Here is a 41,048-nt window from a genome sequence, read left to right as displayed (position 1 = left end):
GGGGTCGCCGGGGTCGGCATCGGGGGCAGCCGCATCAGCAGCAGCATCCGCATCGCTGGCAGCGGCAGCAGGCGTCGCGGGGGCGTCTGCGGGGCTTTCGGCATCGAACAGGACGGGACGGTCGACGCGCTTGGTGACATCTGCCGGGTCGACGGCGAGCATGAGCATCGCGAGTCCGAGCAGGGTGATGATGAAACTCGCCCCGCCGACGACGAGCCCGAGAGCAACGGGGGTGAGCCCCTCGTAGGTGCCCTGTGCGATCGCGCGGTTGACGCGCGTGGTGAAGGCGCCGGTGGAGACGAGAGTCACCACCATGCCGAAGATGCCGCACACCAGCGCGATTCCCACGAGGTGCAGCGGACGCAGAATCTCGCGTCGCGTCGGCTTCTGGTCGGTCATGCGTATCCTCCATGGTCGGCCAGGCGGTCGGCCCCAGCATCCGTCTGAGCGTTCTTCTTGGCAGCGGGGGTGAGCCCCGCAATGCCGAGGAATACCGCCACGATTGCGGCATAGCCGCCGAAGAGTCCGACACCCAGGATGATGCCGGTGAGTGAGAACGTGCCGCCCTGCTCGACCGTGTACTCCTGCGCGAATCCGGCCGGAACGGCCAGCAGCAGAACGGCGAGCAGCAGACCCGCGGCGCCGAGGGTGATCGCATCGCGTGCGCCATCGGTTCCCTTGAACCGGATGCCGGCGATCAGCTCGACCACTCCGGTCACGGCCGCCCAGCTGATGACCGTGATGAAGAACAGATCGTCGGAACGCAGTGCCGGGATGCTGGCGGTCATGCCGAGCACGAACGAGAAACCGCTCATGATCAGGGCCGGCCAGCGCCTGCCGCTCGGGTAGATGATCACCGCAGCGAGCACGAGCACCAGTGCGGTCGCGATCGCGAAGCCCCCGAAGACCGAAAGACCGACGACAGCGGAGTGATCCGGCGAGAACGTGATCATGACGGCAGCGACCGCCGCCAGCGCAGCACGGCACAACTGCACGTGACGCGCAGTGAACGGGCGGGAAGGTGCGGGCATGACAGTCCTCGGATCGGCGACCTCACCAGTCTACGCCGGGGGTGAGTGGAGGTGGTTCGGCGGCTCCCCAGCCATCGCCGAACCTCCTCCACGCGGAGTCGGAGGAGGACGCCGCGGGCGGCAAAGTGTGTGCGGACGGGCCCGTCCACTGCCACCTGCCAGGCAAGCCATTCGCATCCGTCCCCAGTACGGATGCAGAACGCTCATGTGCCAATCTAGGGAAGCAGTCTTCACATACCGGAGGGGTTGCTGTGACGGAAGGCACGATTTCGAGCGGGGCGGAGCCGGCGTCGTTCGCAGAGGCGCTGCGCGCGGCGATTCAAGCCCGCGGAATCACCCTCGCCCGCCTGCACGATCGCCTCGCCGACCGCGGCAACGCCGTCTCGATGGCGACGCTGAGCTACTGGCGCTCAGGCGCCCGCCGGCCCGAAGGTGTGCAGTCTCTGGCGGCCATCGCCGATATCGAGCAACTCCTCGACGTGCCGCAGGGTGCGCTTCTCGGGCGGCTCGGTCCCACCATGCGCACCGGCCCACTCGGGCCCACCGCTTTCCCGTTCGAGGTCGAAACGCTCGAGGATCGGGTGCGCGAGACATTCGTTGCAATGGGTGGGCCATACCCGGATCCGACCCGCGAACTGATGATCCACGCCGTCACCGATATCGGCCCCGACCGGCAGGTGCTGCGCCGCACGACTCGACTGCTCGTGCAGGCGACCTCGGGCGTGGTCGCGGCGACGCCGTTCGTCGAGATGTCGCCGGGCGAGCCGATGCCCGCCCCCGAGTTCGAGGCCATCGGAGGTGGCCGCGTCTCGAAGACCTACTCGCACTCGAGCGACGAGGTGCACGGGTTCCTCTTCGAGTTCGATCGGCCGATCGAAGCACCCGAGTCGACGCTGATCGAATGGTCGGTGCGCTATCCGGATGGCTTCGCGATCACGGATGAGGCCGGCTACGGGGTGGCTCTGCAGGCCCGGGAGCTGCTGGTGTGGACGCGTTTTGACGCCGAAGCAGTCCCGGACTGGTGCGAAGAGGTCGAAGAGACGCCCGAGGGTGTCGTGGTCACGCGGCGCGAGCTCGACGGCGCCCGCTCGGTGCACGCGGTCAGACGCAACTTCGGCCCCGGGGCGCTGTCGATGCGCTGGGGCTACGGCGAGCGCCGCAGCGACTGACCCGGTAGTCGCGACCAGTCCGCGGCGCAGTTCGCCGCGAACCTTGCATTGCAATACTTGCATCACAAGGTTACGCTGGGGGCATGACAGAGAGCGCTGAGCGCATCGCCACGAACCTGCGTAAAGGGGTGCTCGAGTACTGCGTGCTGGCCATCCTCGCGGCGAACGAGCGATACGGGCTGGAGCTGGCCGGAGAGCTGCAGTCACGCGGCCTCATCGCCAGCGAAGGCAGCCTCTACCCGCTGCTGGCGCGCATGCGCGAGAACGGTCTCGTCGACACCCGCACCGTGGCATCCGGCAGCGGTCGCCCGCGGAAGTACTACACGATCACCCCGCTGGGGCGAGAGCAGCTGACGACCTTCGCAACCGTCTGGCGCACGCTCAGCACCGAGGTCGACACCATCCTCGAGGAGCATCATGACCGCTGAAGACGTCTACCTGCGCGCCGTAGAGCGGATGCTGCGCAGCATCCGCTCCGAGCACCGCGCCACCGTTCTCGATGACCTGCGTGCCCACTTCGCGGATGCTGACGACGCCGGGCGCTCTGTCGAGGAGACCGTTCAGGCACTCGGCACTCCCGAGGAGATCGCGGCGCGGGCGCGCGAAGAATTCGGGCGAGACGATGCGCGCGCGGAATGGGCGTGGCGGGTCCTGCAGGGCACGGCCGTCGCGCTGGCGCTGATCACCGGCGTGGTGGTCGCGTTCATCATGCCGAGTTACTCCTCCGTATCACCAGAGGGGCCAGCGACAACGACGATCGTCGAGCGGCTGGGATTGGCAATGGCGCTGGTCGCTCTCGTGCCCGCCTTGGTGGCTGCCGTTCCGCTGGTCGTTCCCCGGCGGACGCGGGCGGCAACCATCACGATCAGTGCTGTCGTGCTCACCGCGATGGCGCTGATCGGCGGCTTCTCGCTCGGCGGGTTCTTCCTTCCGACCGTGCTGCTGTCGTGGACTGCACTGATCGTGTGGGTGCGGTTGCGCGGTTCCGGCTTCGGCACCGGGTGGCGCATCACCGGGGCCGCGATGACGATCGCGCCGACACTCCTGCTGCTCGGCAGCGTCGGAATGGGCGGCGCCTTCGATATCAGCGCGTGGGCATGGCCGGTCCTGGCGGTGATCGTTGTTCTCGCGGTGCTGATCGGTCTCGGCATCCGAGCCGCCGGGTGGCTGCTCGCGGCAATCGGGCTCATCGGCACAGTCGCGGGACTCATCTCGGGCGGACTGCTCACCCTCTTGGTGATCTGGCTCGGAGGCTGGTGGCTGACCATCGGACTCGCCCATGCGGTGACGGCCCCGCGGCGGTCCTGAACCTGGTTCGCGACGGATGCGGGGAGCGGACGGATGCAGGGAGTTTGTACGGATGCAGGGCGACACGCCGGGGAATCTCTGGCCAGGCGTTCAAACTCCCTGCATCCGTTCCCGGAACAGTGAGTTCAGTTGGGGATCAGGCGGCCAGGGCCAGCTGGCGGCGGTGGCTCACCCGGTGACCGACCCAGAAGCCGATCGCGATGAGGCCGGCCAGCGCGATCCCAGTGACCCACGGCATTGTCGAAGGTGCAGCCCCTGCTGTCGCCGCAGCCAGCTCGGTCGATCCGGCTGCGATCTGCCCGTTGCCGTCTTGCAGTGAGGTCGCGCCGCTGGAGAGCTCCCCGCCGCCGGCGGCGAGCTGCGCTGTTCCCTCATCGACTGCGGTCGCACCCTGCGCGAGCGTGTCGACGCCCGTGCTGAGATCGGATGCGCCGGTGCTGAGCGTCTCGGCACCGACGGCGAGTTCTGCAGATCCTGCATTCAACTCGCTCGCACCGGCGCTCAGCGCGCTGGCACCCGCGTTGAGGCTGCTCGCTCCCGCAGAAAGCGACTGCAAACCGGCGGTGAGGTCATTGGCACCTGCAGCCAGTCGCGCGTTGCCGTCGCGCAGGTCGCCGGCGCCGGTGGCCACCTGGTTGGCGCCGCCCGCCAACTGGCTGGCCCCTCCGGCGAGGGCTGCTGTTCCTGCGGCAAGCTCATTCGCGCCAGCAGACAGGTCCTTCGCGCCGACCGTGAGCCCCACGGTGCCAGGCCAGCCCTTCGCCTGATCGCCGTTCACGAGCGCGTTCGCGCCACCCGCGACCTGCTGCGCACCGGCAGAGGCGCGCACCAATCCCTGAGCCAGCGATGAGGCCGCGGCGGTCGAGGCCGCCATGCCGTCTACCTGCTGATCGACACCCGCGGCCAGAGCCGCGAGGCCTTGCAGGGTCTCGTTCGTCGGGTCGGCGGCGGCGAGGCCGGCGAGTGCATCGGCGAGCCGCTGCGAGTTCGCGGGTGCAGCCTGCGCCAATCCCGCGAGCGCTTCGGCCGTCTCGGCCGTTGCCAAGACGCGCACCTCATTGGTCACACCTGCGGCAAGAGCGTCATTGAGCTGCACTGCCCCTGCCAATACCTGGCCCGAGATGTCGTGTGCGGCGCCGATGCCGGCCGACACTGTGGCAGCCCCATCGGCCACCTGTGCCGCACCGTCGCGGGCACTGCTTGCACCCGACTCAAGCTGGCTGGCGCCCGCGTTCACCTGCGCGGCACCGTCGGCGAGCTTTGACGCACCCGTACGTGCTGACGCGGCTCCATCCGCGAGCTTTGACGCACCGCCGTAGGCGCTGTGTGCGCCGGCATCCAACTCCCCCGCGCCGGAGGCCGCGCTGGCAGCACCCGCACTGAGACTGCTGGCACCCTCGGCGACGGACCGCGCTCCGGCCGCGGCTGACGTCGCACCATCGCGGACCTGCGCCGCACCTGCAGAGGCGTCTTGCGCACCGGCTGCGAGATCGCGCGTGCCGTCGGAGAGTTCCGAAGCGCCTCCGGCGAGGGTGCTGGCACCAGCTGCGAGCTCACTCGAGCCGTCGTGTGCCTTCGTCGAGCCGTCGGCGAGCTGAGCGGCACCGGCGGCGATCTGGCTCGTGGTCGCGAAATACAGGAAAACCATCGCTGCCAGCAGGACGCTGAGCACGATGACGGCGATGCGCATGCCAAGGCCATGCGTGTGGGTTGTTGCACTCGTCATTGAGAACTCCAGGGGTTGAGGCATCGTTGCCTCCGGAGAGCGTAGGGGCGAACACATACGCGAACGCCGACTCTTGCGTTCGAAACCAAGTCCCGGATGCCGTGACACTGAGTTTCTTGTACGGGATCGACAAGTCTGCTCGTTCCGTGCGTGCTCGCGCAGTGTCCGCGGAGCGCGATTCTGGAGAAATCGGTTCCCGCAGAGAAGCGTTCGATGACCTGGGCAGCCGCCACGGGGCCGCGTCAGGCTATGCAACGATGCGGATGCCGTCGGTCACGGTCGAGCGAACGACAGCGGTGGTCGCACGCGACGACTGCGCGAGCGGGGTAAGCACTCGAGGAGTCTGGATGCGGGGGGAGAGAACCTGCGGCTCGGGCGTCTTTTCCAGCGTGCGCTCCTGCCGCTTTTCCTCACGCGGAGCGCGCTCCGCGCTCTTGAAAACGCTGACCGAGAGCAGTCGCAGCAGCGCACCGACGACCAGGGCAGCCCCGAGCGCACCCAGCGAGACGAACAGCGGAGTCCACAGGCTGGCGAAGGATGCTGCCATGCTGAGCAGCGCGCCGACGATCCAGAGTCCGGTCGCGCCGCCCGCGAGTCCGGCTGCTCCGCGTGCGAGTGCGAAGACGATGACCAGCGTGCAGATCATCGCGATCACTGCCCCGGCGATCCCCAACGGCACAAAGACCGACATCAGCGCTTTTGTCATTGAAATAGTGGACATCGCACGACCCCCCGTCGTCGCGCACGCGTCTCGCGTGCGTCTGACACCCAGGCTACGCGCGGCCGCCGACATCGCACCTCAGCCGAGGGAACGATTCGGCATCATCCTGAAGGATGATTCGCGACACTCGCAGTCGACACTCGCAGTCGCCCCTCGCCCCTCGCCCCTCGCCCCTCGCCGAGTGCGCGGCATACACGCGCGAACAAGCCGTGCGCTCGGCGGCATCCCGTGCACTCGGGGCCAGTGCAGCGCACTCGAGGCCAGTGGAGCGCGCTCGGGGCGCGCGCAGCAGCGACAGTCGCTCAGCGGGAGCGCCGGGGCATCCGCATCCGGGTCAGCCGCGGCGGAACGATCGGCACGGGGGCGGTGAACACAGCATCCACCACCATCGAGCCGTCTGTCGGGCCGATGATCGCCATCGGTGTCGTGAGGGTGGTCTCGACGGGGTCGACGGTCATCTTCGCGAAGTCACGGTGCGCACGCACGTATGCCGGGATCAGGAGCGCCACGGCTCCCAGCCAGGCGAGCGGATTACTCAGGGCGACGCCGCCGAATCCCATCAGCGAGCCCAGCACAACGGCCGCCCCGACGCGCATGAACAGTTCGATCACTCCGGTGACGGTGGGCACGAGCACCCGGCCGATGCCTTGCAGCACACCGCGCAGCACGAACAGCACCCCGAGCAGCGAGTAGCTGACGCCGTTGATGATGAGCATGAGGTGCGCGAGCTCGACGACCTCGTCCGCGCCGTCTCCGACGAACAGCCGCACCACCGATGCGCCGAACGCGATCATGATCGCCCCGAGAATCGCCGAGGTGATCACAGCCATCCAGATCGCCTGCTTCGTGCCGCGGCGAATGCGATCCGGGCGACGGGCACCCAGATTCTGCGCGGCGTACATCGAGGCTGCGAGGCCGAGTGACGCGAGGAACGCGTTCGCGAGACTGTCGACGCGGGATGCTGCGGTGTATGCGGCGACGGCTTCGGCGCCGAGGGTGTTCAGGGCGACCTGCACGGTGAGCGCACCGATCGCGATGATCGAAGCCTGAAAGCCCATCGGCAACCCCAGACGCAGGTGCTCGACGATGGCGTCGCGGCCGACCTTCCAGTCTTCGCGGCGTACATGCAGCACGGGCAGCCGGCGCCAGACGTAGAGCAGGCACAGCAGCACCGACACCGCCTGAGCAATGACCGTCGCCAGCGCCGCACCGGCGACCCCGAACGCGAGGGGGCCGACCATCAGAATGACCAGGCCGACATTCAACGCGCACGAGATCGACAGGAACACCAGCGGAGTGGTCGAGTCGCCGATCGCGCGGATGATCGCCGCGAGGTAGTTGAAGAACATGATGGTGCTGCCGCCGATGAACGTCACCTGCGTGAAGACCGTCGCCTCCCCCAGCAGCTCGGGCGGCGTCTGCAGCAGCATCAGGAACGGATGCGCCATCAGCGGCCCGGCGACGGTGAGGATCAGACTGGTGCAGGCGGTGAGCAGCGTTCCGGTCGCCACCGAGCGGCGCACGCCCCTGGCATCCCCGGCTCCGAAGGCCTGCGCCGTGGGGATCGCGAAACCGCTGGAGAGCCCCCACGCGAAGCCGATCACGAGGAAGATCAGACTGCCCGTCGAACCGACTGCTGCGAGCGAGTTCACCCCGAGCTGCCGGCCGACGACGATCGTGTCGACGAACTGGTACAGCTGCTGCACGACGTTGCCGATAGGCAGCGGCACGGCGAACGCGAGGATGACGCGCCAGGGGCGCCCTGTGATGAGAGTTGTTGCCATGAGAAGTTCTCGAAGAAAGAGGGCGAGCTGGAGGGAGGCGCCAGGACTGTCACGGCACCACGGACGAGTGTATCGAATCGATTCGCTAGATTCCTGAGCACAGCGCGCTTTATTCCCGGCCTGCCAGAAGCGGCGCGGGTGGATGATGGAAGGGTGGCTATCCCATTGGCAGACCTGACGAACATGCCTCATCCGCAATATGTCGAGGTGGGTGAAGGCGTCGCCCTGGCCGCGTACTCGTGGGGCGATCTCGATGCTCCCGCGGTGGCGGTGGTGCACGGTTTCGCATCGAGTACGCGCGACACGTGGGTGCTCACCGGGTGGGCGCGGATGCTGGAGCAGGAGGGCTACCGGGTGCTCGGCATCGATCTGCGCGGGCATGGCGCGAGCGAGAAGCCGCATGACGCCTCGGGCTATACCGTGCGGAATCTGGCATCCGATATTGAGACCGTCCTCGACACCTTTCTCATCGACGAACTGTTCTACGTCGGATACTCGCTCGGCGCACGTGTCGGCTGGGAGGTCGCCCGCGACCTCGGCGACCGCATCCCGCGGGCCGTGCTCGGAGGCGTACCCGATGGCATCCCGCTCGAGCATCTGGAGATCGATCAGGTGCGCCGCTACATCGCCGATGGCACCCCCGTGACCGACGAGCGCACGCGCAGCTACATCGCCCTGACCGAGCGCGTGCCCGGGAACGACTTCGAGGCACTGCTCGGCCTGGCCTGCGGGCTGCGCGATTCAGGGCTCATCGACCCCGACCCGGCGAGCGCTCCGCCGCAACCGGTGCTGTTCGCGACCGGCGCCGAGGATGCCGTGCTCGAAGGTTCGCGGCACCTGGCATCCGCCGCCCCGCAGAGCACCTTCTTCGAGATTCCCGGCCGGCACCATTTCAATGCGCCCGGGTCGAAGGACTTCCGGATGGCAGCGCTGGAGTTCCTGCGCGGGTGAGCCGAGTCAGTCGTCGGAGCCGCGGAAGAACGTGCGCATGAAGGCGAACACCGCGATGGCGACGACGACGACGATCGCGAGCTTCGCGATGAACCACAGCACTGAGAAAAGAATGCTCACCAGCCACCAGGCGATGACAACCGCCACGATGACGCCGAGAATGGTCCAGATAGTGCCTTTGGTCATCCCCTCAGCCTACCGATTCGGCGCAGACACGGCCGCGCCGTCTAACGTGTGATCGTGACCTTCGACGGCCCGCTGGCAGCATCCGCTTACGAACTCCTCGGCGTCGCGACCACGGTCAGCGACGACGAGCTGCGCCGCGCATACAGGCTGCGATTGCGGCAAACGCATCCCGACACCGGGGGCGACGCGGCGCTGTTCATTCGCGTGCAGCGCGCGTGGGAGCAGATCGGCTCGTCGGAGGCCCGAGCCGCGTACGACCGAGGTCGCGACACGGGCGGGCAGTGGGCATCCGCGCCGACCACCCGCGCATGGACCGGAACCCGGCCGCGCACGACCTCGTACGGACAGGCTGGAGCGTGGCGGCGGCGGCGCTACCGCGAGATGCTGCGCGCACACCTCGGTCGTGAACTGACGGATGCCGAGGCCCACGACCCCGCAATCGTCCGCGCGGCGCCGTGGGAGGTGCGGCGACTGCTCGCGGATGCCCTCGCCGAAGAGGCGACCGCGTCGGCGATCGACGGATTGGGAATCGGATTCACGGCCTGGCATGACGTCGACTGCGGTGTGGCGTGGGGGGATCCGGATGCTGCGGACGCATCGGTCACCGGCGGCGGCGCGATTCTGAAGCTCGACCATGTCGTGCTCGCACCGTCGGGGCTGTACGGATTGATGTCCGAGGATTTCGGCGGGGACGTGCGCTTTCGACAGGGCGAGGTGATCGGCGCGACCGTGGGTGCGAGCACGCCGATCGCCGATCTGCTCACGCGGATGCGGGTGATCTCGCGCGCCGCACGGGTGCGGTTCGGCGGGGCCATTCTCATCCTCCCCGATGAGGATCTGCATGATGCGGTCGCTTCGCTGGGGCGTGTGCGCAGCATCCCGGTGACTGTCGTTCGGCGCAGCGCTCTGCGCACAGTGCTGCGGAATGGGGCGCCCGGGGCGCGAATGCTGGGCGGCAACGAGGTGTTCGATGTGCGCACGCGGCTGACGCAGGCCGTGCGCGTGCTGACGGAGTGAAGCCCGATCGACCATGCTGCGCGGTACGGTGGCCGAATGAGCACCACCGATCCGCTCCCCGATCACCCGGCACCCGACAACCCGCAGGGCAAGCTCGTGCTGCTGCGGCACGGCGAGACCGAGTGGTCGCGGACGGGCAGGCATACCGGACTCACCGACATTCCGCTCACGTCGCACGGCGAAGAGCTGGCGCGCGCGGCCGGAGAGCTGGTGCGCGATTACGATTTTCGGCTGGTACTGAGCTCGCCCCTGCAGCGCGCGGCGCGCACGGCCGAGTTGGCGGGGCTGGATGCTGACATCGATCCGCTCCTGGTCGAGTGGGACTACGGCGGCTACGAGGGTCGCACCACGAAGGACATCCGCGCCGAGCTCGGCTACAACTGGACGACCTTCGAGCACGGGGTGATCCGCGGCGAGACGACGCCGGGCGAGACCGTCGAAGAGGTGGCGGCGCGGGCGTCGCGTGTGCTCACCCGGGTGCTGCCCGCGATGGTGAAGGGCGATGTGGCGCTCATCGGGCACGGCCACTGCCTGCGCATCCTCACCGCCGTGTTCCTGCGGCAGGCTCCACGATTCGCGGCCTCGATCTCGCTCGATGCGGGGTCGGTCTCCGTGCTCGGCTATGCCCGCGAGCAGCCGACGATCCTGGCCTGGAACCACGGTCCGCAGCTGCCGATGGCGGCCGCGGAGTCCTGACCGTTTACTCGCCCGCGCCCAGCTCACCGCGCAGGCGGCCGTGGAACTGCGTGGTGGCGTCGTTCATCCCCTCGAAGGTGACGGATTTGCCCTGACGCTGGTACTTGGTCTCGATCGCGTCGAGCGCGGCGACGGTCGAGGCATCCCACACGTGCGAGCGTGACATGTCTATGACGACGCGCTCGGGGTCGCGGGTGTATTCGAACTGCGTGGTGAGGTCGTTGCTCGAGGCGAAGAACAGCTCGCCGTTCACTTCGTAGCGCGCGACGGACTCGGCCTCGCCCGAGGCATCGTCGGAGACGTGCCGGGTGACGGTGACGAAATGCGCGACCCGGCGGGCGAAGAGGATCATCGCGGTGATCACGCCGACGCCGACGCCGATCGCGAGGTTGTGCGTCCAGACGGTGATGGCGACGGTGACCACCATCACGAGGGTCTCGCTCTTCGGCATCCGCTTCAGCGTCGACAGACGGATGCTGTGCCAGTCGAACGTGCTCACCGAAACCACGATCATCACCGCGACGAGCGCCGCCATCGGGATGATGGCGACGATGTCACCGAGCACGACGACGAGGATCAATAGGAAGACGCCGGCCAGGAAGGTCGAGATGCGGGTACGCGCACCCGAGGCCTTCACGTTGATCATCGTCTGGCCGATCATCGCGCATCCGCCCATGCCGCCGAACGCGCCGGAGAGGATGTTCGCGATGCCCTGCCCGAATGCTTCACGCGTCTTGCGGGAGTGGGTGTCGGTGATGTCGTCGACCAGCTTGGCCGTGAGCAGCGATTCCAGCAGTCCGACGACCGCGACGGCCGCCGCGTACGGGAAGATGATGCCGAACGTCTCCCACGTCAGTGGCACGTTCGGGATGAACAGCTCGGGCAGGCTGCGCGGCAGCTCGCCCTGATCGCCCACCGTCGGGATGCTGATCCCGATCACGATTGCGGCGCCGGTGACCAGGATGATCGCGATGAGTGGCGCGGGCACGACCCGCGTGAACCGCGGCATCAGGTACATGATGAGGATGCCGGCGGCGACCAGCGGGTAGACGAGCCAGGGCACGCCGATCAGCTGCGGCACCTGAGCGGCGAAGATGAGGATCGCCAGGGCGTTCACGAAACCGACCATGACGCTGCGGGGGATGAAGCGCATAAGCTTCGCGACGCCGAGCGCGGCGAGCACGATCTGGATCGCGCCCGCCAGCAGCACGGTGGCGATGAAGTAGTCCATCCCATACTCGCGCGCGACCGGCGCGATGACGAGGGCGACCGCGCCGGTCGCTGCAGTGATCATCGCCGGTCGTCCGCCGAGGAACGAGATCGCGACGGCCATCACGAACGAAGAGAACAGGCCGACGCGAGGGTCGACGCCCGCGATGATCGAGAACGCGATCGCCTCGGGGATGAGCGCGATCGCGACGACGAGTCCGCCGAAAACCTCCCTGGTGAGGATGCGGGGGCTTCGCAGCGCCTGCATCACCGTCGGTTCGATCCGGTAGCGGTACGCCGGATCCTGGGCGGGATCGTGGGCGGGGGCGACGGCGGTCATGGGGGCTCCTGTCGGAACGTGGTGAGTCAGGTTGCGGCGAGCGCGCACAGTGCGGCGGCGTGTGGATGCCACGAAACGCGGATGCGGAATGCGAATGCCACATGCGGCGGCGACGCGGCGCACTCCGTAAAGTCTCGCAGAGTGCAATAGTGCGGACGAACAACGGCGACCGGTCGGGATCTTCACGCAGCGCGCGACACGCCAGAGAATCTTAGCCACCGCACTGACCGTTCTCAACGGCATCGCCCCGGGCCCTGCGTACACGTAGAGTGCCCGCACGATGACCGATCTGGAGGCCAGCATGAGCAAGCTCAAGAGCGCGGCGGAGTGCGCGATCACTGCAGTCGAGAAGGAAGAGCGCCTCGACGAGATTTCAGAACCCGTGGCGGCGGCGGTCAAGAAGGCCACGGGTCGTCGCGGGGTCAAGAACCTGCTTTCGGGAACGTGGCTCGGGCACGCGCTGCACCCGGTGCTCACCGACGTGCCGATCGGTTCCTGGCTCGCCGCATCGGTACTCGATCTGACAGCTGGTGACGCCGGGGCGGATGCCGCGCGCCGCCTCACCGGTTTCGGCGTGCTTGCCGCGGTGCCTGCCGCCGCCTCGGGAGCATCCGACTGGTCGGACAGCTACGGCGCCGAGCAGCGCGCGGGCCTCGTGCACGGGCTCGCCAACTCCGTCGGCACCACGCTGCAGATGGCATCGTGGTTCGCGCGTCGCCGCGGGGCACGCGGCGCGGGCACGGTGCTCAGTCTCGCTGGGCTCGGCATCACTCTCGCAGCCGCCTATCTGGGTGGACACCTCTCGTTCGTGCGCGGCACCGGCGTGAACCGCACGGCGTTCGACGAGCCAGCCGATTCGTGGGTCGACGTCGCGGCCGAGACCGAGCTCTCGTCGGACAAGCCGGTTCGCGTGGATGCCGATGGCGTCGCCGTCGTACTCGTGAAGCACGAGGACACCATTCGCGCGCTGTCTGCCACCTGCACCCACGCGGGCGGACCTCTCGATGAAGGGCACATCGACGATGCCGGGTGCATCGTGTGCCCGTGGCACGGCAGTCGGTTCCGTCTTCGCGACGGTGCGGCCATGCGTGGTCCGGCGTCGGTCGATGAGCCGCGCTGGGACGTGCGCGTGGCGGACGGGCGGGTGTCGGTGCGCGCTGCGGACTGACGGCGCGCAGAGCCAGCGCTCCGACGATGCGGGAGGATGGATGCATCATCTTTCCTGTGCGAAGAGGAGCACCCGTGTCACACCTTCGACGTCCTGCGATGACGTTCGCCGCGCTGGTCGGCGCGACGCTGCTGCTTCTCACCGGATGCGCCTCCGGACCCGAAGTCGACCCGACGGGCGACACCACCGAGGTCACCGTCACCGTGAACGGGATGCGCTTCGTTCCCGACGTGATCGAGGTGCCGAAGGGCAATGACCTGGTGGTCACTTTCGAGAACACCGGAACCGAGGTGCACGACCTCGTCTTCGAGAACGGTGCGGGCGGCGAGCATATGGCGCCCGGCGAGAGTGAAGTGATCGACGTCGGCGTGATCGGAAGCGACCTCGACGGGTGGTGCTCGGTGAGCAACCACCGCGAGATGGGCATGGAGCTGACCGTTCAGGTCACCGAGTAAGGCCGGGTTGCGCAGAGCGGATGCTGCGTAGCAACCCCTATCCGCCGCGCGCGGTCAACCGGCCCGAGCAAATCCGCCGTGAGGCTTAGGCTTCACGCATGGCCCTGTTCCGCAGTGATCGCGCCCGCCGCATCCAACTCGACCAGACGACCGTCGAACCGCGGGCGACGCGTGCGCCGTGGAGCCTCTGGGCGGATGCTTTCGGGCGGTTGAGCATTCGTGCTCTGCAGATTCTGCTGGTTGTCACGGTCGCCGCGGGCATCGTCTTCGTGATCCAGTCGCTCACTCTGGTGACGATTCCGCTGGCGATCGCGCTGATCATCGCGTGCGCCTTCGCACCGGTGATGAACTGGATGCGCAAACACCACGTGCCTGATCTGCTGGCAACTGTGGTCACGCTGCTGACCATCGTCGTGGTGCTCGGCGGGGTGAGCTGGATGATCGTCTGGGCCGTGCGCAACCAGTGGGATGACCTGTACAAGCAGGCTCAGGAGGGCATCGAGCATCTGATCGCCTGGGTGAACACGCTTCCGTTCCAGCTGTTCACGCCCGAGCAGGTGCAGGAGTGGACCGACGCCCTCACCGATTTCGTGACCAGTTCGCAGTTCGGGTCCGGTGCGCTGGCAGGTGTCGGTGCGGTGGCGACGTTCTTGACCGGATGCGTGCTGCTGGTCACGATCCTCTTCTTCTTCCTCAAGGACGGGCCGCGGATGTGGGAGTTCCTGCTGCGCCCGTTCCGCGGAGAAAGCGAAAACCGCGCGCGCCGCATCGGCCACAAGACCGTGCACGTTCTCGGCTCCTACGTGCGCGGCACGGCCACGGTCGCGCTGGTGGATGCTGTCGGCATCCTCATCGGTCTTCTCATTCTTCAAGTACCCCTGGCCATTCCGCTTTCCGTGCTGGTGTTCCTGCTGGCCTTCATACCGATCGTCGGTGCGACGCTTGCCGGAATCTTGGCGGCCAGCGTGGCGCTGGTGGCCAACGGCTGGGTGAGCGCACTGCTCGTCGTCGGCGTCGTCGTGCTCGTGAACCAGCTCGAGGGCAACCTGCTGCAGCCGGTGCTGATGGGTCGCACGATGAAGCTGCACGCCTTCGTCATCCTGGTCGCGTTGGCTGTCGGCACGGCGCTCAGCGGCCTCATCGGCGCAGTGCTCGCCGTGCCGACGACGGCCGCGGTGTGGGGCATCATTCAGGTGTGGGATGGGCCGAACCTGCCGGCGAAGTGGGCGCGGAAGAAGACTGTGAAGCATCGGGCGGTCGAAGCATCTGTTGCCTCGTAGGCTGACCGTATGAAGACGATCGGGGTTCTCGGCGGAATGAGCTGGGAGTCGTCGCTGGAGTAGTACCGCCTGGCGAACGAACGCGTTCGCGAAAGGCTCGGTGGGCATCACTCCGCAAGGGTCCTGCTCGATTCGCTGGACTTCGCCGACATCGAGCAACTGCAGGCGGACGGGGACTGGAACGCGGCCGGTGCGCTCCTCGCCGAGCGAGCGAGGAAACTGCAGGATGCCGGCGCTGGCGTCATCGTACTGTGCACGAACACGATGCATATCGTTTCGGATCAGATCGAGGCCGCCATTTCGGTGCCCTTTGTGCACATCGTCGACAGCGCAGCCGAAGCCATCAGCCGCGCGGGTCTGCGCACCGTAGGTCTACTCGGCACAGCTTTCACGATGGAGCGTCGGTTCTATCGCGACCGTCTCACCAAACACGGCATCGCCACCGTGATCCCGAATGCTGATGACCGCAGAGCCGTGCACAGCGTCATCTACGACGAGTTGGTGCACGGCATCATCCGCGGGGAATCGCGCGACCGCTACCGAGAGGTCATCGAACGAGTCGTCGCCGCCGGAGCCGAGGGCATCATCTTGGGATGCACCGAGATCGAGCTGCTGATCTCAAGCGAGGGCTCACCGGTGCCGGTTTTCCCGACGACGGCGATTCATGTGGATGCTGCGCTTTCGGCCGCTGAAGACGGGTCCTCCTCCGCACGTGCATGACCCCCACGAGCGCTGACAGGCGTTGGTCTGGTCAACTGACGACTCGCATCGATGCGCGTTCGGCCGCGCGCTGCACTCGCATGTTCGGGTCGTCGCGCAGTTTCGCGAGCAGAGGCAGAACACCTTCGATTCGGCGGCGCGCGCAGACTTTCGCCGCCATCTCCCGCACTCGCCAGTGTTCGTCGGAGAGAGCATCGATCACCTCTGGCGCAGCGCAATCGGCAAAGACGTAGAGCAACCCGCGCAGTGCCCACACTCTGAGCCAGTAATCCGGGCCGCCCACGTCCCCCGTGATCGCCCACCGAGCGGGAGGCCCACCCAACGCATAGATGAACTCCGGATCGACGTCGCGTCCGGCAAGAAGGGCAAGGCAGTCGGCGACCACCGCGTCGTCACCGCGCAACGCGCTTTCGCGCCTGACCCGCTCACCTGGAGTACTCACTGGAGGTCGACGGTCCGAACGATCAGTTGAAGTCCCCGCCAGGTGCCATATCCGCAAACCGTGAGTAGTGCCCCTGGAAGGCGACGTTGATCGTCGCGGTAGGGCCGTTGCGGTGCTTCGCGACGATGAGGTCGGCCTCGCCGGGGCGCACGTCCTTGTCGTAGACCGAGTCGCGGTGCAGCAGAATCACCATGTCAGCATCCTGCTCGATCGATCCCGACTCGCGCAGGTCGCTGATCGCGGGCTTCTTGTCGGTGCGCTGCTCGGGGCCACGGTTCAGCTGGCTCAGTGCGATCACCGGCACCTGCAGCTCTTTGGCGAGCAGCTTCAGCGCACGCGAGAACTCCGAGACCTCTTGCTGACGCGACTCGACGCGCTTGCCGCTGGTCATCAGCTGCAGGTAGTCGATGATGACCATGCGCAGGCCGACGCGCTGCTTGAGCCGGCGGCACTTCGCTCGAATCTCGACGAGCGTCATGTTCGGGCTGTCGTCGATGTACAGCGGCGCATCGTTGATGCGGCCGCGGGTGGACGCGACGGTCGTCCAGTCGCGCGGGTCGAGCGTGCCCTTGCGCATGTTCTGCAGCGGAATGCCGCCCTCGGCGCTGAGCAGACGCATCGCGATCTCGCTCTTGCCCATCTCGAGCGAGAAGAAGATCGAGGGAAAATCGTGGCCGATGGATGCTGCCCGAGCGAAGTCGAGCGCGAGCGTCGACTTACCCATGGCGGGTCGAGCGGCGACGACGATCATCTGGCCACCATGCAGACCGTTGGTCAGTTCGTCGAGTTCGCGGAAGCCGGTCGGGATGCCGGTCATCGATCCGTCACGGCCGTTGGCCGCCTCGATCTCTTCGACCGCGGCATCCACCGCGACGGTCAACGGCACATAGTCTTCGGCGGTCTCGGTGCCGGTTACCGAGTAGATCTCGGCCTGCGCGTTGTTGACGATGTCGGTCGCGTCGCCTTCGCCGGCGTAGCCGAGCTGCACGATGCGAGTGCCGGCGTCGACGAGGCGGCGCAAAATGGACCGCTCAGAGACGATGCCCGCGTAGTAGCCGGCGTTCGCCGCGGTGGGAACGATCGAGGTGAGCGTGTGCAGGTAGTCGGCGCCGCCCGCGCGGCCCAGCTCGCCGGTCTTGATCAGCTCGTCGGTGACGGCCACCACATCGGTCGGCTCGCCGTGCGAGTACAGCGAGAGGATCGCCTCGAAGATGAGCTCGTGCTTGGGCACGTAGAAGTCGGCGCCCTTGAGCGACTCGATCACGTCTGCAACAGCATCCTTCGAGAGCAGCATGCCGCCCAGGGCACTCTGCTCGGCGAGGATGTCATGCGGCGGGGTGCGCTCGGGGCGGCGCGACCCACCAAGTCGTTCTTCAGAGATATCTGCGATCGACACCGTGCTCCTCCCCTGGCTGAAGAGTCGCGATCACGGCGCATTCAGCGGACACGACCGGAACGGGTTTCCGGCGGTGAACAGCAGTGAAACACCGACCTCGGACATCCGGTCTCCACCAAGCTAAGAGCCCTGCGTTCGAGACGCAACACGGCCTGTGGATAACTCTGTGGAGAGTCTGCGGAGAACGCCGGAGTGTCTGTGCAGAACGCCTGTGGATAACCCGGTGGAGAAGGTACCGCGGACACTTTTATATCCGGTTTGAACTGGGCTTTTATTGGTCCCCACCCTGTGGATGAGATTCGACCTAAAGACGAGATTGAAGGTTATTGGCGTGTTGATCCACATGTGTAGAACTTGGGGATTGTCAAGTGGGAATGCAGCCCGGGCGTTGCGCCGCTGAAGGCGCCCTCGGGTGCGCTCTCGCGCATGGTTGCTATAGACGTTGCGTGTCGGATGGGGTAGCGTCGCGGCCACGTAGACACGTGATCAGGCACACCTGAGGGGCAGGGGCCATGAATGCTGAGGCGATGGGACGCCGCACACCCGCGGTGATTCTCTGGGGAGCCATGGCCGTGCTCGCATGGGCCCTCTTCGCAGCGCTCTTCAGCGGCGGTCAGGCTCACGCTGATGAGGGTGACGATCCCAAGCCCCTGACCGGCCTCACCAACCTGGTGAGCGGCGTCGTGTCGAAGGTCGTCGATCCGGTTGCGGAGTCCACCGCAGATACCGTGACGCAGGTGACGGCGCCGGTCGTCGACACGGCCAAGAAGGTCGTTGAGAAGACGGCTGACACGGTCGCCACCGTCCCGGTTGTCGGAAAACCCGCCACGGATGCCGTGGATGTAGCACGCAAGACCGTCACCGCTGTCACCGACACCGTGACCACAGTTGCCACGAACGCACCGGTGTCGTCGATCGTCCGCCCGGTGACCGAGGTCGTTCGCAAGGTCCCCGTGGTCGGCGACGCGCTTGAAGACCTTGGCGCGGTAGAGCTTCTCGACACATCAGCGGCTGCTGTCGATGAGGTCGTCGGCGCCGTGACGCCGGTTGTCGAACACACCGTCACTCCGGTGATCGATGCGCTCGAGCCGCAGCCGGCAGACGTCGACGCGAACGCGAGTGCCGATGCGGATTCGGACGCAGATGCCAGCATGCCCGCTGCTGCGCCCGCGCTGCAGCATCCCGAAGCCCTGGTGCCAGCATCCGCTGCATCCGACATCTCGGCAATCGCAGTCCTGCTGCGTGGTGCATCGTTCGCAACCGCTCGGCAGCCGTCCGCCGTCGAGCCCGAGGCCAGCGTCTCGTCGGCAGCTGTGCCCGCAAGCGGCCCGATGGGACCAGCTGCGGGACCTCCGCTCACGCTCACATCGGCCACGTCGTCCGCGGGGCCGGGCGGGTCTTCCAGCGGCATGAATGCCGCTCTGCATCATCTTTCGGCGCAGCTACGAGAGGCCGGTGCGCTCACGCGCGTGCCGGAGGACTCTGTCCTGCCGCCGTCGGCCGTCGGTCGCACCGACGTTTCTCCTGGTTGACGAGTGGTGAGCCGATTCCGTATCGGCAGACACCGGCTGCGCTTCCGTGCAGCTTTCCACTCGTACAAGATCAGGAGATTTCATCATGCGTACTATCGCAAAGCACGCCCTCTGGGGTGTGGTGATCGCCGGCGGCATCTCGCTGCTCGGCGCATCCGCTGCCAACGCGGCGGAATCCAACGGCGACGACAGTCTGCTCGGCGGATCACAGATCCTGGCGCCGGTGACGGCGCCGATCAAGGTGCTCGGCAACGCTGTATCGGTGCTGGGCACCAGCGTCGTTGAGTCCACTCCGGCCACGGCGCCGGCGGACCCAGCCGCGCCTGCAGATACGGCTCCTGCCGTACCTGCACCCGCACCTGCACCCGCACCGGCACCTGCACCCGCACCCGCGCCGAGCGCGCAGACCAGCGGTGACAACAGCGTGGCATCCGGCACACAGGCGATCGTGAAGGTCGACGTGCCGGTCACCGTGAAAGACAATGCGGTGAACGTGCTGGGTTCATCTTCGGCGAAGGCTTCTGCGGCGCCAGCACCGGCACCGGCGTCAGCACCGAAGGCGAACGCGGCTCCGGCCGCGCCGACTCCGGCTGCGACGACGTCGGGGAGCGAAAGCGTGCTCTCGGGCACGCAGGCGCCCATCTCCGTCACCATCCCGGTGACGATCTCGGGCAACGCGATCTCGCTGCTGGGCAACAGCGGCGCGGCGCAGACCGAGTCGGCTGACGCGGGCACGTCAATGGCAGGAGATTCTGCCGTCGACGCGGAGACGGACGGAACGGATGCCGTTCTCGGCGGCACCCAGGTGCTCGCACCGATCACCGCGCCGATCTCTATGGTGGGTAACGCCATCTCGGTACTCGGCACCGGCACGGTGAACGGAACCACCGCACCGGCCATGCCGGCCATGCCGAACAACGAGGAACCGACCAACACCGCCACCACCGGCGGAACGGACAGCATCCTCGGCGGCACACAGGTGCTCACACCCATCACCGCACCGATCACCGCGATGGGCAACGCCATCTCAGTGCTCGGCACCGGCACGGTCACCGGAAACACCACACCGGCCATGCCGGCCATGCCGAACAACGAGGAACCGACCAACACCGCCACCACCGGCGGAACGGACAGCATCCTCGGCGGCACACAGGTGCTCGCACCCATCACCGCACCGATCTCTGTGGTGGGCAATGCCATCTCAGTACTCGGCACCGGAACAGTCACCGGAAACACCGCAGTCCCCACCACGGGTGCTGCGGGGGGACCCGCGATGACGAACGGCATCGATTCGCTGCTCGGCGGCACGCAGCTGTTGCTTCCGATCACCGCGCCGATCACCATCGGTGGCAATGCGATTGCAATTCTCGGCGAGAGCACGAGCGTCGACCCGGGTACGGGTACTACCCCGGGAACCGATCCTGGGACTGACCCAGGCACGGACCCCGGCACCAACCCCGGCACCGACCCCGGCACCAACCCCGGCACCAACCCTGGGACTGAGCCCGGCACGGATCCTGGCGCTGAGCCCGGCACCGACCCGGGCGCTGAGCTCGGAGCAATGCCGGCCGCGGTCGACATGAGCGCATCGCACCAGACCGCGCGCAGCGCTGACGCCAGCATCCTCGCCATGACTGGCGCGGATGCTATGTCACCGGCTGTGGGCGTGCTTGCCGCGATGCTGCTGCTGATCGGAGGAGCACTCATCCGCCGCACGCGAACCGTGTGACGCGAGCAGCCGTGCTCGTCTGCCGGGGGAACTCCGGTGGACGAGCGCGGCGCGCCGTTCCGCACCTGCCAGCCAGGCCCCGAGGCGCCAACAGTCTGGGGGCCCAAAGTACACATGTCGGACCGTTTGCAGCATCCGGTCCGACATCTGGCGTGTCGGCCCCCAGACTGTACCGGCGTACCCGTCAGCGCACGACCACAACCCGTCCACACCCGCTCGGCCCCCACCCGAAACGCAGAAAACCCCCGGCATCCGAAGATAACCGGGGGCGTTCTGTAACCGAGAATTACTTCGCGGCGACGACCTGCAGGGTGATCACTGCGAGGACGTCTTCGTGCAGACGAACTGTTGCCTCGTGTGCGCCGACGACCTTGATCGGGGCGGCGATGTGCACCTTGCGCTTGTCGATCGAGCCCAGGCCCGCTGCCTCGACAGCAGCGGCCACGTCGGCGGTCTTCACCGAACCGAACAGGCGGCCTTCGCCACCGGCCTTGACCGACATGCGAACCTTGGTGCCCTCGAGCTTGTCCTTGAGAGCCTTGGCCTCGTCGAGGTCATGGATCGCGCGAGCCTTGCGGGCGGCCTGAATCGACTCGACCTGCTTGGCACCACCGCGGGTCCAGGAGACCGCGAGGCCCTGGGGAACGAGGTAGTTGCGGGCGTACCCGTTCTTGACCTCGATGACGTCACCGGCGCTTCCGAGCCCGGAGACCTCGTTCGTGAGAATCAGCTTTGCCATGTCAGCACCCCTTAGCGGCCAGCGCCGGCGTAGGGAAGAAGAGCCATCTCGCGCGCGTTCTTGATGGCGCGTGCGATGAGGCGCTGCTCCTGAACGGAGACACCGGTGATACGACGGGCGCGGATCTTGCCGCGCTCCGAAACGAACTTGCGAAGCGTTGCGACGTCCTTGTAGTCAATGACGCCCACGCGGATCGACTTCGCGGGAGCGGTGGGCTTGCCACCCTTCCGCGGCTTGCGGCGATCGCCGCTCGACTTTCCAGCCATGAGTTTTCCTTAAGAGATGAGATCGGATGCCGCAGCATCCGGAATGTTAGAACGGGGTGTCGTCGCCGAAGCTGCCCGGAGTGCTCCAGGCATCAGCACTCGTCGAACCGGGTGTGGACCACGGCTCTTCCGAGACCTGCTGCTGCTGTTGCTGCTGCGGACGGGACTGCCCACCGCCGGTGGAAGCGGCCCGCGTGACCTGTGCCGTCGCGTATCGCAGCGACGGACCGATCTCGTCAACCTCCAGCTCGATGCTGGTGCGCTGGTTGCCTTCGCGGTCCTGGTAGGAGCGCTGACGCAGACGGCCCTGCGCGACAACACGCATGCCCTTCGTCAGCGAGCCCGCCACGTGCTCAGCGAACTCGCGCCACACCGACGCGCGGAGGAACAGCGCTTCGCCGTCCTTCCACTCGTTGGCCTGGCGGTCGAACGTACGCGGCGTCGAGGCGATGGTGAAGTTCGCCACCGGCAGACCGTTCTGCGTGTAACGCAGCTCGGGATCTGCGGTGAGGTTGCCCACCACGGTGATGACGGTTTCGCCGGCCATTGTCCTTAGACCTTCGCGACCTTGGGCTTGCGGGCAGCCTTCTCCTCGGCGCGCTTGGCCTCAGCGGCAACCATGGCCTGTGCTTCTTCAGCACGCAGAACCTTGGTGCGGAACACGAGCTCGCTCAGCTTGAGCTGGCGGTCGAGTTCGTGAGTGGCCTCACTCGTCGCGGTGAAGTTGACGACGGCGTAGATGCCTTCGTTCTTCTTGTTGATCTCGTAGGCGAAACGGCGCTTGCCCCATACGTCGACCTTGTCAATCGAGCCACCATCGTTGGTGATGACCTTCAGGAACTTGTCGAGGTTGGGGGCAACCTGGCGCTCGTCCAGCTCGGGGGTCAGAATGACCATGAGCTCGTACTGGTGCGTCACTTACCCACCTCCTTCGGACTAGAACGGCTACCGGGACTTTCCCGGAAGCAGGAGGGTGTTGTGCACGTCGTCCGCCCAGGAATCCCGAATGGATGCCAGAAGGCAGACAACCTCAACAGCTTAGCGGACATCCGGGCGCGTCGCGAAACTCCCGCGCGCTCGAGGTCAGCGCGCCACCGCGGGCACGTCGGCCCAGATCGCGCGCTCGGCGGCCGACGGCGCAGCGGGAATGCGCCCCATTCCGTCGGGTTCCGGGATCGCGGCGAGCAGCGCCTGCGTGTACGGATGCTGCGGATCTGCCCAGATGTCGACTGTCGGCCCTGACTCGAGCACCCGCCCTCCGAACATCACGAACGTGCGATCGGCGATGCGCTGCACGACGGCGAGATCGTGCGAGATGAACAGCATCCCCGCTCCGGCCTCGGAGACGAGGTCGCGCATGAGGGCCGCGACGCTGGTCTGCGTCGACGCGTCGAGTGCCGAGATCGGCTCGTCGGCGACGAGCAGCTGCGGACGAGCGGCGAGTGCCCGCGCGATGGCGATGCGCTGCTTCTGCCCACCCGAGAACTGGTGCGGATACTTGGAGACGGATGCTGTCGGCAGCCCGACCTTCTCCAGCCATTCCTCCACGCGCGAGCCCTCGGCTCCGCGGGCACGGGCGGTGGCGATGCCGTCGGCGATCTGGTCGCCGATCCGGCGCCGCGGATTCAGCGAGGTCGACGGATCCTGGAACACCATCTGAATGCCGGTCAGCGCCTTCGGCCGACGGCGCACCCGCATCGGCGTCACCTCGCCATCACGGAATCTCACGGTGCCGCTGGCGAGCTTCTCGATCCCGACGGCCGCACGAGCAAGGCTCGATTTGCCACTGCCGGATTCGCCCACCAGCGCCACGGTCTCACCCGCGGCGACCTGCAGTGACACTTCTTGCACGGCGACGACCGGCGGATTTCCCGGGTAGCGCACGCTGACGCTCTGCACGTCGAGGACCATCGCATCAGACATCGTGCTTCTCCTCGTCGGTCGTCGGGTCGGCAGCATCCGCACGCTCGGCAGCATCCGCTGCGGGAACCGGTGCCTCCAGCCCCGACCCCGGCAGCGCCGCGAGCAGCTGCCGCGTGTATTCGTGCTGCGGGTCGCGGAACAGCGTGGCACGGTCGGCGTGCTCGACGACCCGGCCATCCTTCATCACGGCGACTTCATCGGCGATCGCGCTCATCACGCCGAGGTCGTGCGTGACCAGCAGCACGGCGAGCTGACGCTCTTCGGCGAGCTCGCGAAGCAGGGTGAGGATGCCGGCCTGCACGGTGACATCGAGCGCGGTCGTCGGCTCGTCGGCGAGCAGCACATCCGGGTCGCAGGCGAGAGCGCACGCGATGGCGATGCGCTGGCGCTGACCGCCGGAGAACTGGTGCGGGTAGCGCCGAAGCGCCTCGGCCGGGTTCGGCACCTGCACCCGCTCGAGCAGCTCTATGGCCCGTTCGCGCGCTGCCGCACCGCGCAGGCGAAGGTGCACCTTCATGTGGTCGGTCAGCTGCCGCCCCACCGGGATCTGCGGATGCAGAGAGGCAGACGGATCCTGGAAGATCATCGCGATCCGGCGACCGCGGATGCGGTTGAGCGCGCGGCGGCGCATGCCGAGCAACTCGGTGCCGGCGAGGGTGATCGATCCGCCGGTGCGGGCGTGCCGCGGCAGCAGGCCGAGCACCGCCATCGCACTGAGCGTCTTCCCAGAGCCGGACTCGCCGGCCAGGCCCTGAATGCGCCCGGCTTCGAGCCGCAGCGACAGGCCCTTCACGAGCGGGCGGCCGATGTCGACGGTGAGGTCGCGGATGTCGAGGACGCTCATGCCGCGCCTCCTGACGTGGCGAGCTCGGCACGCTTCTCGTGTGCAACCTCTGCCGTCGGGTCGAGCACGTCGCGCATCGCGTCGCCGAGGAAGTTGAACGCGAGCACCACGGTGAGAATGGCGAGTCCGGGGAAGACCCCGAGCCACCAGGCGTCGAAGTTCTGCATCGCCGACGAGATCATCGATCCCCACTCGGCCATCGGCGGCTGCGCGCCCAGCCCGAGGAACGACAGGCCCGAGAGCAGCAGGATCGCCGCGCCGATGTCGAGCGTCGCCAGCACGAGCAGGGGTCCGGCGATGTTCGGCAGGATGTCGACGATGAGCGTGCGCGCCGGCGAGTGGCCCAGCAGGCGCCCGGCGATGACGTAGTTCTGACCGCGCAGCGACAGCACGATGCTGCGCGTGACCCGAGAGTACTGCGGCCACGAGACCACGATCGCCGCGATCACCGCGTTGAACAGCGAGGGGCCGAGCGATGCGGCGACGACCATCGCGAGGATCACCGTCGGAAACGCCATGAACAGGTCGGTGATGCGCATCAGCGTCTCATCGAGCCAGCCGCCGAAGTATCCGGCAAGCGCGCCGACGACGGTGCCGATGATCATGGCCGCGATCACGAGGGTGAGCGCGAGCGGGATCGTGACGGTGGCACCGGTCATCAGCCGGGAGAAGATGTCCCGGCCGTTGCCATCGGTGCCGAACAGGGTGTCGATGCCCGGTTCCTGCAGGCGAGGCAGCACCTGCGCGTTGGGCTCGAAGGGCACCCACCACTGGGCGGTGAAGGCGATGATCACCCAGCCGACGGCGATGACCGTGCCGATGATGCCGAGCGGGGTGCGCCAGGCGCGCGGCCAGCGCAGTTTGAGGCGCATCGGCATGCGCGGCTCACGGAGGCTCATGCGATCCTCACTCTCGGATCCAGCACGCCGTAGAGCAGATCGACGACGAAGTTGATGAGCAGGTAGATGATGCCGACGATCAGGCCGACGCCCATGATGCCGGGCAGGTCGAGGTTCGCCGCCGAGTTGTAGGCGTAGGTGCCGAGACCCGGCCAGGCGAACACCGACTCGACCAGAACAGTGCCCGACAGCAGCGCTCCGAAGGCGACGCCCACCACGGTGAGCACCGGCAGCGCGGCGCCGCGCAGCACGTAGTCGATGACGACGCGCATCGCGGGGAGCCCCTTGGCGCGCGCCGCGCGCACATAGTCGCTGGCGAGCACCTCGAGCACCGAGGTGCGGATGAAGCGGGTGAGCAGACCGATCGTCACGAGCGACAGCACCATGACCGGCAGGGCGAGGTGCGCCATGGCATCGGCCCAGCCGACGCCGTCGCCGTTGAGCAGGAAGTCGATCGTGTACATGCCGGTGACCTTCGGCGGCGGGATTATCGACGGCGAGATGCGGCCGGATCCTGGCGCGATGCGCAGCTGCAGGAAGAAGAAGTAGAAGCTGACCAGCGCGAGCCAGAACGTAGGCACGCTCAGTCCGATCAGCGTCACGACGCGCACGATCTGGTCGGTGACCAGGCCGCGGCGGTACGCGGCGAGGGTGCCGAGCACGAGACTGACCGCAAGGCTGAGGATGATCGCGCAGATGGCGATCTCGATGGTCGCCGGCACGGCGGATGCCAGATCGGCGGTGACCGGCTGCCCGGTGACCAGGGACGTGCCCAGGTCACCGCGCAGCAGGTTGCCCATATAGATGAAGTACTGGACGAACAGCGGCTGATCGAGTCCGTGCGCCTTGATGAAGGCTTCACGCGTCGCCGGGTTCTGCGATGCTCCCTCACCCAGTGCAGCAGAGACCGGGTCTCCGGGTACGAGGTTGGTGAGCAGGAACGTCACGATTGTGACGCCGATCAGCAGGAGAACGGAGGTGCCGACCCGGCGCAGCAGGTACCCCGCGAGGGGGGACCGCTTGCGCTGCGCCTGGGTCTGCACCGCCACTGTCGTCATATCGTTCGCTCCGCTCAGCCGGCGGGCGTGATCTCGGCGATGTCCATCTCCCACACGGAGTTGTACACCGCGCCGTCCACCTTGTCGGAGGTGGCGATATTGCGACCGGGCACGATCAGCGGCACGAACGGGCCGTCGGCCTGCATCGCCTCGGCGAAGCTGGTGAACGCGGTGGTGCGCTCGTCAGGATCGGTGGCGCTGGCAGCATCCGCGGCGATGCCGGCGATGTCGCTGTTGGCGTCGGCAGCCCAGCCCGAGCGCAGACCGACCTTCAGTCCGGGACCGAACGGCAGGAAGTTGGCCGAGTCGGCGTAGTCGGGGCCCCAGAACCAGAGACCGAAGCCCTCGCTGCCGTTGACGTAGGCGTCGAGTTCGGTCGCGAACGGTGCGGGTGCGAGTTCGACGGTGACACCGGCATCCTTCAGCTGCGCCTGGATGCGCTCGGCGAGCGGCGTGAACTCCACGCCGCCGACCGGGTAGTCGTTCGGGAACTGCAGCTTCAGCGTCTGGCCGGTGTAACCGGCCTCGGCGAACGCCGCCTTGGCCTTGTCGAGGTCCTGCGTGATGCCCTTGGGCAGTGCGCCCTCGAACCCAGGAGGGATGACGCCGGTGGCCTGCACGGATCCGGCACCGGCGAGTTCGAGCAGAGCCGGGTAGTCGAGCGCGTAGCGGATGCCCTCGGCGAGCTTCACGTTCGAGAGATCACCGGCGACGTCCTCCGACTGGTTCAGCAGCAGGAAGATGGTCTGTCCAGAGGGCACGGAGTCGACCTTGAGGCCGTCGCCGAGACCGGCGACCTGGTCGCCGTTGAGGTCCATCGCGACCATCGAGTCGCCGCCCTTGAGGTTGGCAAGCTGCGTGGCGCTCTCGGTGACGTTGCGGATGACGACGCGGTCGAAGGCGGGCTTCTCGTCGCCGTTGTACTCGTCGTTCTTCTTCAGCACGATCTGCGAGCTGAGGTCGAGCGTGTCGAGCACGAAGGGGCCGGAGCCTGCGGATTCGCCGTCGAGGAACTTCTGCGCGGTGTCGGTGCCGCTGGTGGTGCCGCCGTTCTCGGCGACGACGTCGGAGTTGACGATGCCGAGCGCCGGGTTGGCGAGGATGGCGGGCAGCTGCAGCAGCGGGGTGTCGGTGGTGAAGCTGATCGTCTGCGCGTCGACCTCTTCGATCGTCACACCGCCGAGCAGGAAGTTCGGCTTGGCCTCGGGCATGCCCTGAATGCGCTGCAGCGAGAAGACGACGTCCTTCGCCTCGATCGGCGAGCCGTCAGAGAAGACGCGGCCGTCTTCGAGCGTGAAGGTGAACTCGGTTGCGCCGTCGTTCGCCTCCCACGAGGCGAGCCCGGGAATCGGGGTGGAGACGTCGGAGCCCTTGAAGTCGACGAGGGTCTCGTACATCGCCTTGGCGAGCATGTTGCCGGTCGGGTCGTAGGAGTGGCCGGGATCGGCGGTCTCGATCGAGAACGCGGTGTCGATCACGAGGGATCCCCCGCCCGATGCGTTGCCGTCACCGTTGCTGTTCGCGGAGTTCCCTCCCGAACAGCCCGTGATGGCGAGCAGCGCGACCGCTCCGAGAGCGATGGCCGACTTGCGGAACGTCGACAGCATGGATACCTCCATTGGCAGGGTGGATTCGGGAGTCCGGAGCATCCAGCGGTGGACGACCGTGAACAGATTCCCATGATGTGCGACGATCTGTCCAATGACAAACCGTCATATAGATAGAATCCCTCAAACCAACGGAGGTTAGGATGCAGAATGTCTAGCGCCAACAACGAACCAGGCCGAGAAACTGGACGAAGTGCCACGCCTCTCGATGAGATCTCGTTTCGCATCCTTGAACTTCTGCGCGATAACGGTCGCATTTCGATCGCCGCTCTCGCCGAGAAGGTCGGTATCTCTCGGGCCAACGCGTACACCCGCATCGAAGCACTCGTGGCCGATGGGGTGATCACCGGGTTCAGCGCGCGAGTCGATCCCGCCCGGGCAGGGTTGTCGATCGGGGCGATGATCTTCGTCACCGTCTACCCGCAGGCGTGGGCGTCGTTCCGAGCCCAGATCGATGACATGCCCGATATCGAGTACTGCGCGGTGACCACCGGCGAACACGATGCGATGCTGCTGATCCGGGCGACGGATGTCAGCGGAGTGCACGAGTTCTCGACCGGCGTGATCGCGCAGCTGCCCGAGGTGCGCACCGTCGTCAGCGTCGTCGTGCTCGACGAGGTGATCCGGCGGCCCTACGTGCTGCCCACCGATCTGCCCGAGCGCGACTTCGAAGCACCGCTGGGTATGACGCAGTGGACGCCGGCGACGTCCGGGCGCGATGCGCTTCCTCCGCGCTGACACCCCGTCCGCTGCTCGGTGAGTCAGCCCGCCGTCGTCAGCTCGCCGGGCTCTCCACGCACACGCTCAGCTGCGGAGCGCCGAACATCTCGTAGTGCTCGACGAGGCGCAGCATTCCCTCGTCATCGACCTCGATATCGCTCTCGCCGTTGCCGGTGATGACTTCTCCGGTGTCCGCGAGGACGTGCACGAACGACACCCAGATCGTGTCGCCGGTGCGGGTGCCGACGAACTTGCCGATGGTGACGGTGTCGCCGGTGTAGTCACCCCAGATCACGCCGTCCTGCTCGAAATAGCGGAAGGTGCTCGGCGCCTCGGCGTTCACGGCGGAGGTCGTCGACGACACCATCTTGAAGGTGCGGTCGTGGAGTGAGGGGAGGGTCTGAGTCGCAGTCACCCCTCGATTATGGCCGTCCGGAGCGCATGCTCGGCAAATCGGCCCGGGTAGCGTGGGCACATGCATTGGATCGATGACCCGTCCGCGGGAGCCTGGCTGCGCGCGCTGCTCGACGACGGATACGACACGATGCACGGCGTCGTGCCGCGCGGGTTTCCGGCGTATGCGCGCGTGTTCCATCCGGCATCCGTTCGCTCGCTTCCGGATCGCGCGGTGCCGAGCTGGGACGAGTACGACCGGATGCCGCAGGCCGAGCAGCAGGCGCTGAGTGAGCGCTTCGTCGACGGGCCGGCGAGTTGGGCGGATGCTGCCGCAGCCTTCGGCACGGTCATGCACCCGCTGGCGCAGTGGCAGAGCATCGTGCGCACGCCCACGGATGGCGATTGGCAGACGCGCATCGCCCCGGACGGGCGTGAATTCTCGTCTCCGGTGGAAGGCGAGATGGACGCGACTCTGCTCGCGCCGATCGCCGCGCACCTGGCTGCGCACACGTCCACTCCCGCAGAGGGCGTCGCCGCGGTCTGGGAAGGATACGGCGGCCTGCTCGGCTTCTTCGGCGAGACGCCGTCGCGGGCATTCCTGTCCTTCGGCGGGGATGCCGACGAGGATCCGGATGCCGCCCGGCACCAGGAGATGCTGCAGCGCAGCATCCACGATCCGTTCAACAACGGGTTCCGGAAACCGACCTGGCAGCCCGGAATCCTCTCCGATGAGGTGTCGAACGGACCGCGGCTGGAGTTGCCCGGCCGCGAATATGTGCTGTTCTCAGCCGCGTCATCGGCATTCACCGACCCGAAGTGGGTGCTCGACGCGCCGTGGCGCGACCGGCCCGGAGAGGCGCATGGATTCGCGCCGACGGCGCAGCATCCGAATATCCTCTGGCCCGCCGACCAAGCCTGGGTGCTGGTGAGCGAGATCGACTTCGACTCGACCATCGTGGCGGGCTCTGCCGAACTGATCGCCGAGATCTGTGCCGATCCGCGGCTCGAGGCGCTGCCGATCTCTGCTGGCGCCGATCTGACCTGGACAGCCGACGAGGTGAACAGATGACGGGCCCTTCGACAGGCTCAGGGACCCACGTTCCGACCATCGATATGAGCCCACTGAGCGAGCCCGTCACCGCGCGCGCCGTGGGGGCTTTTCGGCGCGAGATGAAGGCGAAGCACCCGCTGCCGAAAGAGCAGCAGCGGCAGTCACTTGGCGCCGGCATCGCGGTCGGGGCGATCCTGCTGGTCGCTTTGCTCGTCGCTCCTGGCTTCGTCAGCCTGCTGATGGGCGGTGCCCCTCCGATCGTGGGCGATGCGATCCGCCTCGCGCTGGGCGCCTTCATCGTCATCGCGGCGGCGATCATCTTGTACAACGTGCTGCGCGCCCGTGCGGTGAATCGCGCGCGGTTCCGCATCTCGCGGTTCGCGGCGTCGAACGGGATGTCGTACGTGGGGCGGATGGATGCGCCGCGGCTGCCCGGAATGATCTTCCAGGTGGGAAAGTATCGCCATTCCAGCGATCTCGTGCGCAGTCGCAGCCCGCGCTTCGTCGAGTACGGCAACTACGAGTACCTGAGCGGAAACGGCGCGGAATCGAACCGGCACCGCTGGGGGTACGTCGCGGTGAAGCTCGACTCTCCGCTGCCGAACATCGTGCTGGACGCCCTCGGCAACAACTCGCTCGGCTCTCGGCTGCCCGCCGCCCTCTCTGGGGAGCAGCGACTGTCGTTGGAGGGCGATTTCGACCGGTACTTCACCCTGTACTGTCCGCGCGGCTACGAGGCCGACGCGCTGTATCTCTTCACGCCCGACATCATGGCGCGGTTCATCGACCACGCCGCGCAGATCGACGTCGAGATCGTCGATAGCTGGATGTTCCTGTACCTGAAGCGCCCCGTCTCGACGACCGACCCGGCGACGTGGTCCTGGTTGTTCAGCACCGTCGATGCCCTGACGGCGAAGGTCGATCAGTGGGCACGGTGGCGCGATGACCGGCTGACGGCGGGTGCTGCGGCTGGCGCTGGCGCGGATGCGGGCGCTGGCGCGGATGCGGGCGCGTCGGCATCCGCCCCTCCGGCTTCTGCGGTGCCGGCGCCTCCGCGTGGCGTTGCGCTGGCGGGCGGTCGCCTCAAGCAGGGGGTGTCCTGGGCGGCTGTCGCGGGGATCGTGCTGCTGGTTGCGATCTTCGTCGTGCAGAACGTGCTTCCAGGTCTGCTGGGCTGACCCAGGTACCGTTTACGCATGCTCTCTTCTGTCGGTGAGGCGACCCGATGACGATGCCCGTTCCCCAGCCCCCAGCATCCGCTGGATTCAACGCACGACCGCTCACCGATCCCGTCGACCCGGCGGAAGTGCGATCATTCAGCGCACAGATGCGAGCGCAGAGCGCCGCCACTGGAACGAGCGCGAGCACGGGCCGCACCATCTTCCTGGCCGCGTTCCTGTCCGTGTTCGCCTTGGGTTTTCTCGTCGTCTTCGTGCCCGCCATCGTGGCGGTGACCGGGATGCTGAGTTCGTCGGGCTCGCCGGGACTTGCTGTCCTGCCGATTGTGGTGGTCGCCGCCGTCATCATCGGCATCGGGTTGTTGGCCTGGTCATCGTGGCGCCGTCGGCGCGTCCGTCGCTATCGGCTGCACCGCTTCGCTTCGCTGAACGGCATGTCCTACGTGGCGAGCATCAAGGAACCACCGCTTCCCGGCATGATCTTCTCGCTCGGCAGCAGCCGTGAGACCACCGACGTCGTCCGTGGCACTCGGCCGCGCTTCGTCGAATTCGGCAACTACGAGTACACCACCGGGTCCGGCAAGAATCGGTCCACGCATCACTGGGGCTACGTCGCGGTGAAGCTCGACGTGCCCCTGCCGAATATCGTGCTGGACGCCATCGGCAACAACTCGATCTTCGGCTCGAACCTGCCCGCGTCTTTTCAGAAGAGTCAACGCCTCTCACTGGATGGCGATTTCGATCAGTACTTCCAGCTGTACTGCCCCGACGGCTACGAGCCGGATGCGCTGTATCTGTTCACGCCAGACATCATGGCGCGGTTCATCGACCACGCCGCCCAGCTCGACGTGGAGATCGTCGACGACTGGATGTTTCTGTATATGCCACGAGCGGCATCAACGCTCGACGCGCAGACGTGGGCCTGGCTGTTCGGCACCGTCGGTGCGCTGATGACGAAGTTCGACCAGTGGGCGCGCTGGCGCGATGACCGACTGCGCGCTGCTCAGGCGGATGCGGAGACCCAGGCTCGTGCGGCCGCGCAGACGGGACTTACCGAGGCGCAGCATCCGGATGCTGTGAGCGCCGCCACACTCGCCGGTACCGCACCGGCTCTGCCCTTCGCGCCGCCGGCCGGGACGCTCGCACCCCCACCCGGCGTCGCGCTGCAAGGACGCCGCCTCAAGAAGAGTGCGTCGTGGGTGGCAGTACTCGGGGTCGTGATGGTCATCGGGGTGGTCGCGCTGCGGATCATGATGAGCTTCTGATTCGACCTCGATGATCGCCTCGAGCGCCGTTACCCTGCCCCATGATGCGGCCAGAAGAGCGTCTGCTGGCATTCTGCTAGCATGGGTGGTGCTAGCAGAATGCCAGCAGGAGGTGCATCATGGCCGCAGTGACGATCCGCAACCTCAGTGATGAGGTCGTCGACGCGCTCAAGAAGCGCGCGAAGCGCAATGGGCGTTCGATGGAGGCCGAGATCCGCGAGGCGCTGATGCGGCTCGCGGCGGACAACGATTCGCGAAGCGGTCTGGAGGAACGACTCGACCGGGAGCACGGGAGAGGCCGCTGGTACACGACCGGAGCCGAGATCAACGCGCGCATCGCGGCGAATCCTCGGACTGAGGAAGACCGACGTGTCGCCGAAGAGTGGCTCGATGAGTACAACGCGCGTCCGTATGACGAGGAGCCCTTCCGGGACCCGTGGGAGCATGCTGAACGTCTGCGGCGTGAGCAGGGACAGCAGGAGCGCCGATGATCCTTTTCGACACGAGCGTGTTGATCGACATCGACGATCTCGTGCTGCCAGACGGGCGCGCCTGCCTCAGTGCGCTCTCCGCCGCCGAGCTGCGGTTCGGCATCGAGCTAACATCCACCCAGGATCTCCGCCAGCGCAGGACGCGGCGATTTCACCGGATCACACGACTCCTGAGTACGGACTGGTTGGCCTTCGACGAAGCCGCGGCGAGCGGGTACGGTCACTTGGCCGCGATCGTTGCGACGAAGCGACCGGCCCATGCGCGCAGCAAAGACACGATGATCGCCGGACACGCCTATGCGCTCGGCGCCCGATTGGCGACTCTCAACCCGAAGGACTTCGAGCTCATCGCTGACGAAGTGGAGATCGTCGTGCCCGAACGCCTCAGCTGACGCGCCGAGCCCGAGGGCGGCCGCTCCCCGGCCATCCGGCCTCAGTGCCGCCGCACGGCCTCCCACTGCGCGCGCCGCTCGGCCTGCGCAACAGGGTCCGGCACCGGAAGCGCCGCGAGCAACTCGCGCGTGTACTGATCGCGTGGGTCGCCGAGCACCTGGGCGGTGGTCCCCTGCTCCTTGATCTCGCCCTGCTGCAGCACGATGATTCGATCTGACACCGCATCGATCACGGCGAGGTCGTGGCTGATGAACAGCGACGCGAATCCCAGCTCGGCCTGCAGCTGCACGAACAGCTCCAGCACTGTCGCCTGCACGGAGACATCCAGGGCGCTGGTCGGCTCGTCGGCGATCAGCAGCTTCGGATCCAGTGCGAGTGCTCGCGCCAGCGACGCTCTTTGCCGCTGACCGCCGGAGAGTTCGTGCGGATAGCGGTCGCCGAAATTGGTGGGCAGGCGAACCGCATCCAGCAACTCGTTCACGCGAGCGCGGGCGGACTGCAGGCTCGACGCACGGCCGTGCACGATCAGCGGCTCGGCAATGCACTCGGCGATCGTCAGCAACGGGTTGAAGCTCGTCGCCGGATCCTGGAACACGAAGCCGATCTGCGGGCGCAGCGGCGTGAGAGTGCGGCTCTTCACCCCGCGCATCTCCTGCCCGAGCACCGTCAGCGACCCGCCCAGCACCGTGGTCAGTCCCACGACAGCGCGGCCGATCGTCGTCTTGCCCGAGCCCGACTCGCCGACCAGGCCCACGACTTCGCCGGGGCCGACGTGGAAGTCGATGCCCTTCACCGCGACGACAGCGTTGCGTCCGAAGCGTCCTGGATAGCCGATCTCGGCACGGGTCGCGACGATCAGGCTGCCCTCGGGCACGGGCGGGGCGAGATGCTGCTCGTCCTGCGGCGTCGTTACTGCCGTTGCCGGCGGAGCCGTAGCCGACTTGCCCTGGCCGACGTGAGGCACTGCGGCCAGCAGCTTGCGGGTGTACTCCTCGCGCGGGTTCGTGAACAGCTCAGCGACCGGAGCCTCCTCCACGATGTCGCCCTGGTACATGACGACGACGCGATCGGCGAGATCGGCAACCACCCCCATGTTGTGGGTGATCAGCACGATCGTCGCGCCGAACTCGTCACGGCAGGTTCGCAGCAGGTCGAGGATCTCGGCCTGCACCGTGACATCCAGAGCCGTGGTCGGCTCGTCGGCGATGATCAGCCCGGCATCGAGCACCAGAGCCATCGCGATGACGATGCGCTGCTTCTGCCCGCCCGAGAACTGGTGCGGGTAGTGGTCGATGCGCTCCTCGGGCTCGGGGATGCCGACGCGGCGCAGCATGTCGATGGCGCGAGCCCTGGCATCCTTCTTCGAGATCTTCGTGTGCGCGCGCAGCCCCTCGGCGATCTGCCATCCCACGGTGAACACCGGGTTCAGGGCAGTCGACGGCTCCTGGAACACCATCGCGGCATCCCGCCCGCGCATCTGCCGCAGGTGATGTTGGCTGGCGTGCACGATGTCGGTCTCATCGCCGGTTCGTCCGCGCACGATCACCGCGCCGGATATTGTGGCGGTCTCAGGCAGCAGACCGAGCAGCGTGTTCGCGGTGACCGTCTTGCCCGATCCGGACTCGCCGACGATCGCGAGCACCTCGCCCGTATTCGCGGCCAGCGAGATGCCCTTGACGGCCTCGACGGGCTCGTCATCGGTCGCGAAGACCACTCTCAGGTCGCGGATCTCGGCAACGGCCGCCGATGTCTGGCTCACGATTGTGCTCCTTCGCTCGCGTTGCTGACCTTCTTCTTCGCACCGGCCTTCTTCGCACCGGCGCGACGGCGCATGCGCAGCCGAGGGTCGCTCAAGTCGTTCAGGCTCTCTCCGACCAGGGTGACGCCCAGCACGACCAGAACGATCGCCACACCGGGGAACACGCTCGTCCACCAGATGCCGCTGGTCACATCCTGCATCGCACGGTTGAGGTCATAGCCCCATTCGGCGGCGGCGGTCGCTTCGATGCCGAAGCCGAGGAATCCGAGCCCTGCAAGAGTCAGCAGCGCCTCGGAGGCGTTCAAGGTGATGATCACCGGCAGCGAGCGGGTGGAGTTGCGCAGCACGTGCCGCAGCAGAATGCGAGAGGTCGGTACGCCGATCACCTTTGCCGAGTCGACGAACGGCTCGGCTCGCACCCGCACCACCTCAGAGCGGACCACACGGAAGTACTGCGGCACGAACACCACGGTGATCGCGATCGCGGTCGCCATGATGCCGCCGAAGAGCGTGGATTGGCCCCGGCTGATCACGATCGACATGACGATGGCGAGCAGCAGAGACGGGAATGCGTAGATCGCGTCGGCGATGACGACCAGGATGCGGTCGAGCCACCCACCGAAGTAGCCGGAGACCAGTCCGAGCGCGATTCCGATGAAGATCGAGCAGGCGATGGCGGCGATGATCACCAGCAGAGCGGTCTGCGCCCCCCAGATCACGCGCGAGAGCACATCGAAGCCCGACACGGTTGTGCCCAGCAGGTTCAGGCTGTTGGGCGCCTGCTGCGTGCCGAAGGAGACGCCGTCTGCGGTCTGCTGCTGCGCCCAGGAGTAGGGCGCGATCAGCGGCGCCAGCACCGCGACCAGGATGAACACGGCGGTGATCACCAGTCCGGTCACCAGCATCCCGCGCTGCAGGCCGATGCTCTGCCGCAACTGCGACAGGACGGGAACCTTTTCGCTCCAGTGCTTCTTGCGCGGCGCGACTGCGGCGAGCGCCGACGTCTTCGGGGTCGGCATCTCGTCATAGGAATCGGGGATCGCGGGCATGTCAGTACCTCACCCTCGGGTCGATGAAGGCGGCGACGATGTCGACGAGGAAGTTCGTCACCGCGACGACGACCGCGATCATCACGACGATGCCCTGCACCGCCACGAAGTCACGCGCTTTCAGGTACTCGGCGAGCATGAAGCCGATGCCCTTCCATTCGAAAGTGGTCTCTGTGAGCACCGCGCCCGCCAGCAGCAGCGCGATCTGCATGCCCATCACAGTGATGATCGGGATCAGCGCGGGCCGGTAGGCGTGCTTGGTCACCAGGCGGTATTCGCTGACACCGCGGGAGCGGCCGGAGGTGACGAACTGCTGACCGAGCGTGCCGATCACGTTGGTGCGGATCAGGCGCAGGAAGACGCCGGCCGTGAGCAGACCGAGTGCGACCGCGGGGAGGATCGCGTGCTGCAGGACATCACCGATCGCGGGAAGGTTGCCGAGTCGGATCGCGTCGAGCAGGTAGATGCCGGTGGGCGTGTCCATCCCGGCCATCAGTAGTTCGGTGCGTGTGTTGCCGCGGCCGGAGACCGGCAGCACGTCCAGCCACACCGCGAAGATCAGCTTGAGCAGGAGACCTGCGAAGAAGATCGGCGTCGCGTAGGCGAGGATCGCCATCACCCGCAGCATGGCGTCCTGCCAGCGGTCACGACGGTAGGCGGCGACGAGTCCCAGCGGGATGCTGATGATCAGTGCCACGAGCAGCGCGTAGATCGCGAGCTCGAGAGTGGCCGCTCCGTACTGGAGCAGAATTTCGACCACCGGCCGACGGTCGGTGATCGTCGTGCCGAAGTCGCCGCGGAAGATCGCGCCCAGGTATTCGAGATACTGCTGCCACAGCGGGCGGTCATAGCCGGCCGCGTGGATGCGCTCCGCCAGCTGATCTGCAGGCAGCCGGCCGCCGAGGGCCGCAGTGATGGGGTCACCGGTGATCCGCATCAGGAAGAACACGGTGCTCACCAGAATGAGAACCGTGGGGATGATCAGCACCAGTCTGATCAGGATGTAGCGCCACAGCCCTCCGCCTTTGGAGCGGCTGCGGGGTTGAACCGGGACGAGTGCATCGCCGATATCGACGGCCATTCAGGTACCTCTTCTTGCGTTCTTCGGGCGAGCACGACCCAGGGGCATTGCGGTGACGCAATACCCCTGGGTGTCGAACGCGTTACTTGCTCAGCGGTGCGAAGCGGAACTTGAACGACGCGTCGAGCGTGGTGCCCTTGACGTCCTTTCCGACGACCGCGACCTGCTTGCCCTGCAGGATCGGCAGCGTGGAGAGATCCTTCGCCACCATCTCCTGGATCTGACCGATCTGCTCCAGACGCTTGTCCGAATCCGTCTCGCTCTGCTCCGCGACAATGGCGTCATTGACGGCCGGGTTGTCGTAGTGGTTCGCGAGGAAGTTCTCCTTCAGGAAGAACGGCGACAGGTAGTTGTCGGCATCCGAGTAGTCCGGGAACCAGCCGAGCTGGTACTCGGGGTAGACGTCAGCACTGCGGTCCTTGGAGTACTGCACCCACTCGGTCTGCTGCAGGTTGACCTTGAACAGGCCGCCCTTCTCCAGCTGCGTCTTGTACGCGGCGTACTCGTCACCCGAAGAGGGGCCGTAGTGGTCGCCGTTGTACTGCAGGTTCAGCGTGACAGGGGTGCTGACACCAGCATCCGCCAGCGCCTTTGTCGCCTTGTCAACGTCAGGTCCGCCGTTGCCGTCGCCGTACATGTCCTTCAGCGGCGTGGTCGCACCGGGCATGCCCTCGGGCACGTACGAGTACAGCGGTGCGAAGGTGTCCTTGTAGACGTTCTTCGCGACCGCGTCGCGGTCGATCAGGTCGGCCATCGCCTGGCGGACTGCGAGCGCCTTGGCCGGGTCGGCGTCATCGGTCGTCGCACCGAACGGCATGGTGTTGAAGTTGAAGACGATGTAGCGGATCTCTCCACCGGGGCCGTCGACGACCTGCACCTTGTCGTTCGTCGCCAGGTCGGCGACGTCGGTCGCGGAGAGGCTGCGGAACGCCACGTCGATGTCTCCGTTGCCGATCGCGAGCTTGAGGTTCGAGGCGTCGGCGTAGTACTTGGTCTGCACGCCGCTGTTCTCTGCAGCGCCGAGCACACCCTTGTAGTCGGGGTTCGGCTTGTACGAGACCAGTTCGTTCACCTTGTACGAGTCGATCGTGTACTGACCGGCGAAGGCCTCGCCCTTGACGATGTCATCGTCGGAGGTGACCGCGTCGGCCGAGAAGACATCTTCGTCGATGATGGGGCCAGCGGGGCTGGAGAGGATCAGCGGCCAGATCTGGTCGTCGCCGTTCTTCAGCGTGAAAACGACGGTGGTGTCGTCGGGGGCTTCGACCGAGGCGAGGTTGCCGAGAAGCGACGACGGGCCGTTCGGGTCGGCGATCTTCACCATGCGGTCGAACGAGAACTTCACGTCGCTGGCGGTGAGGTCGTTGCCGTTGGCGAACTTCAGGCCCGACTTGAGCTTGACGGTGTACTCGGTCGGCGAGGAGAACTCGGCCGATTCGGCGATGTCGGGGGTGACCTCGGCGGTGCCGTACTTGCTGTTCATGAGGAACGGGTAGATCTGGTTCATCACCGCGAACGATCCGTTGTCATACGAGCCGGCCGGGTCGAGCGAGACGATCTTGTCGGTGGTGCCGACGATGATGGATTCGCCCGAGGCTTCACCGTTATCGCCGTCCTTCTCGGCGGTGCTCGAAGCGCATCCGGAGAGAACGAGTGCCGAGACGCCGAGCGCCCCGATGGCAAGGCCGAGTCGGCCCCTGGAAATCTTCATTGACATAACCTGCCCTGTGATGGCTCGGTAATCCGCGCAGATCATTGACGCGGTTCGGCATCAATATAATCGCCGCAAAGCGAGATAACCAACCGATCGGTCAGGATCGTGACGAGACCGACACCTGCGCAGTGGCATGGCGGCTCACGGCCGGGTGGTCCACCATTCCCGGAGTCGCTGGGCGGCAGCATCCGCTCCGATGACGCCCTCATCGAGACGGATCTCCAACAGGTACCGGTACGCCTCGCCGACCTCGCGTCCGGGCGGGATGCCGAGGATCTGCTGGATCTGGTTGCCGTCGAGGTCGGGACGGATGCTGTCGAGCTCTTCCTGCTCGCGCAACTCGACGATGCGGCGCTCGATGTCGTCATAGGCGGCGGCGAGGCGGGAGGCCTTGCGCTTGTTGCGGGTGGTGACATCGGCGCGCACGAGGATGTGCAGCTGGTCGAGCTGGGCACCGGCGTCGCGCACGTAGCGGCGCACGGCGCTGTCGGTCCAGGCACCCTCGGCGTAGCCGAAGAAGCGCAGGTGCAACTCGATCAGCTTCGCGACAGCATCCGTCGTGTCACCGTCGAATCGCAGTGCCTGCAGACGCTTGCGCGCCATGCGTGAGCCAACCACATCGTGGTGATGGAAGGTGACGGCGCCGCCGCCCTCAAGCTTGCGGGTGCGGGGCTTGCCGATGTCGTGCAGCAGCGCCGCAATGCGCAGCGCGACATCGGGTTCGGAATCGGGGTTGCGCTGGCGCTCGAGCTCGATCGCCTGGCGGACGACGGTGAGCGAGTGCTCGTAGACGTCCTTGTGGTGGTGGTGCTCATCGACCTCGAGACGCAGCGCGCTCACCTCGGGCAGAAACTCCTCGATCAGGCCGCTGTCGACGAGAACGCGGATGCCGCGCACCGGGTCGTCCGTCTGCATGAGCCGCACCAGTTCGCCCTGCACCCGCTCGGGGCTAACGATCTTCAGGGTCTCGCGCAGCTTCTCGATCGCGGCGAAAGTGGCGGCGTCGACGGTGAAGTCGAGTTGGGCGCTGAAGCGCGCAGCGCGCAGCATCCGCAACGGGTCGTCGCCGAAGCTGACGTCGGGATCGATGGGGGTGCGGAGGATACCGGCGACGAGGTCTTCGACGCCGCTGGTCGGGTCGACGAGCTTGACGGCGGGCACCTGCAGCGCCATCGCATTGACCGTGAAATCGCGGCGCACGAGGTCGCCGTGGATGCTGTCGCCGAACTCGACAACCGGCTTGCGGCTGGACCCGTCGTAGCTGTCGGCGCGGTAGGTGGTGATCTCGACCTGCTCGCTGCGCACGCGGGCGCCGATCGTGCCGAAAGCGCGACCAATATCCCAGTGAGTGCTGGCGATCGGCTTGACGATGCGAAGGATGTCATCCGGGCGGGCGTTCGTCGTGAAATCGAGATCGTGGGTCTCGCGGCCCAGAATCGCATCGCGCACCGGGCCGCCGACGACGGCGAGTTCGAATCCGGCGTCGGCGAAGGCCGTCGCGAGAGTGGCGACGACAGGATTCGCGGCGAGCGCGCCGAGTCGGGACAGGCCCTCGGCCATATTGAGCATGGTTTCCAGGTTACCGGGGCGGATGCTGTCGAGTTGGCGCGCCTACGGCGTCCGCCCGCAGCATCCGACCGCCTTCCGCCGCCGACACCCCGTGTTCCCGCCGACACCCCGGGTTATGGGCGGCCGCAGGACGGGGTGTGGACGACAGGGCGGGGTGTCAACGACAGGGCGGGGTCTCAACGAAGG

General features: G+C 66.8%; 42 protein-coding genes. 18 read left to right on the top strand and 24 right to left on the bottom strand.

Annotation, left to right across the window (positions count from 1 at the left end; all coding sequences use genetic code 11):
* A partial coding sequence (locus FM104_RS02745; RefSeq protein WP_256971485.1) for a hypothetical protein occupies positions 1 to 399 on the bottom strand: 399 nt, incomplete at its 3' end.
* Positions 396 to 1,031, bottom strand: a complete 636-nt coding sequence (locus FM104_RS02740) for an acyl-CoA synthetase (protein WP_087129931.1) — start codon at positions 1,029 to 1,031, stop codon at positions 396 to 398. The genes FM104_RS02745 and FM104_RS02740, both read right to left, overlap by 4 nt.
* A 251-nt stretch (positions 1,032 to 1,282) precedes the next feature.
* Here FM104_RS02740 and FM104_RS02735 point away from each other — a divergent pair, with 251 nt between their 5' ends.
* From FM104_RS02735 to FM104_RS02725, 3 genes are all read left to right on the top strand, one after another.
* Positions 1,283 to 2,200 carry a helix-turn-helix domain-containing protein gene (locus FM104_RS02735; RefSeq protein WP_087129930.1) on the top strand — a complete coding sequence of 306 codons (918 nt, stop codon included), beginning with the start codon at positions 1,283 to 1,285 and terminating at the stop codon, positions 2,198 to 2,200.
* Between the two features lie 83 nt (positions 2,201 to 2,283).
* A complete protein-coding gene (locus FM104_RS02730) occupies positions 2,284 to 2,628 on the top strand; it encodes a PadR family transcriptional regulator (RefSeq protein WP_087129929.1) in 345 nt (114 codons plus the stop codon).
* Positions 2,618 to 3,508, top strand: a complete 891-nt coding sequence (locus tag FM104_RS02725) for a DUF1700 domain-containing protein (RefSeq protein ID WP_087129928.1) — start codon at positions 2,618 to 2,620, stop codon at positions 3,506 to 3,508. Before FM104_RS02730 ends, FM104_RS02725 begins: the two co-directional genes overlap by 11 nt.
* A gap of 136 nt (positions 3,509 to 3,644) precedes the next feature.
* Here the strand turns inward: FM104_RS02725 and FM104_RS02720 are convergent, their stop codons facing one another.
* The 3 genes from FM104_RS02720 to FM104_RS02710 form a co-directional block, all read right to left on the bottom strand.
* Positions 3,645 to 5,234 carry a hypothetical protein gene (locus FM104_RS02720; RefSeq protein WP_179206644.1) on the bottom strand — a complete coding sequence of 530 codons (1,590 nt, stop codon included), beginning with the start codon at positions 5,232 to 5,234 and terminating at the stop codon, positions 3,645 to 3,647.
* A gap of 247 nt (positions 5,235 to 5,481) precedes the next feature.
* A complete protein-coding gene (locus tag FM104_RS02715) occupies positions 5,482 to 5,940 on the bottom strand; it encodes a hypothetical protein (RefSeq protein WP_143738233.1) in 459 nt (152 codons plus the stop codon).
* Between the two features lie 317 nt (positions 5,941 to 6,257).
* A complete protein-coding gene (locus FM104_RS02710) occupies positions 6,258 to 7,739 on the bottom strand; it encodes an MATE family efflux transporter (protein WP_087129925.1) in 1,482 nt (493 codons plus the stop codon).
* Between the two features lie 153 nt (positions 7,740 to 7,892).
* On the opposite strand from FM104_RS02710, the gene FM104_RS02705 reads away from it, so the two are divergent.
* Complete coding sequence (locus FM104_RS02705) at positions 7,893 to 8,690, top strand: alpha/beta fold hydrolase (protein WP_087129924.1); 798 nt, start codon at positions 7,893 to 7,895, stop codon at positions 8,688 to 8,690.
* Positions 8,691 to 8,696: 6 nt separating this feature from the next.
* Here the strand turns inward: FM104_RS02705 and FM104_RS02700 are convergent, their stop codons facing one another.
* Entirely contained in the window at positions 8,697 to 8,876 is a 180-nt protein-coding gene (locus FM104_RS02700; RefSeq protein WP_087129923.1) for a hypothetical protein, read from the bottom strand.
* 54 nt (positions 8,877 to 8,930) lie between these two features.
* Here FM104_RS02700 and FM104_RS02695 point away from each other — a divergent pair, with 54 nt between their 5' ends.
* Both FM104_RS02695 and FM104_RS02690 read left to right on the top strand, forming a co-directional pair.
* Entirely contained in the window at positions 8,931 to 9,893 is a 963-nt protein-coding gene (locus tag FM104_RS02695; protein ID WP_373407829.1) for a J domain-containing protein, read from the top strand.
* 36 nt (positions 9,894 to 9,929) lie between these two features.
* The gene (locus FM104_RS02690) at positions 9,930 to 10,589 is read left to right on the top strand and encodes a histidine phosphatase family protein (protein ID WP_087129921.1); all 660 of its coding nucleotides are present in this window, start codon (positions 9,930 to 9,932) and stop codon (positions 10,587 to 10,589) included.
* A gap of 4 nt (positions 10,590 to 10,593) precedes the next feature.
* Here FM104_RS02690 and FM104_RS02685 read toward each other — a convergent pair whose 3' ends face one another.
* A complete protein-coding gene (locus FM104_RS02685) occupies positions 10,594 to 12,138 on the bottom strand; it encodes a SulP family inorganic anion transporter (RefSeq protein ID WP_087129920.1) in 1,545 nt (514 codons plus the stop codon).
* A 301-nt stretch (positions 12,139 to 12,439) separates the two neighbouring features.
* On the opposite strand from FM104_RS02685, the gene FM104_RS02680 reads away from it, so the two are divergent.
* The 4 genes from FM104_RS02680 to FM104_RS02665 all read left to right on the top strand — a co-directional run bounded on the left by FM104_RS02680 (position 12,440) and on the right by FM104_RS02665 (position 15,761).
* On the top strand, positions 12,440 to 13,306 hold the full coding sequence (locus tag FM104_RS02680) for a Rieske 2Fe-2S domain-containing protein (RefSeq protein WP_087129919.1): 867 nt from the start codon (positions 12,440 to 12,442) through the stop codon (positions 13,304 to 13,306).
* A gap of 74 nt (positions 13,307 to 13,380) precedes the next feature.
* A complete protein-coding gene (locus tag FM104_RS02675) occupies positions 13,381 to 13,761 on the top strand; it encodes a cupredoxin domain-containing protein (protein WP_218778542.1) in 381 nt (126 codons plus the stop codon).
* Positions 13,762 to 13,859: 98 nt separating this feature from the next.
* Entirely contained in the window at positions 13,860 to 15,041 is a 1,182-nt protein-coding gene (locus tag FM104_RS02670; RefSeq protein ID WP_087129917.1) for an AI-2E family transporter, read from the top strand.
* A gap of 69 nt (positions 15,042 to 15,110) precedes the next feature.
* Positions 15,111 to 15,761 carry an aspartate/glutamate racemase family protein gene (locus tag FM104_RS02665; protein WP_256971486.1) on the top strand — a complete coding sequence of 217 codons (651 nt, stop codon included), beginning with the start codon at positions 15,111 to 15,113 and terminating at the stop codon, positions 15,759 to 15,761.
* A 31-nt stretch (positions 15,762 to 15,792) separates the two neighbouring features.
* Here the strand turns inward: FM104_RS02665 and FM104_RS02660 are convergent, their stop codons facing one another.
* Entirely contained in the window at positions 15,793 to 16,203 is a 411-nt protein-coding gene (locus tag FM104_RS02660; RefSeq protein WP_179206643.1) for a HEAT repeat domain-containing protein, read from the bottom strand.
* Between the two features lie 22 nt (positions 16,204 to 16,225).
* The gene (gene dnaB, locus FM104_RS02655) at positions 16,226 to 17,599 is read right to left on the bottom strand and encodes a replicative DNA helicase (protein ID WP_087129915.1); all 1,374 of its coding nucleotides are present in this window, start codon (positions 17,597 to 17,599) and stop codon (positions 16,226 to 16,228) included.
* Between the two features lie 527 nt (positions 17,600 to 18,126).
* On the opposite strand from dnaB, the gene FM104_RS02650 reads away from it, so the two are divergent.
* Positions 18,127 to 19,131 carry a hypothetical protein gene (locus FM104_RS02650; protein ID WP_087129914.1) on the top strand — a complete coding sequence of 335 codons (1,005 nt, stop codon included), beginning with the start codon at positions 18,127 to 18,129 and terminating at the stop codon, positions 19,129 to 19,131.
* Positions 19,132 to 19,216: 85 nt separating this feature from the next.
* Positions 19,217 to 20,860 carry a hypothetical protein gene (locus tag FM104_RS16435; RefSeq protein WP_179206642.1) on the top strand — a complete coding sequence of 548 codons (1,644 nt, stop codon included), beginning with the start codon at positions 19,217 to 19,219 and terminating at the stop codon, positions 20,858 to 20,860.
* 286 nt (positions 20,861 to 21,146) lie between these two features.
* On the opposite strand, the gene rplI is transcribed toward FM104_RS16435, so the two are convergent.
* The 9 genes from rplI to FM104_RS02600 all read right to left on the bottom strand — a co-directional run bounded on the left by rplI (position 21,147) and on the right by FM104_RS02600 (position 28,196).
* Positions 21,147 to 21,599, bottom strand: coding sequence for a 50S ribosomal protein L9 (rplI, locus tag FM104_RS02640; RefSeq protein WP_087129913.1), 453 nt, complete (start codon positions 21,597 to 21,599; stop codon positions 21,147 to 21,149).
* Between the two features lie 11 nt (positions 21,600 to 21,610).
* Positions 21,611 to 21,865, bottom strand: a complete 255-nt coding sequence (rpsR, locus tag FM104_RS02635; protein WP_087129912.1) for a 30S ribosomal protein S18 — start codon at positions 21,863 to 21,865, stop codon at positions 21,611 to 21,613.
* A gap of 46 nt (positions 21,866 to 21,911) precedes the next feature.
* Positions 21,912 to 22,412, bottom strand: a complete 501-nt coding sequence (locus FM104_RS02630; RefSeq protein WP_087129911.1) for a single-stranded DNA-binding protein — start codon at positions 22,410 to 22,412, stop codon at positions 21,912 to 21,914.
* A 5-nt stretch (positions 22,413 to 22,417) separates the two neighbouring features.
* A complete protein-coding gene (gene rpsF, locus FM104_RS02625; RefSeq protein ID WP_087129910.1) occupies positions 22,418 to 22,783 on the bottom strand; it encodes a 30S ribosomal protein S6 in 366 nt (121 codons plus the stop codon).
* 165 nt (positions 22,784 to 22,948) lie between these two features.
* Positions 22,949 to 23,788, bottom strand: a complete 840-nt coding sequence (locus FM104_RS02620) for an ABC transporter ATP-binding protein (RefSeq protein ID WP_087129909.1) — start codon at positions 23,786 to 23,788, stop codon at positions 22,949 to 22,951.
* Positions 23,781 to 24,632, bottom strand: a complete 852-nt coding sequence (locus FM104_RS02615; protein WP_087129908.1) for an ABC transporter ATP-binding protein — start codon at positions 24,630 to 24,632, stop codon at positions 23,781 to 23,783. Before FM104_RS02615 ends, FM104_RS02620 begins: the two co-directional genes overlap by 8 nt.
* Positions 24,629 to 25,531: an ABC transporter permease gene (locus FM104_RS02610; protein ID WP_218778541.1), complete on the bottom strand. Its 903-nt coding sequence runs from the start codon at positions 25,529 to 25,531 to the stop codon at positions 24,629 to 24,631. Before FM104_RS02610 ends, FM104_RS02615 begins: the two co-directional genes overlap by 4 nt.
* Positions 25,528 to 26,589 (bottom strand): ABC transporter permease, encoded by a 1,062-nt coding sequence (locus tag FM104_RS02605; protein WP_087129907.1) that lies wholly within the window; start codon positions 26,587 to 26,589, stop codon positions 25,528 to 25,530. Before FM104_RS02605 ends, FM104_RS02610 begins: the two co-directional genes overlap by 4 nt.
* A gap of 14 nt (positions 26,590 to 26,603) precedes the next feature.
* The gene (locus tag FM104_RS02600) at positions 26,604 to 28,196 is read right to left on the bottom strand and encodes an ABC transporter substrate-binding protein (protein ID WP_087129935.1); all 1,593 of its coding nucleotides are present in this window, start codon (positions 28,194 to 28,196) and stop codon (positions 26,604 to 26,606) included.
* Positions 28,197 to 28,346: 150 nt separating this feature from the next.
* Here FM104_RS02600 and FM104_RS02595 point away from each other — a divergent pair, with 150 nt between their 5' ends.
* Positions 28,347 to 28,934, top strand: a complete 588-nt coding sequence (locus FM104_RS02595) for an Lrp/AsnC family transcriptional regulator (protein WP_087129906.1) — start codon at positions 28,347 to 28,349, stop codon at positions 28,932 to 28,934.
* Positions 28,935 to 28,971: 37 nt separating this feature from the next.
* On the opposite strand, the gene FM104_RS02590 is transcribed toward FM104_RS02595, so the two are convergent.
* Positions 28,972 to 29,331, bottom strand: a complete 360-nt coding sequence (locus FM104_RS02590; protein WP_256971484.1) for a hypothetical protein — start codon at positions 29,329 to 29,331, stop codon at positions 28,972 to 28,974.
* A gap of 60 nt (positions 29,332 to 29,391) precedes the next feature.
* Between FM104_RS02590 and FM104_RS02585 the strand changes: the two genes are divergently transcribed.
* The 5 genes from FM104_RS02585 to FM104_RS02565 all read left to right on the top strand — a co-directional run bounded on the left by FM104_RS02585 (position 29,392) and on the right by FM104_RS02565 (position 33,689).
* A complete protein-coding gene (locus FM104_RS02585) occupies positions 29,392 to 30,381 on the top strand; it encodes a hypothetical protein (protein ID WP_087129905.1) in 990 nt (329 codons plus the stop codon).
* Positions 30,378 to 31,541 (top strand): DUF3137 domain-containing protein, encoded by a 1,164-nt coding sequence (locus FM104_RS16430; RefSeq protein WP_256971483.1) that lies wholly within the window; start codon positions 30,378 to 30,380, stop codon positions 31,539 to 31,541. The genes FM104_RS02585 and FM104_RS16430 overlap by 4 nt, the downstream gene beginning before the upstream one ends.
* A gap of 47 nt (positions 31,542 to 31,588) precedes the next feature.
* Positions 31,589 to 32,806, top strand: a complete 1,218-nt coding sequence (locus FM104_RS02575) for a hypothetical protein (RefSeq protein WP_087129903.1) — start codon at positions 31,589 to 31,591, stop codon at positions 32,804 to 32,806.
* A 119-nt stretch (positions 32,807 to 32,925) separates the two neighbouring features.
* Entirely contained in the window at positions 32,926 to 33,297 is a 372-nt protein-coding gene (locus FM104_RS02570; RefSeq protein ID WP_087129902.1) for a FitA-like ribbon-helix-helix domain-containing protein, read from the top strand.
* The gene (locus tag FM104_RS02565) at positions 33,294 to 33,689 is read left to right on the top strand and encodes a PIN domain-containing protein (protein ID WP_087129901.1); all 396 of its coding nucleotides are present in this window, start codon (positions 33,294 to 33,296) and stop codon (positions 33,687 to 33,689) included. The genes FM104_RS02570 and FM104_RS02565 overlap by 4 nt, the downstream gene beginning before the upstream one ends.
* A gap of 41 nt (positions 33,690 to 33,730) precedes the next feature.
* On the opposite strand, the gene FM104_RS02560 is transcribed toward FM104_RS02565, so the two are convergent.
* The 5 genes from FM104_RS02560 to FM104_RS02540 all read right to left on the bottom strand — a co-directional run bounded on the left by FM104_RS02560 (position 33,731) and on the right by FM104_RS02540 (position 40,862).
* Positions 33,731 to 35,449, bottom strand: coding sequence for a dipeptide ABC transporter ATP-binding protein (locus FM104_RS02560; protein WP_179206641.1), 1,719 nt, complete (start codon positions 35,447 to 35,449; stop codon positions 33,731 to 33,733).
* Positions 35,446 to 36,498: an ABC transporter permease gene (locus tag FM104_RS02555; RefSeq protein ID WP_179206640.1), complete on the bottom strand. Its 1,053-nt coding sequence runs from the start codon at positions 36,496 to 36,498 to the stop codon at positions 35,446 to 35,448. Before FM104_RS02555 ends, FM104_RS02560 begins: the two co-directional genes overlap by 4 nt.
* A 1-nt stretch (position 36,499) precedes the next feature.
* Positions 36,500 to 37,579, bottom strand: a complete 1,080-nt coding sequence (locus FM104_RS02550; RefSeq protein WP_087129900.1) for an ABC transporter permease — start codon at positions 37,577 to 37,579, stop codon at positions 36,500 to 36,502.
* 82 nt (positions 37,580 to 37,661) lie between these two features.
* Entirely contained in the window at positions 37,662 to 39,290 is a 1,629-nt protein-coding gene (locus tag FM104_RS02545; protein ID WP_373407828.1) for an ABC transporter substrate-binding protein, read from the bottom strand.
* A gap of 144 nt (positions 39,291 to 39,434) precedes the next feature.
* Complete coding sequence (locus FM104_RS02540; RefSeq protein ID WP_087129898.1) at positions 39,435 to 40,862, bottom strand: CCA tRNA nucleotidyltransferase; 1,428 nt, start codon at positions 40,860 to 40,862, stop codon at positions 39,435 to 39,437.
* Between the last annotated feature and the right edge of the window lie 186 nt (positions 40,863 to 41,048).

The sequence above is a fragment of the Microbacterium esteraromaticum genome, assembly GCF_900163815.1.
In the GTDB taxonomy this organism is placed as follows: Bacteria; Actinomycetota; Actinomycetes; order Actinomycetales; family Microbacteriaceae; genus Microbacterium; species Microbacterium esteraromaticum_B.
Note: the sequence above shows the minus strand (reverse complement) of the source record. Positions and strands in the feature narration are given on the sequence as shown.

Excerpts from the sequence above, each read along its gene's own strand:
- FM104_RS02740 (WP_087129931.1), bottom strand. The coding sequence starts at position 1,031 with ATGCCCGCACCTTCCCGCCCGTTCACTGCGCGTCACGTGCAGTTGTGC.
- FM104_RS02730 (WP_087129929.1), top strand. The coding sequence starts at position 2,284 with ATGACAGAGAGCGCTGAGCGCATCGCCACGAACCTGCGTAAAGGGGTG.
- FM104_RS02725 (WP_087129928.1), top strand. The coding sequence starts at position 2,618 with ATGACCGCTGAAGACGTCTACCTGCGCGCCGTAGAGCGGATGCTGCGC.
- FM104_RS02720 (WP_179206644.1), bottom strand. The coding sequence starts at position 5,234 with ATGACGAGTGCAACAACCCACACGCATGGCCTTGGCATGCGCATCGCC.
- FM104_RS02715 (WP_143738233.1), bottom strand. The coding sequence starts at position 5,940 with ATGACAAAAGCGCTGATGTCGGTCTTTGTGCCGTTGGGGATCGCCGGG.
- FM104_RS02710 (WP_087129925.1), bottom strand. The coding sequence starts at position 7,739 with ATGGCAACAACTCTCATCACAGGGCGCCCCTGGCGCGTCATCCTCGCG.
- FM104_RS02700 (WP_087129923.1), bottom strand. The coding sequence starts at position 8,876 with ATGACCAAAGGCACTATCTGGACCATTCTCGGCGTCATCGTGGCGGTT.
- FM104_RS02690 (WP_087129921.1), top strand. The coding sequence starts at position 9,930 with ATGAGCACCACCGATCCGCTCCCCGATCACCCGGCACCCGACAACCCG.
- FM104_RS02685 (WP_087129920.1), bottom strand. The coding sequence starts at position 12,138 with ATGACCGCCGTCGCCCCCGCCCACGATCCCGCCCAGGATCCGGCGTAC.
- FM104_RS02680 (WP_087129919.1), top strand. The coding sequence starts at position 12,440 with ATGAGCAAGCTCAAGAGCGCGGCGGAGTGCGCGATCACTGCAGTCGAG.
- FM104_RS02670 (WP_087129917.1), top strand. The coding sequence starts at position 13,860 with ATGGCCCTGTTCCGCAGTGATCGCGCCCGCCGCATCCAACTCGACCAG.
- FM104_RS02650 (WP_087129914.1), top strand. The coding sequence starts at position 18,127 with ATGGGACGCCGCACACCCGCGGTGATTCTCTGGGGAGCCATGGCCGTG.
- FM104_RS16435 (WP_179206642.1), top strand. The coding sequence starts at position 19,217 with ATGCGTACTATCGCAAAGCACGCCCTCTGGGGTGTGGTGATCGCCGGC.
- rplI (WP_087129913.1), bottom strand. The coding sequence starts at position 21,599 with ATGGCAAAGCTGATTCTCACGAACGAGGTCTCCGGGCTCGGAAGCGCC.
- rpsR (WP_087129912.1), bottom strand. The coding sequence starts at position 21,865 with ATGGCTGGAAAGTCGAGCGGCGATCGCCGCAAGCCGCGGAAGGGTGGC.
- FM104_RS02630 (WP_087129911.1), bottom strand. The coding sequence starts at position 22,412 with ATGGCCGGCGAAACCGTCATCACCGTGGTGGGCAACCTCACCGCAGAT.
- FM104_RS02620 (WP_087129909.1), bottom strand. The coding sequence starts at position 23,788 with ATGTCTGATGCGATGGTCCTCGACGTGCAGAGCGTCAGCGTGCGCTAC.
- FM104_RS02615 (WP_087129908.1), bottom strand. The coding sequence starts at position 24,632 with ATGAGCGTCCTCGACATCCGCGACCTCACCGTCGACATCGGCCGCCCG.
- FM104_RS02610 (WP_218778541.1), bottom strand. The coding sequence starts at position 25,531 with ATGAGCCTCCGTGAGCCGCGCATGCCGATGCGCCTCAAACTGCGCTGG.
- FM104_RS02605 (WP_087129907.1), bottom strand. The coding sequence starts at position 26,589 with ATGACGACAGTGGCGGTGCAGACCCAGGCGCAGCGCAAGCGGTCCCCC.
- FM104_RS02600 (WP_087129935.1), bottom strand. The coding sequence starts at position 28,196 with ATGCTGTCGACGTTCCGCAAGTCGGCCATCGCTCTCGGAGCGGTCGCG.
- FM104_RS02595 (WP_087129906.1), top strand. The coding sequence starts at position 28,347 with ATGTCTAGCGCCAACAACGAACCAGGCCGAGAAACTGGACGAAGTGCC.
- FM104_RS02585 (WP_087129905.1), top strand. The coding sequence starts at position 29,392 with ATGCATTGGATCGATGACCCGTCCGCGGGAGCCTGGCTGCGCGCGCTG.
- FM104_RS16430 (WP_256971483.1), top strand. The coding sequence starts at position 30,378 with ATGACGGGCCCTTCGACAGGCTCAGGGACCCACGTTCCGACCATCGAT.
- FM104_RS02575 (WP_087129903.1), top strand. The coding sequence starts at position 31,589 with ATGACGATGCCCGTTCCCCAGCCCCCAGCATCCGCTGGATTCAACGCA.
- FM104_RS02570 (WP_087129902.1), top strand. The coding sequence starts at position 32,926 with ATGGCCGCAGTGACGATCCGCAACCTCAGTGATGAGGTCGTCGACGCG.
- FM104_RS02565 (WP_087129901.1), top strand. The coding sequence starts at position 33,294 with ATGATCCTTTTCGACACGAGCGTGTTGATCGACATCGACGATCTCGTG.
- FM104_RS02555 (WP_179206640.1), bottom strand. The coding sequence starts at position 36,498 with ATGCCCGCGATCCCCGATTCCTATGACGAGATGCCGACCCCGAAGACG.
- FM104_RS02550 (WP_087129900.1), bottom strand. The coding sequence starts at position 37,579 with ATGGCCGTCGATATCGGCGATGCACTCGTCCCGGTTCAACCCCGCAGC.
- FM104_RS02545 (WP_373407828.1), bottom strand. The coding sequence starts at position 39,290 with ATGAAGATTTCCAGGGGCCGACTCGGCCTTGCCATCGGGGCGCTCGGC.
- FM104_RS02540 (WP_087129898.1), bottom strand. The coding sequence starts at position 40,862 with ATGCTCAATATGGCCGAGGGCCTGTCCCGACTCGGCGCGCTCGCCGCG.